This is a genomic window from Terrabacter sp. AAH1, assembly GCF_054456855.1.
In genome coordinates, this window is the sequence record NZ_JBTJJV010000010.1 from 55,154 (window position 1) to 110,796 (window position 55,643).

The 55,643-nt window shown below is 72.5% G+C and carries 56 protein-coding genes and 1 tRNA gene (2 of these 57 running past the window's edge); 20 read left to right on the plus strand and 37 right to left on the minus strand.

Features of this window, described 5'->3' with window-relative positions; translation table 11 throughout:
• Nucleotides 1-145, plus strand: partial view of a class I SAM-dependent methyltransferase gene (locus tag ACXR8F_RS15295; protein WP_458801727.1) — the end only. The gene continues 566 nt to the left of window position 1, outside the view; the window shows 145 of its 711 coding nt (coding positions 567-711); the start codon falls outside the window, past its left edge; it ends in the stop codon at nt 143-145.
• A 217-nt stretch (nt 146-362) separates the two neighbouring features.
• Nucleotides 363-1,478, plus strand: coding sequence for a flavin-containing monooxygenase (locus ACXR8F_RS15300; protein WP_458801729.1), 1,116 nt, complete (start codon nt 363-365; stop codon nt 1,476-1,478).
• Nucleotides 1,479-1,489: 11 nt separating this feature from the next.
• Here the strand turns inward: ACXR8F_RS15300 and ACXR8F_RS15305 are convergent, their stop codons facing one another.
• The 6 genes from ACXR8F_RS15305 to ACXR8F_RS15330 form a co-directional block, all read right to left on the minus strand.
• Complete coding sequence (locus tag ACXR8F_RS15305) at nt 1,490-3,118, minus strand: LuxR C-terminal-related transcriptional regulator (RefSeq protein WP_458801731.1); 1,629 nt, start codon at nt 3,116-3,118, stop codon at nt 1,490-1,492.
• 113 nt (nt 3,119-3,231) lie between these two features.
• Nucleotides 3,232-4,116: a carboxylating nicotinate-nucleotide diphosphorylase gene (gene nadC, locus ACXR8F_RS15310; RefSeq protein ID WP_458801733.1), complete on the minus strand. Its 885-nt coding sequence runs from the start codon at nt 4,114-4,116 to the stop codon at nt 3,232-3,234.
• A complete protein-coding gene (locus ACXR8F_RS15315; protein ID WP_458801735.1) occupies nt 4,113-5,891 on the minus strand; it encodes an L-aspartate oxidase in 1,779 nt (592 codons plus the stop codon). Before ACXR8F_RS15315 ends, nadC begins: the two co-directional genes overlap by 4 nt.
• An 11-nt stretch (nt 5,892-5,902) precedes the next feature.
• On the minus strand, nt 5,903-6,337 hold the full coding sequence (panD, locus tag ACXR8F_RS15320; RefSeq protein ID WP_045187163.1) for an aspartate 1-decarboxylase: 435 nt from the start codon (nt 6,335-6,337) through the stop codon (nt 5,903-5,905).
• Nucleotides 6,338-6,385: 48 nt separating this feature from the next.
• Nucleotides 6,386-7,306 carry a pantoate--beta-alanine ligase gene (gene panC / locus ACXR8F_RS15325; protein ID WP_458801737.1) on the minus strand — a complete coding sequence of 307 codons (921 nt, stop codon included), beginning with the start codon at nt 7,304-7,306 and terminating at the stop codon, nt 6,386-6,388.
• On the minus strand, nt 7,303-8,211 hold the full coding sequence (locus tag ACXR8F_RS15330) for a Rossmann-like and DUF2520 domain-containing protein (RefSeq protein ID WP_458801739.1): 909 nt from the start codon (nt 8,209-8,211) through the stop codon (nt 7,303-7,305). Before ACXR8F_RS15330 ends, panC begins: the two co-directional genes overlap by 4 nt.
• Nucleotides 8,212-8,234: 23 nt before the next feature.
• Here ACXR8F_RS15330 and ACXR8F_RS15335 point away from each other — a divergent pair, with 23 nt between their 5' ends.
• Entirely contained in the window at nt 8,235-9,287 is a 1,053-nt protein-coding gene (locus ACXR8F_RS15335; protein WP_458801741.1) for an SAM-dependent methyltransferase, read from the plus strand.
• A 4-nt stretch (nt 9,288-9,291) separates the two neighbouring features.
• Nucleotides 9,292-9,834: a copper resistance CopC family protein gene (locus ACXR8F_RS15340; RefSeq protein WP_045187171.1), complete on the plus strand. Its 543-nt coding sequence runs from the start codon at nt 9,292-9,294 to the stop codon at nt 9,832-9,834.
• 45 nt (nt 9,835-9,879) lie between these two features.
• Here ACXR8F_RS15340 and ACXR8F_RS15345 read toward each other — a convergent pair whose 3' ends face one another.
• Nucleotides 9,880-10,275 carry a VOC family protein gene (locus tag ACXR8F_RS15345; protein WP_458801743.1) on the minus strand — a complete coding sequence of 132 codons (396 nt, stop codon included), beginning with the start codon at nt 10,273-10,275 and terminating at the stop codon, nt 9,880-9,882.
• Nucleotides 10,276-10,488: 213 nt separating this feature from the next.
• Here ACXR8F_RS15345 and ACXR8F_RS15350 point away from each other — a divergent pair, with 213 nt between their 5' ends.
• Nucleotides 10,489-11,592, plus strand: a complete 1,104-nt coding sequence (locus ACXR8F_RS15350; RefSeq protein ID WP_458801862.1) for an NADH-quinone oxidoreductase subunit D — start codon at nt 10,489-10,491, stop codon at nt 11,590-11,592.
• An 8-nt stretch (nt 11,593-11,600) separates the two neighbouring features.
• A complete protein-coding gene (locus tag ACXR8F_RS15355) occupies nt 11,601-11,852 on the plus strand; it encodes a hypothetical protein (protein WP_458801745.1) in 252 nt (83 codons plus the stop codon).
• 9 nt (nt 11,853-11,861) lie between these two features.
• Here ACXR8F_RS15355 and ACXR8F_RS15360 read toward each other — a convergent pair whose 3' ends face one another.
• From ACXR8F_RS15360 to ACXR8F_RS15410, 11 genes are all read right to left on the minus strand, one after another.
• On the minus strand, nt 11,862-12,899 hold the full coding sequence (locus ACXR8F_RS15360) for a hypothetical protein (RefSeq protein ID WP_458801747.1): 1,038 nt from the start codon (nt 12,897-12,899) through the stop codon (nt 11,862-11,864).
• A 37-nt stretch (nt 12,900-12,936) separates the two neighbouring features.
• On the minus strand, nt 12,937-13,398 hold the full coding sequence (locus tag ACXR8F_RS15365; protein WP_458801749.1) for a DUF3180 domain-containing protein: 462 nt from the start codon (nt 13,396-13,398) through the stop codon (nt 12,937-12,939).
• A 14-nt stretch (nt 13,399-13,412) separates the two neighbouring features.
• Nucleotides 13,413-14,300: a 2-amino-4-hydroxy-6-hydroxymethyldihydropteridine diphosphokinase gene (gene folK / locus ACXR8F_RS15370; protein WP_458801751.1), complete on the minus strand. Its 888-nt coding sequence runs from the start codon at nt 14,298-14,300 to the stop codon at nt 13,413-13,415.
• A complete protein-coding gene (gene folP / locus ACXR8F_RS15375; protein ID WP_458801864.1) occupies nt 14,300-15,133 on the minus strand; it encodes a dihydropteroate synthase in 834 nt (277 codons plus the stop codon). Before folP ends, folK begins: the two co-directional genes overlap by 1 nt.
• A gap of 53 nt (nt 15,134-15,186) precedes the next feature.
• Entirely contained in the window at nt 15,187-15,759 is a 573-nt protein-coding gene (gene folE / locus ACXR8F_RS15380; protein ID WP_045187185.1) for a GTP cyclohydrolase I FolE, read from the minus strand.
• 2 nt (nt 15,760-15,761) lie between these two features.
• The gene (gene ftsH, locus ACXR8F_RS15385) at nt 15,762-17,870 is read right to left on the minus strand and encodes an ATP-dependent zinc metalloprotease FtsH (protein ID WP_045187188.1); all 2,109 of its coding nucleotides are present in this window, start codon (nt 17,868-17,870) and stop codon (nt 15,762-15,764) included.
• A gap of 261 nt (nt 17,871-18,131) precedes the next feature.
• Nucleotides 18,132-18,965, minus strand: a complete 834-nt coding sequence (locus ACXR8F_RS15390) for a DUF1028 domain-containing protein (RefSeq protein ID WP_458801754.1) — start codon at nt 18,963-18,965, stop codon at nt 18,132-18,134.
• Entirely contained in the window at nt 18,962-19,513 is a 552-nt protein-coding gene (gene hpt, locus ACXR8F_RS15395) for a hypoxanthine phosphoribosyltransferase (RefSeq protein WP_045187192.1), read from the minus strand. The genes ACXR8F_RS15390 and hpt overlap by 4 nt, the downstream gene beginning before the upstream one ends.
• 136 nt (nt 19,514-19,649) lie before the next feature.
• Nucleotides 19,650-20,648: a tRNA lysidine(34) synthetase TilS gene (gene tilS, locus ACXR8F_RS15400; RefSeq protein ID WP_458801756.1), complete on the minus strand. Its 999-nt coding sequence runs from the start codon at nt 20,646-20,648 to the stop codon at nt 19,650-19,652.
• Between the two features lie 22 nt (nt 20,649-20,670).
• Nucleotides 20,671-21,768, minus strand: coding sequence for a zinc-dependent metalloprotease (locus tag ACXR8F_RS15405; RefSeq protein WP_458801758.1), 1,098 nt, complete (start codon nt 21,766-21,768; stop codon nt 20,671-20,673).
• Between the two features lie 121 nt (nt 21,769-21,889).
• Nucleotides 21,890-23,479: a D-alanyl-D-alanine carboxypeptidase/D-alanyl-D-alanine-endopeptidase gene (locus ACXR8F_RS15410; RefSeq protein ID WP_458801759.1), complete on the minus strand. Its 1,590-nt coding sequence runs from the start codon at nt 23,477-23,479 to the stop codon at nt 21,890-21,892.
• A gap of 142 nt (nt 23,480-23,621) precedes the next feature.
• Between ACXR8F_RS15410 and ACXR8F_RS15415 the strand changes: the two genes are divergently transcribed.
• On the plus strand, nt 23,622-24,140 hold the full coding sequence (locus tag ACXR8F_RS15415; protein ID WP_458801760.1) for an inorganic diphosphatase: 519 nt from the start codon (nt 23,622-23,624) through the stop codon (nt 24,138-24,140).
• Between the two features lie 43 nt (nt 24,141-24,183).
• On the opposite strand, the gene ACXR8F_RS15420 is transcribed toward ACXR8F_RS15415, so the two are convergent.
• Both ACXR8F_RS15420 and ACXR8F_RS15425 read right to left on the minus strand, forming a co-directional pair.
• On the minus strand, nt 24,184-24,411 hold the full coding sequence (locus tag ACXR8F_RS15420) for a hypothetical protein (protein ID WP_458801762.1): 228 nt from the start codon (nt 24,409-24,411) through the stop codon (nt 24,184-24,186).
• 443 nt (nt 24,412-24,854) lie between these two features.
• Nucleotides 24,855-25,814: a LysR family transcriptional regulator gene (locus ACXR8F_RS15425; RefSeq protein ID WP_458801763.1), complete on the minus strand. Its 960-nt coding sequence runs from the start codon at nt 25,812-25,814 to the stop codon at nt 24,855-24,857.
• Between the two features lie 71 nt (nt 25,815-25,885).
• Here ACXR8F_RS15425 and ACXR8F_RS15430 point away from each other — a divergent pair, with 71 nt between their 5' ends.
• Nucleotides 25,886-26,575 (plus strand): LysE family translocator, encoded by a 690-nt coding sequence (locus ACXR8F_RS15430; RefSeq protein ID WP_458801764.1) that lies wholly within the window; start codon nt 25,886-25,888, stop codon nt 26,573-26,575.
• A 48-nt stretch (nt 26,576-26,623) separates the two neighbouring features.
• Here the strand turns inward: ACXR8F_RS15430 and ACXR8F_RS15435 are convergent, their stop codons facing one another.
• Complete coding sequence (locus ACXR8F_RS15435; RefSeq protein WP_458801765.1) at nt 26,624-28,093, minus strand: MFS transporter; 1,470 nt, start codon at nt 28,091-28,093, stop codon at nt 26,624-26,626.
• 8 nt (nt 28,094-28,101) lie between these two features.
• On the minus strand, nt 28,102-28,356 hold the full coding sequence (locus ACXR8F_RS15440) for a hypothetical protein (protein WP_458801767.1): 255 nt from the start codon (nt 28,354-28,356) through the stop codon (nt 28,102-28,104).
• Nucleotides 28,357-28,587: 231 nt separating this feature from the next.
• Between ACXR8F_RS15440 and ACXR8F_RS15445 the strand changes: the two genes are divergently transcribed.
• The 4 genes from ACXR8F_RS15445 to ACXR8F_RS15460 are packed head-to-tail and all read left to right on the plus strand — an operon-like array spanning nt 28,588 to nt 31,822.
• Nucleotides 28,588-29,136: a TetR/AcrR family transcriptional regulator gene (locus ACXR8F_RS15445; RefSeq protein WP_045187223.1), complete on the plus strand. Its 549-nt coding sequence runs from the start codon at nt 28,588-28,590 to the stop codon at nt 29,134-29,136.
• Nucleotides 29,137-29,153: 17 nt separating this feature from the next.
• On the plus strand, nt 29,154-30,089 hold the full coding sequence (locus ACXR8F_RS15450; RefSeq protein WP_458801769.1) for an LLM class F420-dependent oxidoreductase: 936 nt from the start codon (nt 29,154-29,156) through the stop codon (nt 30,087-30,089).
• A 49-nt stretch (nt 30,090-30,138) separates the two neighbouring features.
• On the plus strand, nt 30,139-30,600 hold the full coding sequence (locus ACXR8F_RS15455; RefSeq protein ID WP_045187228.1) for a MarR family winged helix-turn-helix transcriptional regulator: 462 nt from the start codon (nt 30,139-30,141) through the stop codon (nt 30,598-30,600).
• A 7-nt stretch (nt 30,601-30,607) separates the two neighbouring features.
• Nucleotides 30,608-31,822: an MFS transporter gene (locus ACXR8F_RS15460; RefSeq protein WP_458801771.1), complete on the plus strand. Its 1,215-nt coding sequence runs from the start codon at nt 30,608-30,610 to the stop codon at nt 31,820-31,822.
• A gap of 87 nt (nt 31,823-31,909) precedes the next feature.
• On the opposite strand, the gene ACXR8F_RS15465 is transcribed toward ACXR8F_RS15460, so the two are convergent.
• The 4 genes from ACXR8F_RS15465 to ACXR8F_RS15480 all read right to left on the minus strand — a co-directional run bounded on the left by ACXR8F_RS15465 (nt 31,910) and on the right by ACXR8F_RS15480 (nt 35,703).
• Nucleotides 31,910-32,281 carry a hypothetical protein gene (locus ACXR8F_RS15465; protein ID WP_458801773.1) on the minus strand — a complete coding sequence of 124 codons (372 nt, stop codon included), beginning with the start codon at nt 32,279-32,281 and terminating at the stop codon, nt 31,910-31,912.
• 64 nt (nt 32,282-32,345) lie between these two features.
• A complete protein-coding gene (locus tag ACXR8F_RS15470) occupies nt 32,346-33,677 on the minus strand; it encodes an MFS transporter (RefSeq protein WP_458801775.1) in 1,332 nt (443 codons plus the stop codon).
• A 25-nt stretch (nt 33,678-33,702) separates the two neighbouring features.
• Nucleotides 33,703-35,142 carry a malic enzyme-like NAD(P)-binding protein gene (locus ACXR8F_RS15475; protein ID WP_458801777.1) on the minus strand — a complete coding sequence of 480 codons (1,440 nt, stop codon included), beginning with the start codon at nt 35,140-35,142 and terminating at the stop codon, nt 33,703-33,705.
• A 75-nt stretch (nt 35,143-35,217) separates the two neighbouring features.
• The gene (locus tag ACXR8F_RS15480; RefSeq protein WP_458801779.1) at nt 35,218-35,703 is read right to left on the minus strand and encodes a hypothetical protein; all 486 of its coding nucleotides are present in this window, start codon (nt 35,701-35,703) and stop codon (nt 35,218-35,220) included.
• Nucleotides 35,704-35,857: 154 nt separating this feature from the next.
• Between ACXR8F_RS15480 and ACXR8F_RS15485 the strand changes: the two genes are divergently transcribed.
• Together ACXR8F_RS15485 and ACXR8F_RS15490 are read left to right on the plus strand one after the other, a co-directional pair.
• Nucleotides 35,858-38,305, plus strand: a complete 2,448-nt coding sequence (locus ACXR8F_RS15485) for an HAD-IC family P-type ATPase (RefSeq protein WP_458801781.1) — start codon at nt 35,858-35,860, stop codon at nt 38,303-38,305.
• A 185-nt stretch (nt 38,306-38,490) separates the two neighbouring features.
• Nucleotides 38,491-39,729, plus strand: a complete 1,239-nt coding sequence (locus tag ACXR8F_RS15490) for an MFS transporter (protein ID WP_045187238.1) — start codon at nt 38,491-38,493, stop codon at nt 39,727-39,729.
• Nucleotides 39,730-39,792: 63 nt separating this feature from the next.
• Here the strand turns inward: ACXR8F_RS15490 and ACXR8F_RS15495 are convergent, their stop codons facing one another.
• Complete coding sequence (locus tag ACXR8F_RS15495) at nt 39,793-40,269, minus strand: GNAT family N-acetyltransferase (RefSeq protein WP_458801783.1); 477 nt, start codon at nt 40,267-40,269, stop codon at nt 39,793-39,795.
• Nucleotides 40,266-41,399, minus strand: a complete 1,134-nt coding sequence (locus ACXR8F_RS15500; RefSeq protein WP_458801785.1) for a hypothetical protein — start codon at nt 41,397-41,399, stop codon at nt 40,266-40,268. The genes ACXR8F_RS15495 and ACXR8F_RS15500 overlap by 4 nt, the downstream gene beginning before the upstream one ends.
• A 377-nt stretch (nt 41,400-41,776) precedes the next feature.
• On the opposite strand from ACXR8F_RS15500, the gene ACXR8F_RS15505 reads away from it, so the two are divergent.
• A complete protein-coding gene (locus ACXR8F_RS15505; protein WP_458801787.1) occupies nt 41,777-42,325 on the plus strand; it encodes a hypothetical protein in 549 nt (182 codons plus the stop codon).
• A 61-nt stretch (nt 42,326-42,386) separates the two neighbouring features.
• Here the strand turns inward: ACXR8F_RS15505 and ACXR8F_RS15510 are convergent, their stop codons facing one another.
• Genes ACXR8F_RS15510 through ACXR8F_RS15520 form a run of 3 tightly spaced genes read right to left on the minus strand, consistent with a single transcriptional unit; the run spans nt 42,387 to nt 44,023 of the window.
• Nucleotides 42,387-42,689 (minus strand): DUF6510 family protein, encoded by a 303-nt coding sequence (locus ACXR8F_RS15510; RefSeq protein ID WP_045187245.1) that lies wholly within the window; start codon nt 42,687-42,689, stop codon nt 42,387-42,389.
• 1 nt (nt 42,690) lies between these two features.
• Nucleotides 42,691-43,416, minus strand: a complete 726-nt coding sequence (locus ACXR8F_RS15515; RefSeq protein WP_458801789.1) for a ferredoxin reductase — start codon at nt 43,414-43,416, stop codon at nt 42,691-42,693.
• A gap of 10 nt (nt 43,417-43,426) precedes the next feature.
• On the minus strand, nt 43,427-44,023 hold the full coding sequence (locus ACXR8F_RS15520) for a molybdopterin-dependent oxidoreductase (RefSeq protein ID WP_458801791.1): 597 nt from the start codon (nt 44,021-44,023) through the stop codon (nt 43,427-43,429).
• A 223-nt stretch (nt 44,024-44,246) separates the two neighbouring features.
• Between ACXR8F_RS15520 and ACXR8F_RS15525 the strand changes: the two genes are divergently transcribed.
• Together ACXR8F_RS15525 and ACXR8F_RS15530 are read left to right on the plus strand one after the other, a co-directional pair.
• Nucleotides 44,247-44,780: a TetR/AcrR family transcriptional regulator gene (locus tag ACXR8F_RS15525; RefSeq protein WP_458801793.1), complete on the plus strand. Its 534-nt coding sequence runs from the start codon at nt 44,247-44,249 to the stop codon at nt 44,778-44,780.
• A 200-nt stretch (nt 44,781-44,980) separates the two neighbouring features.
• On the plus strand, nt 44,981-45,454 hold the full coding sequence (locus tag ACXR8F_RS15530) for a carboxymuconolactone decarboxylase family protein (RefSeq protein ID WP_458801795.1): 474 nt from the start codon (nt 44,981-44,983) through the stop codon (nt 45,452-45,454).
• 40 nt (nt 45,455-45,494) lie between these two features.
• On the opposite strand, the gene ACXR8F_RS15535 is transcribed toward ACXR8F_RS15530, so the two are convergent.
• On the minus strand, nt 45,495-46,064 hold the full coding sequence (locus ACXR8F_RS15535; RefSeq protein ID WP_458801796.1) for a TetR/AcrR family transcriptional regulator: 570 nt from the start codon (nt 46,062-46,064) through the stop codon (nt 45,495-45,497).
• 108 nt (nt 46,065-46,172) lie between these two features.
• Between ACXR8F_RS15535 and ACXR8F_RS15540 the strand changes: the two genes are divergently transcribed.
• A complete protein-coding gene (locus ACXR8F_RS15540) occupies nt 46,173-47,390 on the plus strand; it encodes an MFS transporter (protein ID WP_458801798.1) in 1,218 nt (405 codons plus the stop codon).
• A 220-nt stretch (nt 47,391-47,610) separates the two neighbouring features.
• Nucleotides 47,611-48,396 (plus strand): VOC family protein, encoded by a 786-nt coding sequence (locus ACXR8F_RS15545; protein WP_458801799.1) that lies wholly within the window; start codon nt 47,611-47,613, stop codon nt 48,394-48,396.
• 181 nt (nt 48,397-48,577) lie between these two features.
• Here the strand turns inward: ACXR8F_RS15545 and ACXR8F_RS15550 are convergent.
• Nucleotides 48,578-48,654: transfer RNA gene (locus ACXR8F_RS15550), tRNA-Thr, on the minus strand.
• Nucleotides 48,655-48,867: 213 nt separating this feature from the next.
• Between ACXR8F_RS15550 and ACXR8F_RS15555 the strand changes: the two genes are divergently transcribed.
• The gene (locus ACXR8F_RS15555; protein ID WP_045193147.1) at nt 48,868-49,794 is read left to right on the plus strand and encodes an NADP-dependent oxidoreductase; all 927 of its coding nucleotides are present in this window, start codon (nt 48,868-48,870) and stop codon (nt 49,792-49,794) included.
• Nucleotides 49,795-49,857: 63 nt separating this feature from the next.
• Here the strand turns inward: ACXR8F_RS15555 and ACXR8F_RS15560 are convergent, their stop codons facing one another.
• The 4 genes from ACXR8F_RS15560 to ACXR8F_RS15575 form a co-directional block, all read right to left on the minus strand.
• Entirely contained in the window at nt 49,858-51,588 is a 1,731-nt protein-coding gene (locus ACXR8F_RS15560) for an alpha/beta hydrolase (protein ID WP_458801801.1), read from the minus strand.
• Nucleotides 51,519-53,321, minus strand: coding sequence for an alpha/beta hydrolase (locus ACXR8F_RS15565; RefSeq protein ID WP_458801803.1), 1,803 nt, complete (start codon nt 53,319-53,321; stop codon nt 51,519-51,521). The genes ACXR8F_RS15560 and ACXR8F_RS15565 overlap by 70 nt, the downstream gene beginning before the upstream one ends.
• A 23-nt stretch (nt 53,322-53,344) precedes the next feature.
• Entirely contained in the window at nt 53,345-54,901 is a 1,557-nt protein-coding gene (locus ACXR8F_RS15570; protein WP_458801805.1) for an alpha/beta hydrolase, read from the minus strand.
• Between the two features lie 112 nt (nt 54,902-55,013).
• Nucleotides 55,014-55,643, minus strand: partial view of a DNA polymerase III subunit delta' gene (locus ACXR8F_RS15575; protein ID WP_045193151.1) — the 3' portion only. The gene runs 531 nt beyond the window's last position; 630 of the gene's 1,161 nt are visible here — the last part of the coding sequence; its start codon lies beyond the right edge, outside the window — the gene reads right to left on this strand; its stop codon occupies nt 55,014-55,016.

Here is a 55,643-nt window from a genome sequence, read left to right on the forward strand (position 1 = left end):
CCGGTGGGACTTCGACTCGCGCAAGGACTTCGAGGCCGTCGTCGGCATCGAGTTCGCGCCCGAGCACGCCGACCTGATCCTCGCCGAGCACCCCGACGCGACGGGCGTCGACTACGCCGTCAACCTCTGGCACCGCCGGTTCTGACCGTCGAAAGGCCGAGTCCGCGGCCCCCCACCGGTCGAGTGGCCACTCTTTGCCGCCCCGTCGCAGTCGAGAGGCCACCTGCGGCCGCCGCGCCCGCGTGGTCATTTCGACCCATCGACCACTGCGCGCAGATGGTCATCCCGGCCGACGCGGCGCACCGGCCCGCCTTCCTACCGTGGCTCCACGACCACAGGTCCGGACACCACGGAGGGACATCATGGAGACCATCGACACCGTCATCATCGGCGCCGGGCAGGCGGGGCTGGCGACGGCTCACGAGCTCGTCACCCACGGGCACGAGTGCGTCGTGCTCGAGCGCAACACGGCCGTCGGCGACGGCTGGCGACAGCAGTACGACTCGCTGCGCCTCTACACCTCGGCCAGGCACGACTCGCTGCCCGGCCTGGCCTTCCCCGGCGACCCGAAGGCCTTCCCCGGCAAGGACGACATCGCCACCTACCTCCAGTCGTATGCCGCCCACTTCCGTCTTCCCGTGCGGCTCGGCGTACGCGTCGAGCGCCTGACGAGGGCGCCGGGCGGCGACGGGTTCGCCGTGACCACCGACCACGGCGCCATCCAGTGTCGCAACGTCGTCGTCGCCACCGGCACCTTCGGCCGCACACCGGTCGTGCCCGCGTTCGGCGCCGACCTCGACCCGTCGATCCTCCAGCTGCACTCGAGCGAGTACCGCCGGCCGAGCCAGCTGCGAGACGGCCGCGTCCTCGTCGTCGGCGCCTCGCACTCCGGGTGCGACATCGCGTACGAGCTGGCCCAGGACCGGCCGACCGTCCTGGCCGGGCGCGACTGCGGCCAGATCCCCGTGCGATGGGAGTCGCCCGCCATCCACGCCGTCTTCCCCTTCCTGCTCTTCGCCTGGCGGCACGTGCTCACCCGCCGCACGCCGATGGGCCGCAGGGCGATGAACGAGATCCGCCACCACGGCGGCCCGATGCTCCGCGTCAAGCGCGACGACCTCGCGGCTCGGGGCGTGGACAGGCACCTCGGGCGGGTCGTCGGCGTCACCGGCGGGCTGCCGACGCTCGACGACGGCACCGTCGTCGACGCGGCCAACGTCATCTGGGCGACCGGCTTCGCGCCCCGGTTCGACTGGATCGACCTGCCCGTCGTCGGTGACGACGGGTGGCCGCGCGAGTACCGCGGGGTGGCGCGCGACGTCGAGGGCCTCTTCTTCTGCGGCCTCGCCTTCCAGTACGCGTTCGCCTCGATGGTGCTGCCCGGTGTGGGTCGCGATGCCGCCTACGTCGCGAGCCAGATCATGAAGCGCGCCGGCACGACGGCGCCGGCGGCACCCCACGCCGCCGTGCGGACCTGAGCCGGCATCCGTCAGAGAAGGTCGTTCTCGAAGGCGAAAGCGGCTGCAGCAGTGCGGCTCCCGACTCCGAGCTTGGCGAAGATGTTGCTGAGGTGCCGGGCCACTGTGCGGTCGCTCAGCACGAGGTCGGCCGCGATCTGCGCGTTGCTCCGGCCGGCAGCCACCAGTCGGAGGACCTCGATCTCGCGCTCGCTCAGTCCTGCCGGCCGGTGCGCCGGCCCGAGCTCGCGACCCACCGCGTCGACGTCCGGCTTGGCCCCGAGCGTCTGGAACGTCTGGCGGGCCGCGGCGAGCGAGAGCCGTCCGGTCTCGGTGTCGCCGAGGGCGACGAGGGCTCGCCCGGTCGCGGCCTGGGCCGACGCGGCCTCGTAGGGCATGTCGAGGCGCACCCACGCCTGGTGCGCCCGGCGCAGGTAGGGCAACGCGCCCGCCGGGTCACCACCCGACAGCTCGACGAGACCACCGGCATACGCAGCCCTCGCAGCAAGGATGTCTGAGCCGAACGACCTTGCGTACGCGTCCAGCTCGGAGGCGCACGCGCGTGCCGTCTCCGTGTCGCCGGTCGCGAGCAGCACCGCGATCACACCGGGCAGGATGCGAGCGCGGGCCACGTCGGTGCGCGTCTCCGCCAGGAGCCGACGGACGGCGCCGGCAGCGGCCGCCGCTGAGCCACGGGCGAGCCACAGCAGGGCCGACCCGGGCTGGGGATCATGCCCCTGCTCGGCACTCGTCGCATACGCCTCCTCGGCGCGCACCCAGTCCCCTCGCAGACGGTGCAGGTCGCCGAGCTCGGTGGCGGCCATCCCGATGGCGGGGAAGGCGCCGGCACGGCGGTAGCGGTCGATGGCCGACGCGAGCTCCTCGACCGCTTCGTCCCACGCCCCGCGTGCCACCATGACCTGGCCGCGGTGCAGGGCGCACTGTCCGGTGAAGGTGACGAGGCCGGGATGCCGCGCGCACCAGCGCTCCAGCACGTGCGTCCACTCCTCGACGCGGCGCAGGTCCGAGACCTCCTGACAACCCTCGATGGCGGTGCAGTAGACGTTGCCGAGCAGGATCGGCTCGAGGGTCTGGCCGGCCGTCTCGAGCATCGACTCGTCGAGGAGCGAGAGTCCGTCGGCGATCCGTCCGCCGTAGATCGCCATCCGGCCCTGGGCGCAGAGGCCCGCCGCGACGAGACCCTGGTCGCCGTGCCGGCGTGCCGCGTCAGTCGCCTGCTCGGCGCACTCGAGGGCGGCCGCGAAGTCACCCCGGCCGAGGTGCACGAACATCCGCGAGAAGCTCAGGTAGCCGGCCTCGAGGCTGCCGTCTGGCAGGTCCGCCACGATGCGCTCACCGCGAGCGAGCCAGCCGGAGGCGGTTGCATGGTCGCTCGTGAGGCGCGGCACCATCGACAGGTGGAAGGCGCAGCGAGCCGCCCGTTCGGGCTCGTTGGCCGCGACCCGCTTGTCGAAGGCGCGACGGTAGCGGTCGAGGGCTTCGTCCGGACGGCCGAGCAGCTGGGCCGCCTCCCCCGCCGACTCGAGATCGGCTGCTGTCAGCCCCTCGGGTTCGAGCGCCGACCAGCGCTCGAGAGCCGCAGCCCACTCCCCGCGCTCGAACTCGGATCTCGCGCGGACCAGCTCGTCGACGACGCCCACGACACCCTCCTTCGTCGCAGGGTACGCCTGCGACGAGGCCAGGCCACGGGTCGAGGAGGCCGCGCGTGGCCTCTCGACGGCGCAGGGACCGCCAACTTCGGCCTCTCGACGGGTCAGTCGGTGAGGTCGAGGGCGATGTCGACGATGGGTGAGCTGTGCGTCAAGCCACCGACGGACACGAAGTCGACGCCGGTGCCGGCGTACTCCCTCACGACCTCGAGCGTGAGGCCGCCCGTCGCCTCGATCTCGACCGGCTCACCCGCCGCCCGCAGCAGCCGCACCGTCTCGCCGAGCACGTCGACCGACATGTTGTCGCACATGATGAAGCGCGCGCCGGCGTCGTAGGCCTCCCGCGCCTCGGCGGGCGTCGTGACCTCGACCTGCACGTCCACGTCCGGGAAGCGCTCGCGCACCAGGGCGTACGCCGCGGCGACGGAGCCCGCGGCCAGCTTGTGGTTGTCCTTGATCATGGCGACGTCGAAGAGCCCCATGCGCTTGTTGGTGCCGCCGCCACAGCGGACGGCGTACTTCTCCAGCCAGCGCATGCCGGGCGTCGTCTTGCGGGTGTCGAGGACCATGGTCGACGTGCCCTCGAGCGCGTCGGCCCACCGGCGTGTGTGGGTCGCGACGCCCGAGAGCCGGCTGAGGATGTTGAGGATGGTGCGCTCGGCCACCAGGACGACCTGGGTGGGGCCGGTGAGGCGCGCGATGACGTCACCGCGCTCGAGCCGCGCACCGTCGTCGTTGACCACCTCGACCGAGGGCACCTCTCCCCCGACCTTCTCGGCGACGGCGGCGAGCACGAGCCCGATCACCGGCACCCCAGCCACGACGCCGGGCGCGCGCGCCACGATCTCGGCCGTGCGCACCTGGTCGGCGGGGATCGTCGCGAGGGTCGTCACGTCGAGACCGTCGGGACCGAGGTCCTCGCGCAGGGCGACGGTGACGAGCTCGCGAGCCCAGTCGAGCGGGAAGCCACTCAGGCCGTCGGCGGTCACCGGCGTCCCTCCATCCGTGAGTCGTCCTGTGCCACAGCGGTTTCTGCGGCAGCCGTGTTGTCGAGGTCCAGGCCGTCGAGGTTGGACTGCGGCACCGGCACCACCCGCGCCTCGACCGTTCCCGAGGCCGCGCGGCGCAGGTGCACGTGGTGCAGGAAGTGCTCGTCGTCGCGGGCCGGGAAGTCCTCGCGCACGTGACCGCCGCGGGTCTCCTCACGCAGCGCGGCGGCATACGTGAGCGCCCGGCCGAGGTGCAGCAGGTTGGTGGTCTCCCAGCTCTTGGGGCCACCCTGCTTCTCGGCGTCGTCGGTGACGGCACGGGCGGCGAGCTCGGCGAGCATCGCCTGCGTGCTGGCCAGCGACGACGCGGAGCGCACCGTGCCCGACCCGGCGGTCATGGCGCGCTGGACGTCGATGCGGCGCTTGCCGCGGATCAGCTCGGGTTCACCGGCAGGCTCGACGGGCGTGGTCTCGGGCAGCTCGCCGGCGCCGAGCCGGGCCGTGAGGTCGTCGGCGATGCGACGGGCGAAGACGAGGCCCTCGAGGAGCGAGTTGGAGGCGAGGCGGTTGGCGCCGTGGACGCCGGTGCACGACGTCTCGCCGCACGCGTACAGGCCCTCGATGGAGGTGCGGCCGCGCAGGTCGGTGCGCACGCCGCCGGACGCGTAGTGCTGGGCGGGCGCGACGGGGAGCAGCTGGGTGGCCGGGTCGAAGCCGAGCTCGCGGCAGCGCTGCACGATCGACGGGAAGCGCTGCTCGAGGAACTCGGCGCCGAGGTGGCGGCAGTCGAGGTAGACGTGGTCGGTGCCCGTCTCGCGCATGCGGGCGATGATCGCCCTGGCCACGACGTCGCGCGGGGCGAGGTCGGCGAGCGGGTGCTGCCCCTGCATGAACCGCTCCCCCGCCTCGTCGACGAGGAAGGCGCCCTCGCCGCGGACGGCCTCGGAGATGAGCGGCTGCTGGCCGCGCGAGCCCTCGCCGAGCCAGAGCACCGTCGGGTGGAACTGGACGAACTCGAGGTCGGCGAGCACGGCGCCGGCGCGCAGGGCCGCGGCCATGCCGTCGCCGGTCGCGACGGACGGGTTCGTGGTCGAGGCGTAGATCTGCCCGAGGCCACCGGTCGCGAGCACGACGGCCCGCGCGTGGGCCGCGCCGACACCGTCGACCTGGCCCTCTCCGATGACGTGCAGCGTGACGCCGCAGACGCGCTCCTCGGCATCGGTGAGCAGGTCGACGACGAGGGCGTGCTCGATGACCTCGATACCGGGGTCGTCACGCACGCGGTCGAGCGCGGCGATGAGGGCCCGGCTGATCTCGCGGCCCGTCGCGTCGCCGCCCGCGTGCAGGATGCGGTCGCGGTGGTGGCCGCCCTCGCGGGTCAGCGAGAGCCCGCCGCTGTCGCCGCGGTCGAAGTCGGCGCCGAGGGCGATGAGGTCCCACACGGCGTCGGTGCCCTCGGTGACGAGGGCCTCGACGGCCTCGACGTCACAGAGCCCGACGCCGGCGACGAGGGTGTCGTGCACGTGCTCCGCAGCGCTGTCCTCGGGTGACATGACGGCCGCGATGCCGCCCTGCGCCCACGCGGTCGAACCCTCGTCGAGCACCGTCTTCGTGACGAGCAGCACGCGGTCGACACGGCGCCGCAGGCGCAGCGCCGTGGTGAGGCCGGCGATGCCGGAGCCGACCACGATGACGTCGGCGGTGGTCGTCCAGCCGGGCGCGGGCGCACGCAGCCGCCGCGACACGGTCACGTCGGGGAGCCCGCTCTGCGGCATACGGTGGCCTCTCAGTCCTGGTAGTCGTGGTGGCGCTCGGTGACGGCGGACGTCAGGAGGCCGAAGCCGTCGGGGACGTCCCCCGCATCGTGCCCCACCTCGACGACGCGGTTGTGGTCGTCGACGAAAACGACCTGCGGCTCGAAGGTACGCGCCTCGGCGTCGTCCATGGCGGCGTACGCGATGATGATGACGGTGTCACCGGGCGAGATGAGCCGCGCCGCAGCGCCATTGATGCAGACGATGCCCGAGCCTCGCTCGCCCTCGATGGCGTACGTCGTGAGCCGGTTGCCGTTGTCGACGTCGACGACGTCGACCTGCTGACCCGGCCACAGGTCGGCCGCGTCGAGCAGGTCGCGGTCGATGGTGAGCGACCCGACGTAGTGCAGGTCGGCCTGGGTCACCTTGGCTCGGTGGATCTTGGAGTGGAGCATGAAGCGCTGCACGGTCTGGGACTTCCTTGGAGGGTGAAAGACGTTGCGGGTGTGAAGAACTCAGGTCTGCGTGAAGGTCTCGAGCGCCCCACCGTCGGGGCCGACGAGCACGGGCAGGTTGTCGATGAGGCGGGTCGTGCCGACGCGGCCCGCCACGGCGAGGAGCGCCTCGCCCCGGTACCACTCGGGCACGTCCTCGAGGGTCTCGGGGTGCACGAGCACGAGGTAGTCGATGAGGGCGAGCGGCTCGCGCACCAGCACCGCCCGGGCCGCCCGGCGCACGGCAGACGGCCCCTCGGCCGCGGCCGCGGCACCCGCCCGCAGGGCCGCCGACAGGCACAGCGCCGTCTCGCGGTCGGACTGCGTGAGGTAGGTGTTGCGGCTCGACATCGCCAGGCCGTCGGGCTCACGGACCGTCGGCACCGACACGACCTGCACCGGGAAGTCGAGGTCGCGGCACATGCGCCGGATGAGGAGCAGCTGCTGGGCGTCCTTCTGCCCGAAGTAGGCCGCGTTGCACCGCGTGAGGTGCATGAGCTTGCCGACCACGGTGAGCATCCCGTCGAAGTGGCCCGGCCGGGCCTGGCCCTCGAGCACGTCGCCGAGCGGGCCGGCCGAGACGCGCACGCCGGGGTCGCCGTCGGGGTAGATGACGTCGGGCGTCGGGGCGAAGACGAGGTCGACACCCGCGGCGGTGCAGATCTCGAGGTCGGCGTCGAAGGTGCGCGGGTAGCGCGAGAGGTCCTCCTTGGGCCCGAACTGGAGCGGGTTGAGGAAGATCGTCACGACGACGTGCGCGTGCTTCTCGCGGGCCGTGTGGATGAGCGTCGCGTGCCCCTCGTGGAGCGCCCCCATCGTCATGACGACGGCGACGTCGCCGTCGTCGAGCGCCGCGCGGGCCTCGCGCAGCTCGTCGCGGGTCCGGGCCACCACGGGTGTCGAGAGTGCGATGGGTGCGGTGGGTGCCGCAGGTCGTGTCACGGTTGCTCCTCCTCGTGCGCCAGCAGCTCGAGCAGCGGGCCGGCGGCGGACGCACGGAGGCGCCCGCTGAGCAGGGCCCGCTGTGCCGTCGCCCGGGCCAGCGCGAGGTAGGTCGGGTGGATGTCCGGTGCGACCTTGCGCAGCATCGCGACGTGCCCGGCAACGGTACCGGCATCACCGCGCGCCACCGGACCGGTGAGGGCTGCGTCACCCCGCTGCAGGGTGTTGGCGAGCGCCGCCGTGAGGAGCGGCTCGAGCAGGCGGGCCGGGTCCTCGATGCCGGTCTCGCCGAGCAGCTGCATCGCCTGGGCCACGAGGGTGACGAGGTGGTTGGCGCCGTGGGCGAGGGCGGCGTGGTAGGTGACGCGGTCGTCCTCGGCGATCCACACGGGCTCGCCGCCCATCTCGATCACGAGCGCCTCGCCGACCGGCCGCGCGAGGTCGACGGTGGTGACGCCGAAGCAGCAGCCGCCGAGCCGCTCGAGGTCCAGGGCCGTGCCGGTGAACGTCATGGCCGGGTGGAGGGCGAGCGGGATGATGTCGCTCGGTGCGGCCGCCTCGAAGACGGAGATGCCGTGTGCGCCGGACGTGTGCATGACGAGCTGGCCGGGGGTGAAGGTGCCTGTCGAGCTGAGTCCGGCGACGAGCGGCTCGAGGGCGTCGTCGGGCACCGCGAGCACGACGAGGTGTGCGCCCGACACGACCTCGGGGATGGGCTTCACCGGCACGCCCGGCAACAGGGTGGCGGCCCGCTCGAGACTGGCCTCGCTGACTGCCGAGACGCCCGTGACGACGTGGCCGGCCCGCACGAGCGCCGCGCCGAGCACGGCGCCGACGCGCCCTGCCCCGACGATGCCGACGTCGAAGCGCGCGGGGCGGTCGTGCGGGGTGCTCACCCACGGCACGCTATCGCCTACAGTCCGGAGGCGTGGATCCCGTTCCGTGGCACGACGCGTGGCACGACGCCCTGTATGCCGCCGGGCGCGGTTTCTACGTCGCGCGCGGTGGGCCGGCGGCGCACTTCACGACGGCAGCGCACGGACCGACCGGGCGCGTGCTGGCCGAGGCTCTCCTGCGCCTCTGGCAGGCGCGCCACGGCGACCCGCTGCCGTCGGTCGTCGTCGACGTCGGCGCCGGCCGGGGCGAGCTGGCGACGCACCTCGTCGCCGCCTTCGCCGAGGCCGCCCAGCCGGCGGGGTATGCCGTCGCGCCGAGTCGCGACGAACCACCTCGACGCGCGGGAGTGGAGGGCGACGGCGTGCGCGTCGTCGCCGTCGACGTCGTGGACCGCCCGGACGGCCTCGACCCCCGCGTCGAGTGGCTGAGGTCCCCCGGAGGCGCCGACCTGCCTGCCGAGCTCGACGGGCTGGACGATGCGCTCGTCGTCGCCCACGAGTGGCTCGACGTCGTGCCGTGCACCGTGGCCGAGGTGGACGCGAGCGGCGTGCTGCGCGAGGTCCTCGTCCACCCCACGACCGGCGACGAGTCACCCGGCGGCCCGCTGACCGACGCCGACGCGCGGTGGGCCCGGGACCACTGGCCCGACGCCGCACCGGGCGACCGGGTCGAGGTGGGACGGTCCCGCGACCGGGCGTGGGCCGACCTCGTCGCCCGGGTCACCTCGGGCACGCTCGTGGCCGTGGACTACGGCTACACCGCGACCGAGCGGCCGCACGAGGGGACGCTGACGGCATACGCGAGGGGCGGGCTGACCCACCCCGTGCCCGACGGCTCGTGCGACCTCACGGCCCACGTCGCGATGGACACGCTCGACGCCGACGAGCTGCACCGGCAGCGCGACCTGCTGCGGTCACTGGGCCTCACCGGCGCCCGGCCCGACCACGCCCTCGCCGGCACCGACCCGCTCGGCTACCTGCGCGCCCTGGAGCGCGCAGGCGCCGAGGCCGAGCTCGCCCGGCGCGGTGGGTTCGGGGACTTCTGGTGGGCGCTCAAGCGCGTGAACGGGCCCGACGTACCCTGACCGCATGCGTCGTCTCGCCTCCGCGCTGCTCGCCCTCGGACTCCTCGTCGCGGTGCCCACCACCGCCCTGGCGCACGACGTGCTCGAGCGGACGAACCCCGCCGACGGCACGACGGTCTCGACGATGCCCGCCTCGGTGGTGCTCACGTTCTCCGAGGACCCCCTCGCGATCGGCGCCCAGGTGGTCGTCACCGGACCCTCCGGCGCGGTCTCGTCGGGCGCCCCGGCGGTCAGCGGGCGGGACGTCACACAGGCCGTCGCGCCCGACGCACCCGGCGGCGACTACACGGTGACCTACCGCGTCACCTCGGGGGACGGGCACCCGGTGAGCGGCACGTTCTCGTTCCACGCGACGGTCGGGCTCGACGGGTCCACGGCGACCGCCCCCGCCACCGTGCACGTGCGCCCGGTCGACACCGACGAGCAGGCGGCCGCCCGCGGCTCGCTGCTCGTGCCGATCCTGCTCACGGTCGTGTCGACGGTCCTGCTGCTCGGGCTCGCCGGCTACCTCGTGCTCCGCAGCCGCGAAGCGGACCGCCGCCCCTGACCGGCCTGACCCCGCTCGAGCCGGCTCGAGCCCGCTCGAGCCGGCTCAGCGAACCTCCGGCAGCGGCTGGTCGAGGAACCAGCGGTGCCCGAACGGGTCGTGGAAGACGGCGAGCCGGCCGATGGGCGGGTTGTCCTCCGGGCCACGATCGACCGTCGCACCACCCGCGCGGACCGCTGCGCAGACGGCGTCGACGTCGGCGACCGTGAGGTGCAGCGACACCGCGTTGCCGCGCGCCGGGTCGGGGGCCGCCACGCCCGCCGACTCGAACTCGTCGGACATCATCCACCGCGCCCCGTCGACCTCGAGCTCGCAGTGGCCGATGTGCCCGTCCTCCATGACGATCGGCTCGAACACCACCTCGGCGCCGAGGTGCTCGCGGTACCACTCGATCGCGGCGCGCGAGTCCGCGACGCAGATGTACGGGGTCAGCTCGCTCATGTCGTCTCCTCGAAGCGGGTGCGGTCGCCGCACCGACGCTACGCCGGGTGACGTGCGGAACGGGGCTCACGGCATACTCGGGCGCATGAGCCACGTAGGGTCGACTCCGTGAGCGAGACGACGACGCCGGCGACCCCGACGACGCCGACGGCGTCCTCGCGCGAGCGTGCCCTGACGGTCGGTGTCGGCGCGGGCGGGCTCGCGACCGCCGACATGGTGCTCAACATCGGCCCGCAGCACCCGGCCACGCACGGCGTGCTGCGCCTGCGCATCGTCGTCGACGGCGAGCGCATCGTCAGCGCCGAGCCGGTCATCGGCTACATGCACCGCGGCGCCGAGAAGCTCTTCGAGGTGCGCGACTACCGCCAGATCATCGTGCTCGCCAACCGGCACGATTGGCTCAGCGCCTTCAGCAACGAGCTCGGCGTCGTGCTCGGCGTCGAGCAGATGCTCGGCATGGAGGTGCCCGAGCGAGCCGTCTGGGCGCGCACCGCGCTCGCCGAGCTCAACCGCGTGCTCAACCACCTGATGTTCCTCGGCAGCTACCCGCTCGAGCTCGGCGCGATCACGCCGGTCTTCCACGCGTTCCGCGAGCGCGAGGAGCTCCAGGCCGTGATGGAGGAGGTCTCGGGCGGCCGCATGCACTACATGTTCAACCGCGTCGGCGGCCTGAAGGAAGACCTGCCGGCCGGCTGGATGGGCCGGGTCGACAAGGCGATCGCCAACGTGCGCAAGCGGCTTCCCTCGCTCGAGCGCCTCATCGTCGGCAACGAGATCCTCGAGGCTCGCACCCGCGGCGTCGGGGTGCTCCCGCTCGAGACCGTCCGGGCGTACGGCGTCTCGGGCCCGATCGCGCGGGCGAGCGGCCTCGACGTCGACCTGCGCCGCGACGCGCCCTACCTCGCCTACGGCGAGCTCTTCGGCGACAAGGGTCCGGGGCGCGTCGTCACCCGCTCCGCCGGTGACTGCCTCGCGCGCCTCGAGGTGCTGCTCGAGCAGGTGCACGTCTCGCTCGACCTCGCGCAGGCCTGCCTCGACCGGCTCGTCCAGCTGCCGCAGGGACCGATCAACGTCAAGCTGCCCAAGGTGCTCAAGGTCCCCGAGGGCCAGATCTACTGCGCCACCGAGAACCCCCTCGGCTTCAACGGCTACTACCTCGTCTCGCGCGGCGAGAAGACGCCGTGGCGGCTCAAGCTGCGCTCCGCGTCGTTCAACAACGTCAGCGTGCTCTCGGAGATGCTGCCCGGTCAGCTCATCGCCGACATGGTCGCGATCCTCGGCTCGATGTTCTTCGTCGTCGGCGACGTCGACAAGTGAGGGGCGTCGTGCCGGACCCCTCCCCCTCGCGTATGCCGTCGCGCCGGGTCACCCGCGCGACCGTCCTACGTGCCGCAGCCGTCACGGTCATCACCGCCTCCGTCACGCTCGCCGCGGCCTGCTCGGACGAGGACACCGTGGACACGGTGCCGCCGCCCTGGCCGACCCGCACGACGACGCCCGACGGCCCGCCCCAGCCGCCCACCTCGACCACCGAGCCCGTGCCCTCGTCGACGGCCATCGTCACCGGCACCACCTGAGGGGCGTCGTCAGAAGGCGGGCACGCCGGCCACCCGGGGCCGACCGGACACGACGTCGATGACGGGCCGTGAGCCCAACGGCTTCGCCAGCTGCACGCGGGCCGGGAGCGACGCGTAGTCGGCCGTGCACGCGGTGCCCTTGGGCAGCGGGGGTGTGGTGCCGCCGACGACCACCATGTCGTCCAGCTCGACGACGTGCGCGACGAGGCCCTCGTCGCAGCCGCCCCCGGCGATGCCGACCTCGATCGTCGCGCCGTCGACGCGCCTCAGCGAGTCCATGCCCCGCACCCCGTCCGGCGGGCTCGGCAGGCCCGGCAGCGGGTCCTGCGGCTGCGGGCGGGTGAACACCCCGTCCGCGACCGCGATGACCGAGATGGTGTGCGGGAGGCCCTGGATGGTCAACCGCCAGACGGGGACCGTCGCGTCGCCCTGGGTGGTGCGCACCTTCGCCTCGGCGAGCACCGCCCTGGACACGACGAGCCGGCACGCGGCGGCCGGGACGCCGTCACAGGGCTTCGGGCCGGCGACCGCGCCGTCGAGGGCGCGGTCGAGGGCAGGGCGCACGGCGACGAGGTCGACGGGGCGGCTGCCGCCGTCAGGGAGCCGCACGGTCCCGCTGCCCGCCGCAGCCCGGTCGACGCCGGGAGCGAACGTGACGTGGCCGTACATCCAGGCGATCTTCTGCTCGCTCGTCTCGAAGCCCTCGTCCAGGGCCCAGCTCGAGAGGAGCAAGGGTCCGGTCGGGGGCACGGGCAGCCCGGCGCGACGCACCGCCACGGCGACCACCCTCGCGCGGTCGGCGAACTCCGCCGACGGGGGGCGGACCGGCACGAACGCCGTGCCCGGGGGCGCCGGGGCCGTGCCCAGGCCGTCCCGCACCGGGACGCTCGTCACGGCGTCTGAGCCACCCGAGCCGCCAGAGCCGCCCGGGCCACCCGGCGCCACTGCGGACCCACAGCCGGCGAGCAGGCCCGCGCCGAGCGCCAGCGTGACGGCCCACCGACGGGTGCGCCCGGTCGTCCCTGCACGTGCCCCCAGAGGTCCCATGTCATGGATGACACCAGACGGAGGCGGTTCGTTGCGCTCAGGCGCGGTCGAGGTCGTCGTCCTCGTCGTCGCGTGGTCGCAGCCGGCACCAGGCCTGCACGAGCATCCCCGCGGCGGCCAGCAGCACCGCGACGGCGGCGTGCACCAGGAACGGCCAGATGCGGCCACGCTGGGACTCGACGTCGGCGTCGGGCAGCAGCACGAGCACGTTGGCGAGGTACCAGCCGACCAGCACCGAGCCGGTGAGCGCCCCGGCCTGGCCGAGCACGAGCGTGCGGGCGGCCCTGAGCGGCGTGATCGCGGGGTTCGGCGCGCCGTCACGCACCTTGCGCACCTGCCACCCGGCGACCAGCAGGCCGCCGCCGAGGAAGAGCATGGCAACCGCCCCGACCCAGCCCGGCTCGGGCACGGAGCTGCCGCCGGACGACATCAGCCGCAGCACGAGCCAGACGAGCACCGTCATGGCGACGGCTGCGAGCACGAGGGTCGTGGCGCGCACGCCGGAGTGTGGTCTCACTGCTGCTCCCAGTGGGGACCGGGGCGCACACCCGATCGGTCGAGGTCGGCCAGGAGGTCCGCCACCCGACGTATGCCGTCCGCGCCGGGTGCGATGCGCAGCGTGGCCCTCGGGTCGGCGTCGTTCCACGGCACGAGCACGAAGCCGCGCTCGTGGGCACGAGGGTGCGGAAGGGTGAGCTCTGGGTCGTCGTCGACGACCTCGCGGTGACCGCCGGGCTGGCCGTACTGGACCAGGTCGAGGTCGAGGGTCCTTGCACCCCAACGGGTCTCGCGGGTGCGGCCGTGGTCGGCCTCGATGCGGTGCAGCTCGGCCAGCAGGTCGTGCGGGTGCAGCAGCGAGCGTGCCACGACGACCGCGTTGAGGTACTCCGGCTGCTCGGGGCCGCCGACCGGGTCGGTCGCGACGATGTCGGAGACGGCCGTCACGGTGAGGCCCGGCAGCGCGGTGAGCGAGGCGACGGCATCGACGAGGGTCTGGCCGCGGTCGCCGAGGTTGGTGCCGAGCGCGATGACGACGTGGGCCGCGTTGGTGCGTTCGATGCGCACCTGGACGTCGGTGAAGGGCTGCCCCACGGGCGCCTCGGGCTTGTGCACGACGACCTCGACCCGGTCGACGAGGTCATGGCGCAGCACGTCGTCGGCGATGACCTCGGCTAGCCGTTCGATGAGGTCGAAGGAGGGCCCGGTGATGCGGGCCACCACGTCGGCGGCGACCTCGGCGTAGTTGACGGTGGCGGCGAGGGCGTCGGTGCGCCCGGCCGGCTCGAGGTCGATGACCATCGTCACGTCGACGACGAACGTCTGGCCGTCGCGCTTCTCGACGTCGAGCACGCCGTGGTGGCCGCGGGCGGAGACGCCCTGCAGCACGATGCGGTCGACCATCAGTCGGTGTCCTCCAGGTGGTCCGGCAGGTCGGCCGGGGCGTGGTCGAGGGCGGCCTGCACGACCGAGAGGGCACGCACGGTCGAGGCGACGTCGTGCACGCGTACGCACCACAGACCCGCCATCGCCGCCATCACCGAGGTGGCCGTCGTCTCGACGTCGCGCTCGGCAGCCGGGCGGGGAGCCTCGTCGGCGCCGCGTCCGAGGCGTCCGAGGAACGTCTTGCGCGACGCGCCGAGCAGGACGGGGTGACCCAGGTCGTGGAGCGCCGGCAGTGCCGCCATGAGGGCCCAGTTGTGGTCGGCGTTCTTGGCGAAGCCGAGCCCCGGGTCGAGCACGAGGTTGTGCGCCTCGATGCCTCCACGCAGCAGGGCGTCTCGCCGCTCGGCGAGCTCGCGGCACACGTCGTCGACGACGTCGTCGTAGTGGGCCCGCGACTGCATGCTCGTGCTGTGGCCCCGCCAGTGCATCGCGATGAAGGGCAGCCGGTCGGCGGCCACCCAGGGCACCATCTCGGGGTCGGCCAGCCCACCGGAGACGTCGTTGACGATCGTGGCACCGGCATCGACGGCCGCGCGTGCCACCGCGGCGCGCATCGTGTCGACCGAGATGACAGCGCCCTCGGCGGCGAGAGCGGTGACGACGGGCACGACGCGGCGCAGCTCCTCCTCGACGGAGGGGCGCTCGGCACCCGGTCGCGTGGACTCCCCTCCGACGTCGACGATGTCGGCGCCCGCAGCCAGCACCTCGCGGCCGTGCGCGACGGCGGCGTCCTGCTCGAACCACTCCCCGCCGTCGGAGAACGAGTCGGGGGTGACGTTGACGACCCCCATGACCAGGGTGCGTTCGCGCTCGCCGAGGAGCGCTGCGCTGACCTCGGCTGCGTTCACTTGTTGCCCTCGAGCATGAGTGCCATGGCCTCCGCTCGAGTGGCCCCGTCGCGCAGCTGGCCGCGCACCGCCGAGGTGATCGTGCTCGCTCCCGGCTTGCGGATGCCGCGCATCGACATGCAGAGATGCTCGGCCTGGATGACGACGATGACGCCGCGCACCGACAGGTGCTCGACGAGCGCGTCGGCGATCTGCGAGGTCAGCCGCTCCTGCACCTGCGGGCGGCGGGCGAACACCTCGACGAGCCGGGCGAGCTTCGACAGGCCCGTGACCCGGCCGTCCTTGTCGGGGATGTAGCCGACGTGGGCGACGCCGTGGAAGGGCACCAGGTGGTGCTCGCACGTGCTGTAGAGCTCGATGTCGCGCACGATGACGAGCTCTTCGTGGTCGATCGAGAAGGTCGTGCTGAGGACGTCCTGGGCCGTCATCTCGAGGCCGGCGAAGATCTCGGAATAGGACCGCGCGACACGAGCAGGCGTGTCGCGCAGTCCCTCACGGTCGGGATCCTCGCCGATGGCGAGCAGCAGCTCGCGAACCGCGGCCTCGGCCCGCGCGTGGTCGATGGCCACGCTCAGCCCTTCTCGCCCGGGTTCACCGGCTGGTCGTCGGGCACCTCGATGACCTGCTCCGGCGGGTGCTCCTCGGCCAGCGGGTGCGCACCGACCGAGGCGGCCTCGTCGATCTGCTCCTCGATGACCTTGTCGGCCGGGACCGGCGGGGGCAGGTGGCCGTTCTGGCCGCCGGCACCGTTCTGGCTCGCCGCGATCTCGGCCGGCGTGAGCACCGGCGGGCGGTCGCTCAGCTGGCGCGTCTGCGACGACAGCCAGGTCGGGCGGGGCGGCTGCTTCACGACCGGCTTGAAGAGCTCGGCGAGCTCGTGGACGTTGAGCGTCTCCTTCTCGAGCAGCTCGAGGACGAGGTGGTCGAGCAGGTCGCGGTTGGCGTTGAGGGCGGCGTACGCCTCGTCGTGGGCCGCGTCGATGAGGGCGCGGACCTCTTCGTCGACGATGCGCGCGACCTCCTCGGAGTAGTCACGCTGGTGGCCCATGTCGCGACCGAGGAAGACCTCGCCCGTGCTCTGGCCCAGCTTGATCGCGCCCACCCGCTCGGACATGCCGAACTCGGTGACCATCTTGCGCGCCATCCCGGTGGCCTTCTCGATGTCGTTGCTGGCACCGGTGGTCGGCTCGTGGAAGACGATCTCCTCGGCGACGCGGCCACCGAGGGCGTACGCGAGCTGGTCGAGGATCTCGTTGCGCGTCGTGGAGTACTTGTCGTCGATCGGCATGACCATCGTGTAGCCGAGGGCCCGGCCGCGCGGCAGGATCGTCACCTTCGTCACCGGGTCGGTGTGGTTGAGCGCCGCGGCGACGAGCGCGTGACCACCCTCGTGGTACGCGGTGATCTTGCGCTCCTTGGCCGACATGATGCGGGTGCGCTTCTGCGGTCCGGCGATGACGCGGTCGATCGCCTCGTCGAGGGCGACGTTGTCGATGACCTTCTTGTCGCTGCGGGCCGTCAGCAGGGCGGCCTCGTTGAGCACGTTCGCGAGGTCGGCACCGGTGAAGCCGGGCGTGCGGCGGGCGACAGCCAGCAGGTCGACATCGGCCGTGACGGGCTTGCCCTGGGCATGCACCTCGAGGATGCGGTGGCGGCCGATCATGTCGGGCGCGTCGACGGCGATCTGGCGGTCGAAGCGGCCGGGACGCAGCAGCGCCGGGTCGAGGATGTCGGGGCGGTTGGTCGCCGCGATGAGGATGACGTTCGTCTTGACGTCGAAGCCGTCCATCTCGACGAGCAGCTGGTTGAGGGTCTGCTCGCGCTCGTCGTGACCGCCGCCCATGCCGGCGCCGCGGTGGCGGCCGACGGCGTCGATCTCGTCGACGAAGACGATGGCCGGCGCGTTGGCCTTGGCCTGCTCGAAGAGGTCGCGCACGCGGCTCGCGCCGACACCGACGAACATCTCGACGAAGTCGGAGCCCGAGATCGAGTAGAACGGCACGCCGGCCTCACCTGCGACGGCGCGGGCCAGCAGCGTCTTGCCGGTGCCCGGCTGGCCGTAGAGCAGCACGCCCTTGGGGATCTTGGCGCCGACGGCGAGGAACTTCGCCGGCTCCTGGAGGAACTCCTTGATCTCCTGCAGCTCCTCGATGGCCTCGTCGCAGCCGGCGACGTCGGCGAAGGTGACCTTGGGGGTGTCCTTGGTCGCGAGCTTGGCCCGCGACTTGCCGAACTGCATGACCCGGTTGCCACCGCCCTGCATCTGGCCCATGAGGAACCAGAAGAGGCCGAGGATGATGATGATCGGCAGGATCGAGAAGAGCAGCGAGCCGAACCAGCTCGGCTCGTCGATCTGGTCGTCGACGCCCTTCGTCGGCGGCTTGGCGTTGAGCGCGTCGACGACGTCCTTGCCGCGGGCCTCGACGTAGAAGGCGTAGACCGACTTCGCGTCCTTCACCGTGCCGTCGGGCGAGGTGTAGGGCGTCTTGAGGGTCAGCTCCATGCGCTCGTTGTTGAGCAGCTTGGCCGACTCGACGTTGCCGTCGGTGATCTGCTTCATGGCAGCCGACGTGTCGATCCGGGGCGGCCCGGACTCGGAGAACATCATGCCGAAGACGAGCGCGCTGATGAGGACCAGGATCCACAGCAGTGGGGTGCGCAGAATGCGTTTGGCGTCCATGTACGTGCGGGGCTGGGGCGCCCCGGTCCTCCTGCTCGTCCGGTGAGTCTTTCCACCGGGCTCAACGTCCGGCGGACTACCAGTGTTCCGCATCGCGGGGTGGCACGGCCAACCCGGCCACCCCTTCTCCTACCCGTCCGCGGGGAGCACGCACCGTGCACGCCGCGGCCACCCAACCTCGAGTGCTCACTTCCCGACGCGGCAAGTCAGTCGAGTGCCCAGTTTCCGACGCGGGTGCGCGTCGGGAAGTGAGCACTCGACTCAGGTCGTGGCGGCGCGCAGCGCCTCGAGCACGCGTCGGTCGATGCCGTCGGGACTGAGCCGGGCCTCGTAGTTCGCGTTGCCCGCCCAGTCGGCGAGGGCGCTCCCGACGCCGTCGGCCCCGGACGCCACGAACCCGGCACGGGCCAGCCGCTCGCGTACCTCGTCGGCGAGCTCGCCGACGAGTGGCTGGACGTCCTCCGGCTTGCCGAAGTACATCTCCCAGTCCGCGTGCAGGCGCGCCAGCTCGGTCACGGGGTCGGCGTGGTCGTCGACGCGGAGGTCGGCGAGCACCCCGCACGCGTCGTAGCCCGAACCCGGCTCGACGGCATACAGGGCCGCGCTCTGGCGTCCCCGCGAGTCGCCGCCCGCGGCGTCACCGGCGGCGAGGGCCGCCAGCAGGCGCCGGGCGAACGGCTTGCCGGCGCTCTCGTGCCAGGCCCGCTCCATCTCCTCGACGACGTCGGGACCGGTCAGGATGTTGCCCTGGATGGCGTATGCCGTGTCGCCCTCGTCGCGTGCGACGCCGCCCGCCCAGGGGTTGCACTCCGATCCGGTGTGGGTGGCCGCCGAACCCGTGCCGACCACCCCGAGCTGACGCGTCTCGCGCCCGTCGTCGAGGGCGGTCGCGGCGGCGAGCGCCTCGTCGGCGGCCTCACCCGTGGCGAGGCGGCCGAGCAGCTCGTCGAGGTAGGCCACGCGCGCGTACGACTGCGTGGCGACGGCGCCGACGCCGCTGCGCGCGGCGGGGACCACCGCGCCGACCGCGAGGAACTTCGAGGCGACCGCGACTCCGTAGGCCTCGCCCTGGCGGGCGACGATCGAGAAGGTCATTCGTAGACGTGGGGTGCGAGGGTGCCGACGCAGCGCAGGTTGCGGTACTTCTCCGCGTAGTCGAGGCCGTAGCCGACGACGAACTCGTTGGGGATGTCGAAGCCGACGTACTTGACCGGGATGTCGACCTTGACGACGTCGGGCTTGCGCAGCAGCGTGCAGATCTCGACCGAGGCCGGGCTGCGCGACTCGAGGTTGGACTTGATCCACGAGAGCGTCAGGCCGGAGTCGATGATGTCCTCGACGATGAGCACGTGGCGGCCGCTGATGTCGGTGTCGAGGTCCTTGAGGATGCGCACGACGCCCGAGGACTTCGTGCCGGAGCCGTAGGACGAGACCGCCATCCAGTCCATCGGGGCGGTGCCGGGCAGGGCGCGCATGAGGTCGGCCATGACGACGACCGCGCCCTTGAGGACGCCCACGAGCAGGAACTCCTTGCCCTCGTAGTCCTTCCAGATGTCGGCGGCGAGCTCGGAGAGGCGGGTCTGGATCTGCTCCTCGGTGAGCAGGACCTTGGCCAGGTCATCTCCCATGTGCTCGTGGTCCACGAAGGCTCCTCTGTGCGGGTGGTGCGGGGTAGTTCCGGGCGGGTCCATTCAACCGCACCGGCTCGGCGGGGCGGGAACGCCGTGGAGGGTTGACGTCGCCCTGGCGGCGACAAGCCTCCACGGGGCCGTGTGGCGGTCAGGCGATGGCCGACTCGCGGAGGGGGCTGAAGACGATGGCCCCCGCCGTGCGTGACACCGCGATGCCGCCGGGCACGTGGAGCGGCCCCTGCCCGTGCCACGACGTCAGGAGCGCGTCGAGGGACTCGACGTGGGCGGCGTTGACGTCGGCGAGCGGGGCGCCCGCCTCGGCCGCGAGCAGCCGCCACACGCGGGTGCGGATCGCCCGTGGCAGCCCCGACAGGGCATCGAGGTCGACGCCGTTGCCGCCGGGCCCGGTGGGCAGCTCGGCCCTGGCCTTGATGGCGAGGCTCTCGAGGTAGTCGGCGTCCTCGCGCAGCAGGTCGGCGCTGCGGGCGAGAGCGGCCCCGAAACCGGGTCCGAGGTCGGACTCGAGCGTCGCGAGCAGGCGCCGGGCCCGCACCCGCCGGAAGGAGTCGTCACTGTTGTGGGGGTCGGTCCACGGCTCGATGCCGTAGGCCGCGCAGGCGGCGAGCGTCGTCGCGCGCGGCAGGGCGAGGAGGGGGCGCACGAAACGGTCGCGGCGCACCGGCATACCGCTGAGGGACCGGGCCCCGGAGCCGCGTGACAGACCCAGCAGCACCTGCTCGGCCTGGTCGTCGCGGGTGTGGCCGATGAGCACCATGGACGCGCCGGCGCGGTCGGCTACGCCCTCGATGGCGACGTAGCGTGCCGAGCGTGCGTCGGCCTCGAGGCCGGCGCCCGTCGTGTGCAGGTCGGCGCGCACCACCTCGACGGGGTCGAGGCCGAGCTCGCGGCACAGGTCCGCAGCGTCTGCGGCGACCTGGTCGGAGCCCTCCTGCAGGCCGTGGTCGACGACGACCGCGCCACCGCGCACGCCGGCACGCGGCGCCTCGAAGGCGAGGGCGGCCGCGAGCGCTACGGAGTCGGGGCCACCCGAGCAGGCGACGAGGACGACGCCTCCCTCGGGAACGTCGGAGAGGTGCTCGCGCACGGCGAGACGGGTGGCGGCGACGGCGGGGTCGGGACCGGGCATGTCGTGCGGGCTCCTCACCGGCTCAGCCGTGGACCCGACGCACCCAGGCGTCCGGCTCGAGGATCTCGGAGGCCCGCGGGAGCGTGTCGGGCGAGCTCCACACCGCGTTGAACCCGTCACGGCCCACCTGGTCGGTGACGGCCCGCACGAACACGGCGCCGTCTCGGTACTGCCGCATCTTCGCCTCGAGGCCGAGCAGCTTGCGCAGCAGCCGGTCGACGCCGACCGAGCTGTTGCGGCGCTCGTCGAACTTGCGGCGGATCTCCTGGACGCTCGGGATGACGCGGGGCCCGACGGCGTCCATGACGACGTCGGCGTGGCCCTCGAGCAGCGACATGACGGCGGTCAGGTCGGCGATCTTCGCCTTCTGCTCGGGAGTCGCGAAGAGCTGCCCGAGCCCCTCGCCCGAGCTGAGCACCTCGGGGAGGTTCTTCGTCAGCTGCTCGAAGCGCTTGCTGAGGTCGTCGGGCGTCGGCGCCATGTCGACCGCCAGGGCCTGGGTGCTGGCGACCATGTGCTCGCGCAGCCACGGCACAGCGGTGAACTGCACGCGGTGGGTCTCCTCGTGCATCGCGACCCAGCGCCGGAAGTCGGTCGGGTCGACCGCCAGCTTGCGCTCGGTGGCGACGATGTTGGGCGCGACGAGCAGCAGCCGCGGAGTGCCACCCGGGGCGAGGTCGTACTGCCCCAGCACCTTGCTGGAGAGGAAGGCGAGCAGCCCACCCATCTCGGCGCCGGTGACCTTGCCACCGATTGCCGCAGCGGCAGCGCTCGTCTGGCCCTTCTTCGAGGCGTTGAGCTTGTCGACGACCGGCTCGAGCAGGGCTCGGAAGGAGTCGACGTTGGCGCTGATCCAGCCCACCCGGTCGACGACGAGCGGCGCAGGAGCATCGTCGGGCGCGGTCATCGCGCTCGTCTCGGCGACGGGGGCGACCGCCGACGCGGCGGCCTCGCGCAGATCGGCGACGATGGCTGCGGCCTCGTCGCCGGAGACCTGCGGGCCGGGGTTGACGATGGCGCGGCCGGTCTTCTTCGCGAACTCGTAGTCGACGTAGGCGGCCGGCGCACCTCCCGACGGGTCGGGACGGCCGGCGTCCACTGGGAGGGTCGTGTCGGTCATGCCAGCCCTTTCGTGCCGGGACGTTGTCGTCTTTCGCGCGTGGTGTCTGGAGGGGCGGACGGCTGCGGGCACGAGCCCGCCCATCGTGGTGGTCGCACTCCCCGAGCTGCCCGTGGGCCTGTCAGCGACACCCGCACGAGGCGACTGTCGCTACCAGTCGGTCCAACGCCGCCCGGGCGTCGTTGGTTCCCGCTCCGGCGACCATACCCACGAAGACCAACAGCCGACCGTCGTCGTCGACGACGCTTCCGGCCAGGGCGTTCGCGCCGGTGAGGGTGCCGGTCTTGGCGCGGGCGCGGCCGGCTGCGGCGTGGTCGGAGCCGGTGAGCCGCTCGGCGAGCGTGCCGGTGAGCCCGGCGATGGGGAGGCCGTCGAGGGCGCGCCTCAGCACCGGGTGGGTGCCGTCGTAGCCGAGCACGAGCACGTCGGCGAGCAGGTCGGCCCGCACCCGGTTCTCGCGGGAGAGCCCGCTCGCGTCGAGGAGGCGTACGCCGTCGGTGGCGAGCCCCAGCGCCGCGACCTGGGTGACCACCCAGGCGCCCACTGCGGCGAAGTCGGTGCGGGCGCCCGAGCGGTAGGCCGCCTGGCGGGCGAGGATCTCGGTGAGGGCGTTGTCGCTGTCGGTGAGGGCGAGCGCGAGCTGGTCGCGAACCGGCGCCGACTCGACGCTGCCGAGCACCGAGCCGGGGCCGCTGGCCGGGGCGCTGCCGGTGCCGGCGGCAGAGGCGGTGGTCGTGTCCGTGGCGCCGTCCGTGGGCGTCGCGTCGGGCGGGGTCGTGGGACTGCCGGTGGTGGCACTCGAGTCTGTCGGCGTGGGCATGGGCGAGCCCGGTGTGCCCGGGGCGTTGCCGCGCGGCGCGACCGTGACGTCGACACCGAGCGCCTCGAGCTGCTGCGCGAACCGGCTGCGCACGGCCGCCACGGGGTCGGCCGGGCCGGGCTTGCCGCCGGTGGCCCGCTGGCTCGACAGGCCGAGCATGGCGACGGCGCCGGTGATGCCGGAGCTGCGGAAGGTCGGGCTCCAGGTGGGGGCGGTGGTGGGGCCGTCGGCATACGTCTCGTCGACGTAGAGCGTCACCGCCGTCGTGCCGCTCTTCGCCAGGGCCGCGGCGACCTGCTCGGCGAGGTCGCGCAGGCCTGCGTGGCCGGCAACCGCGTCGGCGTCGCCCTTGCCGGGTGCGAGCAGGGAGTCGCCTCCCGCCACGAGGACGATCTGGTCGGGGCGGTCCCCCTCGCGCACGACCGTGCGCAGCGTCTCGCCGGGGGTGAACGCCCGGCCGATGGCCGCGGCGGAGAGCAGCTTCGTCGTCGACGCGGGGATGCGCAGCTGGTCGCCGCCCCGGTCGAGGAGGACGGCACCGGTCTGCCCGTCACGGACGACGACGGCGGAGTCGCGCAGTGCCGACAGCGCGAGCACCGGCGCCAGCGCCTGCTCCACCCCGGCCCGGGTCGGCGCGGCCGGATCGCCGACCAGTGACGGCAACGGGGCGTCCACCGACGTCGGCAGAGAGGGTTGCGGCACGAGCGGCAGGGTGCGCTTGGCGACGTACTCGGTCGGCGGGGGTGGCGGCAGTGGGCGCAGCGTGAGCAGGCCCGGGGCCGCGTCGGCGACGTCGAGGACGGCATACCCGAGCAGGATGGCGACGACCGACCAGGCGGTGGCGACGGCATACGTGAAGCGGGGGGCACGCCGCAGCGTCGTTCGCGCCACGCTGCTCACCCCCGTCCGCCGTCCGTCGCGTTTCGCGCGAGGACCGCCCTTGCTGCCACACTGTCGCGGACGATTCTGTCAGCCGCCGCCGGGTGCCTCGGCACCCGAGCCGCCTACCGAAGACCGTGAAGAAGGGGAAGACGTGGAGTTCGACGTCACCATCGAGATCCCGCGCGGACAGCGCAACAAGTACGAGATCGACCACGAGACCGGGCGTGTCCGCCTCGACCGTTACCTCTTCACCCCGATGGCCTACCCCGCCGACTACGGCTACATCGAGGACTCCCTCGGCGAGGACGGCGACCCGCTGGACGCCCTCGTGCTGCTGCCCGAGCCGCTCTTCCCCGGCGTTGTCGTCGAGGCCCGCCCGATCGGCGTCTTCCACATGACCGACGAGGCCGGCGGCGACGACAAGGTGCTCTGCGTGCCGGTCGACCCGCGCACCGCCGACGTCCAGGACATCTCCGACGTCAGCAAGTTCACGCTCGACGAGATCCAGCACTTCTTCGAGCGCTACAAGGACCTCGAGCCCGGCAAGCACGTCGAGGCGTCCGACTGGGGCAACCGCGAGGCCGCCGAGAAGATCATCACCGAGGCGCTCGACCGCGCCAAGGAGCAGGGCGTCTCGACCGCCCGCTGGGCGATGCCGCAGGGCCACTGAGCGTCACTGAGCCCGTCCACTTCCGAGCCGGCCCTCCGTCACCTCACCCGAGGAGGCGGAGGGTCAGCCATGTCGCGGCCATGAACACGGCGAACGTCGCGACGCCGAGGCCGGCGAGGGCGCGCGGCGTCCAACCCCTTGCGGTGTCGGTGTCCGTGCTGGCCTCCCCCGCCTCCATCCGCTCCCGTATGCCGTCGAGCCGGGCCACGAGGTCGAGCGCGGTGCGTGGGCGGCGGGCCGGGTCGTGCGCGAGCGCCTCGCGCAGCAGCACGTCGAGGTCGCGGGGTGCGCCGATCTCGTGGGCGACCGGCGCCGGCGCTACGCAAGGTCTTCAGCGGAGTCGCGAACGCTGAGGGGAACGGGACAGGAAACCAGTACGTGATGCAGTTCCGCACCGAGACGGATGCGCGGCGAATGGTCGACCGTGTCACTGACTGGCGCTGGTCGTGTCCGTCTTCGAAGGATCCCGCCCACCCGGCCACGTCGGTGCTGAGCGAGGTGCACCAGGTCCGCCTCGACGGGCAGTCCGAGGGCCAGTGGTGGACCATGCGCATATCCACCGACGGCTACACACACCGAGCTGGTGGTCGTGGTGCGTGTCGGCGCTCGGGTTTCAGTCGTGGATGTCTTCCTGCCGTCAGGCAAGACGGTCCCGAGCGCAGCCGCACTGGTGCGTCGCTCGGCGGCCCGACTGGTCTGACGGCCCTCGATCGATCAGGACTGGGCGGCGACGACCTCCCACAGGGGAGCGCCGGCCCAGCGGTCGGTGAGCTCGCCGCAGACCTGGCCGACGAGGTCGACGAACTCGACGACGAGCGGGGTGAGCCGCGTGTCGCGCGCGTGGACGGCCCAGAGCTCGCGGTGCAGGCGCGGACGCTCGAGCTCACGATGAGTGGTGCCGGGCATGGTGCGCGCCGCCATCTGCGAGATGACGGCGACCCCGAGCCCGGTGGCGACGAGGGCCTGCGCCACGTCGTAGGACTCCGTCTCGAACTGGATGCTCGGCTCGACACCGGCCGACGCCGCCGCGGTGTCGAACTGGTCGCGTGCGGCCTGTCCGGCGAGGATCACGATCCACCGGTCGCCGCGCAGCTGGCTCATCCGGACCCGTCGGCCCGCCGCCGTGGCAGCGAGCCGGTGGTCGCTCGGCAGGCACAGCACGAGGGGGTCGCGGAAGAGGCGCGTCGCCGTCAGCCAGGCCGGCAGCGTCGGCTCCTCGCCGTAGGAGCCGATCACGGCGACGTCGAGCTCCCCCGCAGCGACGCGCTCGAGCAGGTCGGGGCTCGTGCCCTCGACGATCGAGAGGTCGCCCTCCGGGTGCCGGTGTCGCAGGGCCGTGACCGCCTCGGGCAGGACCCGGAGCGCCGCAGACATGAAGGTCCCGATGCGCAGCCGTCGGGAGGTCCGGGTCAGGGCGCCCGACATCTGCGACTCGGCGAGCTCGCACACGGCGTCGATCTCGCGACCGTGCGCCGCCAGCGCCTCCCCGGCGTCCGTGAGGCGGGCTCCACGAGAGCCTCGGACGACGAGCGGAACGCCCCACTGGCGTTCGGCCCGAGCCACCTGACCGGTGACGGCCGCAGGGGTGACACCGAGCTCGGCGGCCGCCCCGGCGAGGGAGCCGTGGGCGCCGACGAGGGCGAGCATGCGCAGCTGTTCCGGCTCGATTCGCATTAACTGATCTTAATGCTCTGACTCAACGATGTGACTTCACTGACATCCCTGTGGAGCGAAGACTCGACGGCGTGACCATCGCAGCCGCGCTCCTCGCCTTCCTGCCCGTCGCCGTGTCGCTCGTCCTCGTGCCCGGTGTCAACAACCTCGTCGTCCTGCGCGAGACGGTGGCGCACGGGCGACAGGGCGGGTATGCCGCGATCGCCGGCACGAGCATCGGCATCCTCGCCTGGTCGGCGGCGGTGGCCGTGGGGCTCGGTAGCCTGGCGACTCAGCACCCGCAGGCCTTCGTGTGGTTCCAGGTCACCGGCGCGTCCCTGCTGATCGCGAACGGCCTGTGGTCGGGGCTGCGGGTGCTCCGACGCCCCGAACCGGCACGCAACGAACAATCGAGAGAACACTCCGTCCCGTTCCGGCCGACCGATCGTTCCGATGGCAGGGGACGGAGCGTTCTCTCGATTGAAGGGCGGGCCAGCTTCCGGTCGGCGGCGGTCACCTCGCTCGCCAACCCGCGCTGCCCGGTGACGGCGGCCTCGGTGCTGCCGCAGTTCGTCGCGCCCGGGTCGGCCGCCGCGATGACGACGCTCGCTCTCGGCGCGCTGTGGACCCTCGTCGCCGGCTTGTGGAACGTGGTCGGCGTCCAGCTCGCCCACCGCGGCCGCGGGCTGCTCTCACGACCGAGCGCGAAGCGCGCCATCGAGGGCGTCAGCTCCATGGCCCTCGTCACGGTCGGCATCTCCGTCGCCACGGCCGCCACCTGACGCAGACCCTGCGCGCGAACGCAGCGTTCGGCGTGTCTGGCCGCGGGGTCAGCCGGCTTCGGCACTTTCGGCAGCTGCGGCGACCGCGACCGGCTCACGGCGCGGCCGGAGCACGACCGCCGCCACGAGCAGGGCCACGAGCGTGAAGCTCGCCGAGGTGTAGAACGCCGGCTCGACGCCCGGGACGAACTGGCCCGGGACCGACTGCGAGGCATACACGCTCACGATCGCCGCCAGTCCCACCGCTCCCCCGAGCTGCTGCGCCGTCTGGAGCAGACCCGAAACGGTGCCGGCCTGGGACCGCTCGACGCCGCCGAGCACGACGACGGTGACCGGCATGAAGACCAGGGCGGCCGAGACGCCGTTCAGCACCAGCGCACCCAGGAGGTGGGCGGCATACGTGCTCGTGGTGGAGATCGAGCTGAGCCACACGAAGCTCGCCGTGAGACCCAGGGTGCCCGTGAGCAGCATCGGCCGGGGGCCGACCTTGGCGACGAGGCGGGCGCTGACCCGCGAGGTCGCGAAGATCGCGAGGCTGAGCGGCAGGAACGCGGCACCGGTCGCGACCGGGCTGAAGCCGAGCACGAGCTGGAGGTACTGCGTCACGAGGAAGAACGTCGAGAACTGCGCGCCGACGACGAGCGCCATGAGCACGAGGGCTCCCCCGCGCGTGCGGTTGCGCACCAGCGACAGCGGCAGCAGCGGCGCCGCGACGCGGTTCTCGGTGCGGACGAAGAGTCCGAGCAGGGCGACTCCGACCACGAACGAGGCGAGCGTCAGGGGCGCCGTCCATCCACGGTCGGCGGCGCTGATGAAGCCGTGCACGACCGCGACGGAGCCGAGGGTGGCCGTGACCGCGCCGACGACGTCGAAACGACCGCGGATGCGGGGCGTCTCGGTGACGAAGCGTCGGGCGAGCAGGAGGACTGCAGCGCCGATCGGCACGTTGACGAAGAGCGTCCAGTGCCAGCTGACGAAGTCGGTGAGGACACCGCCGAGGAGCAGGCCGATGGACGCGCCCGCGGACGAGACGGCCGTGAACAGGGCGAGGCCCCTGTTGCGGGCCGCCTCGTTCGGGGCGCTGGTCGTCACGAGGGCGAGCACGCCGGGGGCTGCCAGTGCCGCACCGACGCCCTGCAGGGTGCGCGCGGCGATGAGCCAGGTGGGAGACGTCGCGAGGCCGCCGAGGAGGCTCGCGACGGTGAAGATGCCGAGGCCGAGCTCGAAGGTGCGTAGCCGCCCGAGCACGTCACCGAGACGACCGCCGAGGAGCAGTAGTCCGCCGAAGGCGAGGGTGTACGCGTTGAGCACCCACGACAGGCCGGCGGGCAAGAAGCCGAGGTCGGTCTGGATGTGTGGCAGCGCGACGTTCACGACGGTGGCGTCGAGCACGAGCATGAGCTGAGCGACGAGCACGATGCCGACGCCGACCGCGGCCCGGCGGGTCTCGCGGGGGCTCGACCGCCGTGTCGATGACTGGGCGGCGCCGGTCGGCGCCTGGGAAGTGCTGGTGGACATCGGGAACCTCAGGATTCCGGGGTGTTGGGCTGGAGCTGGGCCTGGATCTGGGTGTGGACCTGGTGCCGCGGCTTCTCCTGGTCGACGCCCTCGGGCGCCATCGGGGTGAAGGCGGTGGCACGGGTGCGGGGAGCGCCCGACGGGCGGGAGGCGGTGCCGGTCCCGCCGGGGGTGCGGCTGACGAGCGGTGCGCGGTAGGTGGTCGCCAGGTGCGACATGTGCACGCGCAGGGCCTGTCGGGTGGGGCGGATGGTGGTTGTCATGGGTGCTCGACTCCTCTTTGACGACGGTCGGCGCTACGATTAGCGGAGAACCACTCCGGTTCTGCCTGACCCACAATACGGAGACAGTCTCCGTTTTAGCAAGGGAGTTTTCTCGTGACGCCTGCCGCCACCGGCAAGGCGACGCTGGAATCGTCGCCGAGTTCCGTTGCCACAGAAGCGAATTCGCTGGCAATAGACTCCACCGAAGCTCCCCAGAAATCTGCCCGGCCGATGCGCGCCGACGCCCGCCGCAACTACGACAAGATCCTCGCGACAGCCCGGATCGTCTTCACCGAACGCGGCACGGACGCCTCCCTCGACGAGATCGCCAAGCGCGCCGGCGTGGGCCCGGGCACCCTCTACCGCCACTTCCCCACCCGCGAGGCCCTGGTCGACGCGCTGATGCAGGACTGGACCGACCGGGTCGCGTCCGACGCCGAGGCAGCCATCGCCTCCGGCGCCCCCGCCCCCGCGATGCTGCTCGACTGGTTCGAGCACTTCATCGACCACATCACCCTGCACCGGGGTGCCGCGACGAAGATCTGCGCGGCCATGGACGACCCGGCGTCGCCGATGTACCGCAAGTGCCGCGTCATGGGCGAGGCCAACCGTCGCGTCATCGAGCACCTCGACGAGCGCGGCGAGCTGCGCCCCGGGGTCGACGCGGCCAACGTCATGCGCCTCGTGAGCGGCGTCGCGAGCGTGGCCGACACGAGCCGGGCCGAGATCGAGGTCCGCCCGATGCTCGAGGTCGTCGTCGACGGGATTGTCCGCGCCTGACTCGTGGTTGCAGGGGCATGACCCTCGACCTCCGCATCTTCACCGAGCCCCAGCAGGGCGCCACCTACGACGACCTGCTCGCCGTCGCGCGAGCCGCCGAGGACCTCGGCTTCGGCGGCTTCTTCCGCTCCGACCACTTCCTCCACATGGGCGGCGACGGCGGCCCCGGCCCCACCGATGCGTGGACGACTCTCGCCGGCCTCGCGCGTGACACCTCGACGATCCGTCTGGGCACGCTCGTCACCTCCGCCACCTTCCGCCTGCCCGGGCCGCTCGCCGTGCAGGTCGCCGGCGTCGACCAGATGAGCGGCGGACGCGTCGAGCTGGGACTCGGCGCCGGCTGGTTCGAGGCCGAGCACACGGCATACGGGATCCCCTTCCCGCCGCTCGGCGAGCGGTTCGACCGTCTCGAGGAGCAGCTCGCAGTCATCACCGGCCTCTGGGCCACCGAGCCCGGCGCCACGTTCAGCCACGACGGGCCCCACTACCCGGTCAGCAACTCGCCGGCCCTCGCGAAGCCGAGCCAGACGGGCGGCGTGCCGATCATCATCGGCGGTGGCGGGGCACGCCGCACCCCCGCTCTCGCCATCAGGTATGCCGCCGAGTTCAACGCGCCCTTCAAGTCCGCCTCCGAGGCCGGCCTCCTCTTCGAGCGGGTGCGCGACGCCGCTCGCGACGCGGGTCGCGACCCGTCGTCGCTGACCTACTCGGCCGCGCAGGTCGTGTGTCTCGGCAAGGACGACGCGACCCTGCGACGCCGCGCGGACGCGATCGGGCGCGACCTCGACGAGCTGCGCGAGAACGGCCTGACCGGCTCGCCCGACGAGGTCGTCGACCGGCTGGGGACGTTCGCCGAGGCCGGGGCCGAGCGCGTCTACCTCCAGGTGCTCGACCTGTCGGACCTCGACCACCTCGCCGACATCGCCGACGGTGTCCTGCGCCAGCTCGCCTGAGCGCCTCTGCGACTTGATATCCATAGGTTCTCTATGTAAATTGTGAGAGGTGACCGCGCCGACGACCCTGGGCAACGACCTGCTGCGCTCGGCCGCGCGACTCTCGCGCTGGGCGAGCCGGCACGCGTCGTTCGACGTGCCGTTCGCGCAGGCCCGCCTGCTCGCCCTCCTCGACGAGCTCGGGCCCTCGCGCGTCAGCACCCTCGCGGCCGCCGACCACAGCAGCCAGCCGACGACGACCACCCAGCTGAACCGCCTCGAGGCGGCCGGCTGGGTGCACCGTGCGCCCGACCCCGACGACGCCCGGGCCACGCTCGTCAGCCTCAGCGAGGAGGGCCACGCCGCGCTCGACAGCGTGCGCCTCGCCCGGCTGGCCGTCCTGTCCCCCGCCCTCGACCAGCTCGACGGCCCGGCGCTCGCCCGCGTCCAGGTCGCCATCGACGTCATGAACGAGCTGCTCGCCAAGGCGGCGGACACCACCGACCCGCACCCCACCCGAAAGGACGGATGACCACCCCATGTGGCGTCAACCCAAGACCGTCTGGTCGATCGCCTTCGCCTGCGTGATCTCCTTCATGGGCATCGGCCTCGTCGACCCCATCCTCAAGCCGATCGCCGACGAGCTCGGCGCCGGCCCCTCGCAGGTGAGCCTGCTCTTCACGAGCTACCTCGCCGTCATGGGCGTGGCGATGCTCGGCACCGGCTGGGTCAGCAGCCGCGTCGGCGCCAAGCGCACCCTGCTGCTCGGCCTCGCCCTCATCATCGTCGGCTCGGCCCTCGCCGGCAGCCAGGACACCGTCGGCGGCATCGTCGCCTTCCGCGCCCTCTGGGGCCTCGGCAACGCCCTCTTCATCGCCACCGCGCTCGCGACGATCGTCAACGCGGCGTCCGGCTCGGTGAAGCAGGCGATCATCCTCTACGAGGCCGCCCTCGGCGTCGGCATCGCGACCGGCCCGCTCCTCGGCGGCTGGCTCGGCGGCATCTCGTGGCGCTGGCCGTTCTACGGCGTCGCCGTCCTCATGGCCGTCGCCTTCATCGCCACCGTGACCACCCTTCCGGCCACCCCGGCCGCCGCCCGCCCGACCTCGATCGCGGCGCCCCTGAAGGCCCTCGGGCACCGGGGACTGCTCACCGTCGGCCTCACCGCGCTGCTCTACAACTTCGGGTTCTTCACGCTGCTCGCGTTCACGCCGTTCCCCCTCGCGATGGGCGCCCACGAGATCGGCTTCATCTTCTTCGGCTGGGGCCTGCTGCTCGCCATCACCTCGGTCTTCGTCGCGCCGATGGTGCAGCGCCGGTTCGGCACGATGGCCGGCATCGTCGGAGCCCTGCTCGGCTTCGCCGTCATCCTCGCCGTGATGGCCGTCGCGACGGACAACAAGACGGTGCTCGTCGTCGGCGTCGTCCTCGCCGGCGCCTTCCTGGGCGTGAACAACACCCTCATCACCGAGACCGTCATGAAGGTCGCCCCCGTCGAGCGCGGCGTCGCGTCGGCGGCCTACAGCTTCGTCCGCTTCAGCGGTGGCGCGGTCGCCCCGTGGCTGGCCGGCAACCTCGGCGAGAAGTCGATCCACCTGCCGTTCTGGGTCGGTTCGGTCGCGGTCGTGCTCGCGGTCGTCGTGCTGTCGACGGCACGCCGCGTCATCGGCGCCCTCGACGAGGCACCCGGTCACGGGGCCGAGCCGGTCACCTCGCGCACGGAGGCCGAGGCCCTCACCGTCGGCGACGCCTGACCGCCCCTGAGTCCCTCAGCCCCCGCGAGCGCAACACACCGAACAGGTCGCAACCCACCGGGATCGGATCCCGGTGGGTTGCGGCTTTCACGGTGTGTTGCGCAGGAGGTCGGCCAGGCCGGTTGCGCCGCGTCGCCGGCGTCCGCCGCGGATGTCATAGGACTCGACGAGCAGCTCGGCGAGCTCACGCAGGTCGAGTCGGTCCAGCCGCGCCCACATCGTGACGCGGAAGCGGAAGGTGTCGATCCGCACGAACGTGTCACGTCGACCAGCGAGCGCCAGCGACGTGTCCATCTCGCCGGTCCACACCTGGACGAGCTCGCGTCCCTCGTCGTCCCACCGCAGGCGGGCGAACGTATGCCGTCCGGCGTGCCAGGCGGGCGACCCCTCGTGCGCGACTCCGAGCTCCGCTCCGGGCAGCCGACGGGCCAGATCGTCCACGTCGGCCCACGTCGCCATCTCGCCTCCTCCCGAGCAGGCTAGACCCCACGGGCCGGCCACTCGACGGTTCGGGGCGGGGGTGTCAGTGGAACGTGACGGAGCGGCCGGCCTGCATGGCGGCGTACGCCTCGGGGTCGGCCTCGAGGGCGGCCCGGCGCGCCTTGTGCCGGTAGCGCAGGACCTGCACGATGCCAAGGGCCCACACCGGGTACTGCACCGTCATGGCGACCCGGAAGGCGTCGACGTCCCACGTCGACGGACCACCCGGGGCGACGTGGTCGAGCACCACACCGACGAGCGCGACGGCGGTGAGCGTCGCGACGAAGCCGCCGGTGTTGACGATGCCCGAGGCGCTGCCGATGCGGGTCGGCGGGTTGAAGGTGCGGGCCACGTCGAAGCCGATCATCGAGCCGGGACCGCCGACGGCGATGAGCACGACGAGGGCGACGAGCAGCCACAGCGGTGCCCGTCCGGGCCAGAGCAGCACGACGGTCCAGGCGACGATGGCCGCCGATGCGATCCAGAGCACGAGGGTGCTGCGCGAGAACGGGTAGCGCATCGTCAACGTGCCGATGACCGGGCTGGAGACGACCGTCGTGACGACCATGACCATGAGCAGGATGCTCGCCGTCGCGGGTGAGAGACCTTGGCCGGCGACGAGGAACGGGAAGCCCCAGAGCATCGTGAACATGTTGGCCGCGAACTGTGACGTGAAGTGCGACCACAGCCCGAGGCGCGTGCCCGGCACGAGCCAGGCAGCCCGCAACGTGCGGGCGACGGCTCGCAGGCGCAGCTCGTCACGGTGACGGTCGGCGTACGGGCTGTCCTTGACCAGCACCACGAGCGCGATGCCGGTGACGACACCGAAGGAGGCGGCGACGGCATACGACGGCGTCCACCCGAACCGGTCGAGCGCGGCGGCGAGGGGGCCCGCCGACGCGAAGGCGCCGATCTGACCGAGCACGCCCGTCAGCTGGGTGACCATCGGGGTGCGCCGCGGGGAGAACCACAGCGCGACGAGGCGCAGCACCGAGATGAAGACCATCGCGTCGCCGATGCCGAGCAGCACTCGGCACACGAGCGCTGCGCCGAACGAGTGGACGAACGCGAAGCCGAGCTGGGCGACCGTGAGCAGGGTCAGGCCGATGCCGAGCAGCTTCTTCGAGCCGTAGCGGTCGAGCAGCGCACCGACGGGCAGCTGCATCGCCGCGTAGACGAAGACCTGCACGATCGTGAACGTCGACAGCTGCGAGCTGCTGATGCCGAAGCGCTCCGCGGCGTCGAGACCGGCGACACCGAGCGACGTGCGGTGGAAGACGGCGAGCACGTAGACGGCGATCGCCGCTGCCCAGACTGCCCAGGCGCGGCGACCGTCGAGGGGGAAGAGCTGTCCGGGGTGGGTGGTGCTCGTCATCCGGTCTTTCGTCCTCAGCTGCCGCTCAGTTGGCCCCGGTCATCGGGATGCTCTTGGCGGGCGCCTTGGGCACGCAGTCGACGATCGCCTTGGCGACCGTCTTGCTCATGTCGGGCTGGAAGACGCTCGGGATGATGTAGTTCGGGTTGAGCTGCTCGTCGGTGACGACCGACGCGATGGCGTCGGCGGCCTTGATGAGCATCTCGGTCGTGACGTCGGTGGCGCGGGCGTCGAGCAGGCCGCGGAAGACGCCCGGGAACGCGAGCACGTTGTTGATCTGGTTCGGGTAGTCGCTGCGCCCGGACGCCACGACCGTCGCGCGCTGCGTCGCCTCGTGGATGTCGACCTCGGGGTCGGGGTTGGCGAGGGCGAAGACGATGCGCTTGTCGGCCATCTCGTCGATCCACTCGGGGTCGAGGATGCGCGGGGCGCTGACACCGATGAAGACGTCGGCGCCCTGGAGGCCGTCGCGCAGAGTGCCGGTGAGGCCGCGCGGGTTGGTCTTCTCGGCGAGCTCGCGCCACGCCGGGGTCAGCGACTCGTCGCCCTTGTTGAGCAGGCCGGGGCGGTCGCTCACCGTGACGTCGGTGGCGCCCGCGGCGAGGAGCAGCTGGACGATGGCCGAGCCCGCGGCCCCACCGCCGGAGACGATGATGCGGGCGTCGGGGAGCTTCTTGTCGGTGATGCGCAGCGCGTTCTTGAGGGCGGCGAGCACGACGATGGCGGTGCCGTGCTGGTCGTCGTGGAAGACCGGGATCGAGAGCCGCTCGCGCAGCTTCGCCTCGATCTCGAAGCAGCGCGGCGCGGCGATGTCCTCGAGGTTGATGCCGCCGAAGCCCGGCGCGATGAGCTCGACGGTGCGCACGATCTCGTCGACGTCGGTCGTGTCGATGCAGATCGGCCACGCGTCGATGTCGGCGAACCGCTTGAAGAGCGCGGCCTTGCCCTCCATGACGGGCAGCGCCGCCATCGGGCCGATGTCGCCGAGACCCAGGACCGCGGTGCCGTCGGTGACGACGGCGACCGAGTTGCCCTTGATCGTCAGCTTCGGCACGTCCTCGGGGTGCTCGGCGAGGGCCTGGCTCACGCGGCCGACGCCGGGCGTGTAGGCCATCGCGAGGTCCTGGCGGTTGCGCAGGTTGACCTTGGACTCGACGGAGATCTTGCCGCCGAGGTGGAGCAGGAAGACGCGGTCGGAGACCTTGTGCACACGCACGCCCTCGAGCGTCTCGACGGCGTCGACGATCTCGGTCGAGTGCTCGGCGTTGCTCGCGGAGCAGGTGAGGTCGATGACGAGCCGGTCGGGGTGCGAGTCGACGATGTCGAGCGCCGTCGTGATGCCACCGCTCTCGGCGACCTTGACCGCGAGCGTGCCGATGACGGCCGGGTCGGTGCCGGTGTGGATTCGCATCGTGATCGAGTAGGAGGCGGTGGTGGCGCGGGCACGTTGGATCGACTCAGTCACGGAGCAATCGTCCCACGATCCGAGAAACGCCCCGGACCCCGTCCGTAGACCGATCAGTAACAAGCGGGCGCCGGCTCAGGCAGGCGTGTCCGCTTCGTCCCGGGCGTCCACGACGGGGTCACCGACGCCGAGGAGGCGCCGGACGCCGGCCCGGGCGACGAGCAGCGCGAGGATCAGCAGGGTCACCGACACGAAGCCGCCCAGCTCGACGCGGTCGCCGAGGACCAGGTCCTCCACCTCGAGGACGAGGAACTTGCTGCCGACGAGGACCAGCCAGAGCAGGAGCCCGGACCCGAGCCTGCCGGTCGGTGTCGTCGCCGCGCTGAACCGGCGCCGGGCGCCGCCCTTGACCACCACGACGAGCTCGAGCACGAGCTTGAGCAGCACTGCCGTCAGCAACGAGACGGTGAACGACTCCGTCATGACGGAGGGGACGTGCTCTGCGGCCAGCCCCAGCACGACGACGTAGACGAAGACGTCGACGACGTCCGCGGGCGCCACCCACGCCACCCGTCGGGCGCGTTCGCCCACCTCGCCACTTCGCGGTGTCGACCCCACCATGCAGCCAACGTATGCCGCGGGCGACCTGCCCGAAGCCGTATGCCGGGTCGTCGCCTCTCGGGGGTGCCGTCCTCTCCCGGCAGCGCCGTCGCCTCTCGGGGCGCGCACCGCGCATTCCGGGGCGGCCCGCGCGACGGCATACGACAATGGGCGCGTGACCACCGCCGAGGACACCTCCCTGACACGGGCGTCCGGTCTGACCTCCACGGAGGTCGACGAGCGCGTCGCGCGGGGGGCCGTGAACCGGCTCTCGGAGCGCACGTCACGGTCGGTCGGCGAGATCGTGCGCGCCAACGTGCTGACCCGCTTCAACGCCATCCTCGGTGCGCTCTTCGTCCTCGTCATGGTGACGGGGTCGTGGGCCGACGGGCTCTTCGGGCTCGTGCTCGTCGTCAACTCCGCGATCGGCATCACCCAGGAGTACCTCGCCAAGCGCAAGCTGGACCGCCTCGCGCTGCTCAACGCCCCGACGACCCGGGTCGTGCGCGACGGGGAGGTGCGCGTGGTGGCCACGACGGACGTCGTGCAGGACGACCTCATCGAGCTGCGCACGGGTGACGAGGTGCCCGCCGACGGCCGCCTCCTCGTCAGCGCGGGGCTCGAGCTCAACGAGGCGAACCTCACCGGCGAGTCCGACCCGGTGCCCCACGACGAGGGCGACGAGATCATGTCGGGCACTAGCGTCGTCGCCGGCTCGGGGCGCTACCACGCGCGGCACGTCGGTGCCGACGCGTACGTCAACCGGATCGCCGCCGACGCGCGCCGCTTCACGCGCACCCGCTCGGAGATCCAGGAGTCGATCAACACGTTGCTGCGCTACATCACCTGGGTGATCGCGGGCGCGCTGCCGATCGCGATCTGGTCGCAGTGGCGCACCGTCGGCGACCACGGGTGGCAGCAGGTCGTCATCCGCTCCGCCGCCGGGGTCGTCGGCCTCGTGCCGGAGGGGCTGGTGCTGCTCACCTCGGTCGCCTTCCTGCTCTCGGCGGTGCAGCTGACCCGCCGCAACGTCCTCGTGCAGCAGCTGCCCGCCGTCGAGGGGCTCGCCCGCGTCGACGTCGTGTGCCTCGACAAGACCGGCACGCTGACCGCCGGCGAGATCGCCTTCGACGACGCCGAACCGCTCGCCGGGCAGGACGTCGATGAGATCCGTTGTGCCCTGGGCGCGCTCGCCGACGACCCTAACGCCAACGGCACCCTGACAGCCGTCGCGGCAGTCCTCGCCTCGCCAGGCTGGGAGCGCACCCGCACCATCCCCTTCAACTCCGCACGCAAGTGGAGCGCCGCCTGCTTCACGGCCCACGCGACCTGGGTGCTCGGCGCGCCGGAGGTGCTGCTCGCCGCAGACCCGCAGCCGAGCCCGCCGGAGGTCATCGAGGCGATCCGCGCGCGCGTCGCCGAGCTCGCCGCGTCGGGGCGTCGCGTCGTGCTGCTCGCCCGCAGCGACGTCGACCTCACCGAGCCCACCCTGCCCCCCGACCTGACGCCTGCGGCGCTCGTCACGCTGACCGAGCAGGTGCGCCCCGACGCCCGCGACACCCTCGCCTACTTCGCCGAGCAGGACGTCGCGATCAAGGTCATCTCCGGCGACAACCCCGTCACGGTCGCTGCCGTCGCCCGCGAGGTCGGCCTCGACGTCGGGGAGCCCGTCGACGCGCGGACCCTCCCCGACGACCCCGCCGTGCTCCGCGAGGTGCTCGCGCGCACGACCGTCTTCGGCCGCGTCACCCCGGAGCAGAAACGCGCCTTCGTGCACGCCCTGCAGGCCGACGGGCACGTCGTCGCGATGACGGGCGACGGCGTCAACGACGCGCTCGCCCTCAAGGACGCCGACATCGGGGTCGCCATGGGCAACGGCGCGCAGGCCACCAAAGCCGTCGCCGAGCTCGTGCTGCTCGACGGGCGGTTCTCGCACCTGCCCGACGTGCTCGCCGAGGGCCGCCGCGTCATCGGCAACGTCGAGCGCGTCGCCAACCTCTTCGTGGCCAAGAACGCGATGAGCCTCGTGGCGATCCTCGCCGCCGCGCTGGCCACCTTGCCCTTCCCGTTCCTGCCGCGGCACCTGACGCTCGTGTCGGCCGTGACGATCGGCATCCCGGCCTTCTTCCTCGCCCTGGGACCGAACCGGCGCCGCTACCTGCCGGGCTTTCTCGCGCGCATCCTGCGGTTCGCCGTGCCGTCGGGCGCCGTCGCGGGCCTGGCGGTCATCGCCTCCTACCTGCTCGCCGGCAGCGGGTACGGCGTACCGCGGGAGCAGTTCGCGGCGCGGTGCGCCGTCGAGGAGGGCGGACGCACCGTCGCGGACGTCGCGTGCTGGCAGCCCGGCAGCGGGGCCACGATCACCCTGCTCGCCGTCTTCTTCTGGATCCTCGCGGTGCTCGCCCGCCCCTTCCTCGCGTGGAAGGCGGCGCTCGTCGCGGCGATGGTGGGGCTGGCGGTGCTCGCGTTCGTGGTGCCGCTCGCGGCGGGGTTCTTCAACCTCGACGCGCCGGCGGCGCTGCTGTGGCAGTCGCTGGCGATCGGGCTCGTCGGCGCCGCGCTCGTCGAGGCGGTCTACCGGCTCTCCCCGTCGGTGCGGCACGCCCACCACGTCCGCGACTGAGGTCCGACCCGACCGAGGGCCGACCCGACCGAGGGCCGACCCGCCTGAGGACCACCTCGACGGTGGCCGGGCCGGTCTGGTGGACGCCCTACAATGGGACCTGCACAGGGATCCGGCGTGACCTGATGGGCGGGTAGGCACGCACCCGCCGTCGCGCACCCCGCGACCAGTTCCGGAGCCGCCCCGTGTCACCCATCGACTCGTACCGCCACCTCTTCGGCCTCACCGGCCGCACGTACATCGTCGTCGCCTTCCTCGCCCGTATGCCGCTCGCGATGAGCCAGCTCGGCACCCTCCTTCTCGTGTCGGCCGCCACCGGCAGCTACGGCGCGGGGGGTTTCTGCGCCGGGGCGCTGGCGGTCGCCAACGCGGCCGGCGCGGCCTTCTGGGGCGCTCGGGCCGACCGGCTCGGCCAGCGTCGAGTCGTCGCCGTCCAGTCCCTCGCCGGGGCCGCCGGCCTCGTCGCCCTGCTGCTCGTCGTGAACGCCGGACTCCCTTGGGGAGCAGCGGCCGTCGCGAGCGCGGCCACCGGCCTCGTGCTGCCGCAGATCGGTCCGCTCGCGCGCGTGCGGTGGCGCCCGATCACCGCCCACACGGGGCCTCGCCAGCACCGGCTCGTCGACGCCGCCTTCTCCTACGAGGGCGCAGCCGACGAGGCGTCGTTCGTGCTCGGGCCGGCGCTCGTCGGCCTCGGCGTCTCGGTCGCGAGCCCGACGGCAGCGCTCGCCCTCGCCGCCCTCGGCCTCGCCGTCTTCGGCACGTGGTTCGCCCTGCACGAGACCGCGACGGTCACGCACGCGGCGACCTCGGGAGACACGGTCGCCCCCGGTCGCCTGCTCACGCCGGCCCTCGTCGTGCTCTGCGTCGCCCAGGTGCTCGTCGGCAGCGTCTTCGGGTCGGTGCAGACCGGCACCTCGGTGCTCGCCACGGCCGCCGGCAGCGCCGGGGCGACCGGCTACTTCCATGCCCTGCTCGGTGTCGGGAGCGTGCTCGCCGGCCTCGCCGTGGCGGGCCTGCCGGCACGCTTCGGGCTCCCGAGCCGCCTGCGCTGGTTCGCCGTGGGCCTGCTCGTGCTGTCGGCGCCGCTGCTGCTCGTCGGCTCGCTGCCCGCGCTGGTGCCGGTGCTCCTCGTGCTCGGCCTCACGGTCGCGCCCTACATGATCACGACCTTCACGCTCGGCGAGCGCGTGACGCCGGCGTCGCGCACCGGGGCTGCCATGACGGCCCTCGCGGCAGCCACGGGGCTCGGCTACGCCATCGGGGCCGCCCTCGCCGGACGGCTCGCCGACTGGGGCGGGCACACCCCGGCGTATGCCGTCACGGTCGTCGCCGGCGCCGCCGCCGTCACGCTCTCGTGGACCTGCGGTCGCGTGCTCACGACGGCGACCGAGCAGCTGGTCGCTCCCGCAGCCCCCGCGGGCTGAGGCGAGGGCCGGCTCCAGCACACGTTCTCCACCCCGTCGGAGTTGTTGTCGAGGGGGCGCCGGTCAGCGGGGCAGGCGCAGGCGCATCGCGGGCCACGCCGTCCGCGTGAAGCCCAGATCCTCGTACAGTCCGGCGCCCTCGCCCGTCGCGAAGAGCTCGACGACGCCCGCGGACGTGTCGTCGCGCAGCCAGTCGAGCACGCCGACGACGCACTCACGAGCGAGTCCCCGACGGCGCGCCTCCGGCTGGGTCGCGACGTTGTTGACGAGCGCCGACACCCCGCTGGGGTTGGCCGGCGAGGGCGTCTCGAAGCGCAGCGTCCCCATGGCGGCGGCGACGACTCTGCCGTCGATGCCCTGCGCGACCACGGCGCACGCGTTCGGCCCGTCCAGCTCGCGCCGCAGCCACTCGGCCGCCGCATCGCGCCAGCCGTGGGCCTCGACGCCGGGCACACCCATCGCGGAGAACATCAGCGCCCGCAGCTCGACGACGGCCTCGACGTCGGCGGCGGTCGCTCTCCGCACCGTGAACTCGCTCACCGGAACCCTCCTCCCGTGAAGGCCGGCGCCAGCGGGACCGGCTCGGCGGCATACGTCCTCGTGACGGCGTCGGCGAGGGCACTCGCGACGTCGGCGAGCTCGGGGATCGCCCGCCCCGTCGAGGCGGTGCGCAGGAAGCGGAGGGTCCGGTCCGGCATACGCGGCATGGGCTTGACCGGGTTGGCCGGTGCGGGCTCACCGTCGACGAGCGGGCCGAGGCACCAGCTGCCGGCGAGCCACGCCCAGGCCTCGGTGGCCAGGTCGAGGTCGTGCTCGAAGTCCGGCCCGGCCACCTCGGGCCAGACCGTCACGACGGCCGTCCGCCACCGCGCCAACGCCGCGTCGGAGGCTGCCGCGTCGAGGGACCACGCGCACCAGCACGTCGGCCACGGCACGCGCAGGTACGCCGCGTCCCAGGCGATCGGTCGCCACAGCGCCCACTCGAAGTCGAGCAGCGCCAGCCCGGCATCGGTGAGGAGGTTGTTGTCGGGGCACATGTCGGCCGCCGAGAGGCTCGTGGCATCGACCCGGGAACGCGACGGCACCGACTCGAGCACGTCGAACGTGCCAGGGGTCACCTCGACGTCGAGGGCAGCGGCCAGCCGCTGCCACTCGGCGGCGGCCTCGGCCAGCTGCCCCGGCAGGTAGTCGAGCTCCAGCTGCTCCCCCGAGCGGGCCGCGACCCCCTCGACGAAGGCGTCTCGGACGCCGGGGCCGGCCACGTGGAGTGCCCCCACGGAGTCGCCCCAGCCACGCAGCCCGGCCGCGGCGCGACCTGCGTCGTCGGCGAGCAGGACCTCGGCCAGGTGGGCGCCGTCGCCGAGGTCGTCCATCACGACGAGCCGCGGGTCGCCGCACTCGGCGAGCAGCCGCGGCGTGCGGGCGCGGCCTGCCAACGCGGCCAGGGCCGACGCCTCACGAGCGTAGGTCTCGGCGGCCTCCTCACCGGTGTAGCGCTTGACCACGTACGCGTCGCCGACCTCCCCGGTGGCCCGCACCACGAGCGTGCGGCGGCTCCCGGGAAAGGGCGCCGCCGCGGCCGTCAGCGTCGTGCCGAGCAGGCGCGAGGCCACGTCGAGCGTCTCGGCGACGAGCGCTGCGCGATCGGCGTCGGTGCTGGCGGACGTCACCGGGTCACTGTGCCAGAACCCCGGACGGGGCTCTGCCAGACGGGGACCCCCGAGGTCGGCAGCCGCCCCACCCAGCGGCCGACCGGACGAGTGGTACGAACAGAAATATTGACGACAATTTCGCCGAAACTGCTTACACCGGGGCACAGATTGACTAACGTCTCTCTTGTAACACCCCCACGGCTGGCACGCACCCCCCCATCCGCACCAGCCTCGAAGGAGCCCACCTGCGCGCGCGGGTCGGGCTCCTTCGCCTTTCCCGGTCCGGAGCTCGCCGGCCGCTGCGCGGGGAAGCGTCCCGGCGGTAGGGCCCTTACGCGTACGCCTTCGTCCACAATGCAGGGGGGCCGCACGCGGGTGCGACCCACGGTCACGAGGTGGCCGTCACGACGGCGTCCACAGGGGAGATGGTCGGCATGCCGCAGCACGAGCGGTCGCACACACGCAGGGCACTGGCGGTGATCGGGTTCGGCGTGGCGTTGGTGGTGGCGATCCTGCTGTCGGGGGTGAACGCCCTGCAGCCCGGCGGCACCCGGCTCGCCGCAGCACCGACCGGCACCCCCGCCGCCTCGCGCACCGTGGCCGGCCCGGCCCGCCCCGCCACGATGCCGAGCGAGACCGACCTAACGCGCACGGGTGAGCCGAAGTACGGCGGTGCGGACGCCCAGCAGGAGGAGTTCTACGAGTGGGCCGCCCAGCACCAGGTCGGGTCGCTGAACCTGCCCGGGATGGACTCGGCCACCGGTCAGCTGGCCGAGGTGGCGAACGGCTACTGCGACCTTCTCTCCGACGAGCCCGGCGGCTCGGGCGCAGACGTCACCCGGATGATCCGCCTGCAGACCGGGGCGACGAAGTCCATGTCGCAGGAGCTGCTCGAGCGCTCCGTCGCCGCCTTCTGCCCGCAGAAGGCGCGCCACCTCGTCTAGCACGACAGACCCATCCGACCGCCGCACCCGACCGGCACGGCCGCCACGGCACCGACGGCGCTCAGCGGCTCAGTCGGAGCACCGAGCAGCCACGCAGATCGAGCAGGACGTCCTCGCGCACCTCGGCGACACGCAGCACGACGTCCCCGCACCCCCGACAGCGCGCGACCGACCCCATCGCCGAGGCGTAGACGACGAGCTCGCCGACGGCCTGTCGACGCCCGCAGCCTGCGCACGCGACGACGGCGACCGTGACGTCGATCCCCAACGCCCCACCCAACGCTCCCGCGAGGACGTTGCCGTCGAGCGGTCGGTCGTGCACGGCATACGTCGGGTGCTCCTGCTCGGTGTGTGGGCCAGTCATCTCATCCTCCACTCGGTCCGAACCGCTCGGTCCGCACCAGCCGCGTCGGCACACCGACCTCGACGAGGGTGTCGGCGACGGCGTCGACGAAACCCGTTGGGCCGCAGACGAACACGTCAGTGTCCGTCCCCAGCCGATCGACCCAGCCGACCAGCTCGTCGCGCGACAGCCGGCCCGTCGGTCGCCCGTCACCCGCCGGGGCCCGTCGGGTGTGGACGAGCTCGACCGCCAGCCCTTGGTCGTGGGCGCTGCGGCGGGCGAGCTCGTCCGCGTAGATGACGTCCTCGGGCGTGCGGACCGAGTAGGCGAGGACCATCGGCGCGGTGCTGCCCGCCTCGTGCCGGGCACGGACCATCGCCATCAGCGGCACGACCCCCGAGCCGCCCGCGAGGAGCAGGGTCGGGCGCGAGGACTGCGGGTGCCAGACGAACCACCCGCCGATCGGGCCGCGCAGCTCCACCGGGTCGCCGATGGCGAGCTCGCGCGCGAGGAACGGCGACACCTCACCGTCGGCGACGACCTGCACCGTGACCTCGACCTGGGCGCCGTGGTCGGGCGCCGCGATCGAGTAGGAGCGCTGCGTCGAGTAGCCGTCCTCCGCCGTCAGCCGCACGTCCACGTGCTGCCCCGGCAGGTGGCCCGGCCAGCCCGGCACCCCGAGCACGAGGGTCACCGCGTCGGCCGTCTCGTCCTTGCGCGACACGAGGTAGGCCGCCTGCCACGCCACCGGCGCCACGTCAGTCGCCCGCGTAGCGCTGCTCGCGCCAGGGGTCGCCGTACTCGTGGTAGCCGAGCTGTTCCCAGAAGCCGGGCTCGTCGTAGAGGAGCAGGTCGATCCGGGTGACCCACTTGGCCGACTTCCAGAGGTAGAGGTGCGGCACGAGCAGACGCGCGGGACCGCCGTGCCACGGCTCGAGCGCTTCGCCGTCGTACTCGTGGACGATCCACGCCTTGCCGTCGACCAGGTCCTCGAGGGGGAGGTTCGTGGTGTAGTCGCCGTAGGACGTGACGAGTGCGAAATCGGCTGCCGTCTCGACGTCCTGGAGGATCACGTCGAGCGAGACACCGCGCCACGACGTGCCGAGCTTGCTCCACTTCGTCACGCAGTGCAGGTCGACCGTCGGGGTCTCCTGCGGCAGGGCCTGGAGCTCGTCCCAGCTCCACGCATGCTCCTCGCCCGTCTCGGTGCGCACCGTGAGCGACCAGTCGGCCGCCTCGACGCGTGGCGTCGGCCCGGCCTGGAGCACCGGGAAGTCGTGGGTGAGGTACTGGCCAGGCGGTAGCTGCACGTCGTCCTGACGCCGCCCGCGAAAGCCCGGGGTCACGATGCCCATGCCCGATCATGGCACCGGTCCCCGCCGGACGTCGAAGGGTTCGCACCGAGCCCGCACGTCGGGGATGGATGCCGGGCGTCATGATGGGGTCGTGGTGACTCCACGTTCGCATGAGCCCAAGCCGACCGCCTCACGTCCCGGTGACGCCTCGCCCGGCCTGGCCCGAGTGTGGTCGGGGCAGGCGCCCCCGCGCGAGAGCGCACGTGAGACGCGGCTCAGGATCATGTCGGCGACAGTGCTCCTGTTTGAACGGATGGAGTACCACGACGTGACGATCGAGGCCGTCGCCCGAGCGTCCGGAGTCAGCAAGTCGACGATCTACCGCCACTGGTCTTCCCGGCAGAGGCTCGTGCTCGACGCCTTCGCGTACAAGACCGACACGATGACACGGATCGCGCCGACGGGTGACGCCGTCCGGGACCTCAGGACCTACCTGGGCAAGCTGGCGTTCTGCCTCGACTTCGGAGGAGCCGCGTCGACGGTCGCCGGGCTCATCGGCGAGGCGGTCGGCGACGAGGACTTCGCGGCCCTCTTCCGCGAGGGCCTCATCGGCCATCGCCGCCAGACCTTCGAAGGGATCCTTCGTGGCGGTCAGCAGCGTGGGCAGATCCGTCGTGATCTCGATGTCGAGACGACGATCGATGCCGTGTACGGAGCGCTGCACCATCGTCTGCTGGTGACCCGCAGGCCCATCGACGCGCTCTTCGTGGGGGCCCTCGTCGACCTTGTCGTCGGTGGGTTGACCACCGCGCCCTGACCCGTCCCCCGCGTGGGGCTCCGACGCGATCCGAGCGTTTCTGCCTGGTCCCCCGCGGCCCCGTCAAGGCAGCGGGACGAACGTTGCGTGCCTGTCCCGATCCGTCGACCCGGGCAGCGGCCCCGAGTCACTGTCGTGACACCCGGTGAACGACACCGGTGGAGGGCCGAAGGCCATCGTCAGGAAAGGGGACAGCCCAGATGTCCGCACCCACCAACGTCAGCACGCAGCACCCGCACCTCTATCGGTTGGCCATCGACATGGCCTCTCGGGCCGAGGCGGCCGGCTTGCGGGCAGGCCTGGCCACGGGCCTGCTCGAACTGCTCAAGATCCGCGTGTCGCAGCTCAACGGCTGCGCGTTCTGTCTGCGTCAGCACACCCGTGACGCCCTGGCCGCGGGCGAGTCGACCGACCGGCTCGCGGTCCTTCCCGCGTGGCGTGAGACGGCGTACTTCACGGACGCCGAGCGTGCGGCGCTGACGCTGGCCGAGCGCGTCACCGACATCGGCTCGGACGCCTCGCACCACATCTCCGAGGACACGGTCAGCCCCCTGACCGACGAGCAGGTGTCGGCCGTGGCCTGGCTCGCGATCGCGCTGAACACCTTCAACCGCATCGCCATCACCAGCCACTACGAGGTCGCGCCGCCGGCGCTCCAGGCGGCTGCCGGCTGACTGGCCGTCCCGCCCGGCCATGTCCCACCGCGCGTGGCCCCTACGGACGCGCAGCGGTGAGGACCTGAGCCGCCAGGTCCCTGGCGACGTGCACGGCATCGGCCCGCCCGTCCAGCTGGGAGGTCGACACGGCGCCGTCGTAGAGCACCTGAAGACGCACCGCGACACTCTCCGGATCCACCACCTCCGCCTCCTCGGCGAGCCGACGGAACTCCCCGCCCAGCCATGCCCGGAACTCATGCAGCGCTTGGGCCTCGACGCCGTCGGGCGAGGCCTCGGCGTTCGCGTTGGCGAACGGGCAGCCGTTGTACGTCGGCGAGGCGGCCGCTTCTGCGAGGGCGTCGAACATGGCCAGGATCTTCTCGGCCGGATCCGACACACCCTCCTGGTGTGCCGCGATCCGCTCACGGCGCTGCGTCGCACGACCTTCGAGGTACGCGCCGACGAGCTCCTCCTTGCCGCTGAAGTTGTAGAAGAGCGACCCCTTCGCGACTCCCGCTTCCTCGAGCAGTCGGTCGATGCCGACCGTGTGGACACCTTCCGCGTAGAAGAGCCGGTCCGCTGCCGTCAGGAGACGCTCGCGGGCACTCACTCGAGTTGCTGTCGCCATGGCCTGCAGTCTATCAGACAGATCTGTCTAATCAGGGGTTGACATCATTGAACCGATCTGTCTAACTGAATTCATGATGATTAGACAGATCGGTTCAAGGAGTCGCTGATGTACGCCCCAGTCCGTCCCACCCTCGCCTTCGCCGGCACCGCCGGCATCTTCAGCACCTTCTTCCTCGCTGCCGGGGCGCCGACCCCGTTGCTCGGGCTCCGCCAGCAGCAGTGGGGGTTCTCCCCCGGCCTGCTGACCATCGCGTTCTCGGTCTACGCGCTGGCCCTGCTCGTGGCCCTGCTGGTCGGGGGCTCCCTGTCAGACCATCTCGGCCGCCGACCCGTCCTGCTGGCGGCCCTCGCCGTCGAGACGGTCTCGATGGTCGGGTTCCTGACAGCCCCCTCGATCAGCTGGCTCATCGCGGCACGCGTCCTGCAGGGACTGGCCACGGGACTGGGCACGAGCGCTTTCAGCGCCGCCATCACGGAGCACGCGCCCGCCCATCTGAAGAAGCTCGCCAGCGGCCTGTCCGCCGCCTCGGTCGCCGGCGGCCTGGGCCTCGGCGCCCTGCTCACCGGGGCCGCGATCCAGCTGACGGACGCCGCCAACACCATCGTGTTCACCACCCTGGCGGGGCTCATGGTGGCGGCCGTCGCGTTCGTGCTCGCCACCCCCGAAACCGGAGTCCGCCGGCCCGGCGCCCGACGCTCACTGAGCCCGACGGTCGCGGTGCCCGTCAGCGCCCGCGGCGAGTTCCTGGCCAGCATCCCCGTGCACATCGCCGGATGGATGTTCCCCGCCTTCTTCCTCGGCCTCTCACCGGCGATCCTGCGCCTGCACTTCGGCCTGCACGGCGGCCTCGTCACCGGCTTCACCGCCTTCGTCGGCCCCTTCTCCGCCGCACTGGCCGGCTTCGTCTTCGCCCGGCACGACCCACGACGAGGCACCCTCGCCGGTCTGGCCCTGGTCCTGCTCGGCATGCTCGTCGTCCTCACCGGGGTCACCGCCACCCTGCTGCCTCTCGTATGGGTCGGTGCGCTGCTGGGCGGGGCCGGCTTCGGCGGCACCTTCGGCGGACAAGTACGCCTGATCGCCCCACACGCCGGCGCCCACCAGCGCGCCAGCCTCTTCTCGGCCGTCTACACCGTCGCCTACCTGGCCTTCGGCGTCCCGGTCGTCATCGCCGGCCAGCTCACACCCCGATGGGGCCTGCTGCCGACCTTCGACATCTACGCCGCCGTCGTCATCACCCTCGCGCTGGTCGGCCTTGCCGTCCAGGGCGCCCGGGCCGTGCGTCAGCGTCGGGAGAGCGAGGCGGTGCCTGCCACATCCTGACTCAGTCCAAACGCCCATCCCTGACCTCAAACAGCGAAACGGGCATCCGCACCAGCCCGCGGGCAGCCACGGTCCCGCCTCGCCACCTCGCATCGAACTCAACGCGTCGCCTCATCGCGTCGCCTCATCGCGTCGCCTCATCGCGTCGCCTCATCGCGTTGTCTCCCCGAGGCACACACCCTCGGATCCACCACCAACCATCACCACCAGGAGAATCACCATGACTGCACTTCCCGACACCCACAGCCGCACCGCGCCCGCGGAACCGGCCACCGTCGCGCTTCGCCTCGAGGCCGTCGTCATCCCCGTCGCCGACTACGACCGCGCCAGGGCCTTCTACACCGGTCTGGGCTGGCGGGTCGACGCGGACGTCGACGACCAGGCCGGCTACCGCCTCATGCAGCTGACCCCGCCCGGATCCGATGCCTCCGTCCTCTTCGGCACCCGCGTCACCGCCGCCCCAGCCGGCTCACTCGACGGCCTGCTGCTCGTCGTCGACGACATCGAGCAGGCCCGCGCCGCCCTGGTCGCGCGCGGCGTCGACGTCAGCGAGCCCTTCCACGACGTCAACGGCGGCCTCGGCGGGGGTTTCCACCCCGGCGAAGAAGGGCGCGCCCCCGGCCCGGACCCAGAGCGCCGCTCCTACGCCACCTACGCGTCCTTCGAGGACCCGGACGGCAACCGCTGGGTGCTCCAAGAGCTGACGACACGACTGCCCGGGCGACTGTGGGAGGCGACCGCACAGCCCGAGCCCGCCCACGACGCCGAGCAGTCGAGCGCCTCGCCCGTCAGGTCTGACCCGGACCCCGGCCGCCTGCCCGAACTGCTCCGCGAGACGGCACAGCACCACGACGCGTTCGAGAAGGCCGCGCCCGAGCACCACTGGTGGCACTGGTACGCGCCGTACCTGCTCGCCCGCCAGGGAGGCGCGAGCGTCGCCGAGGCGCAGCGCCACGCCGACGCCCACATGGCCACACGGCACGGAGTCAGCGCAGCCCGTGGCTGAGCGGTCCGCCGGAGCCAGAGAGCACCGGTGAGCACGTGACCTCGGGCCGTGGGCCAGCACTGCAACCCCCTGGAGGCCGGCGCCCATCGGGCAGGCTCACTCGAGGCCTGCGTCCGAAGAGGAGCGCGGCAACGGGTGCCTGAACAGCACAAACGCCCCCGGCAGAAGCCGGGGGCGTTGCTGGAGCCGCTTATCGGAATCGAACCGATGACCTATTCATTACGAGTGAATCGCTCTGGCCGACTGAGCTAAAGCGGCAGGTTGCGACGGCCCACACGGGGTGGTCCGGCACGGTGATCGAGTATACGCATCGGCCCCGCCCAGAGAGAAATCGGCCGCCGCCCGAAGGGCTGCCCGTGCACCGACCATGCGTCGGGCGCGGTGACCGCCCTCACGCGCGCGCCCGGGAATGACACGCCGGGCCGCTCGCCTTCCCTCCACGTGAGCGAAACGAAGACCAATGACACCACGATGCGCGCCATGACCTACGCCGAGTACGGGACCCCGGACGTCCTGAGCCTGACGGAGCAGCCGCGACCCAAGGTCGGGCCGGGCGAGGTCCTCGTGCGGGTGCGGTCGGCCTCGGTCAACCCCGTCGACTGGAAGCTGATGTCGGGCGGCCTCGACGCCGTCATGGACGTGCGCTTCCCGGTCGTTCCGGGCTGGGACGTCGCGGGGGTGGTCGAGGCCGTCGGCTTCGACACCCCGGAGTTCGCTCCCGGTGACGAGGTCATCGCCTATGCCCGCAAGGACTACGTGCACGGCGGGACCTTCGCCGAGTACGTCACCGTCCCAGCCCGGTCCCTGGCCCCCAAGCCGCGCAGCCTCTCGTGGGACGAGGCCGCGGGCCTGCCGCTCGCCGGGCTCACCGCTTGGCGGGTGCTCAAGCGCCTCGGCGTCGGCGAGGGCGACACGGTGCTCGTGCACGGCGCGGCCGGCGGCGTCGGCTCGCTCGGCGTGCAGCTGGCCCGCTCGCTCGGCGCCCGGGTCATCGGAACGGCCTCCGAGCGCAACCACGAGCGCCTGCGTGATCTCGGTGCCGAACCGGTCACCTACGGTGACGGCCTCGCCGGCCGGGTGCGTGCCCTGGCGCCCGGGGGCGTCGACGCCGTGGCCGACTTCGTGGGCGGCGTGCTCGACGCGACGCTCGCCGTCCTTGCCCCCGGTGGGCGCCACGCCTCGATCGCCGACGGCTCCGTCGCCGAGAACGGCGGCTCGTACATCTGGGTGCGCCCCGACGGGGTCGAGCTGGGCGAGCTGGCCGACCTCGCCGATGCCGGCGTCATCCGTGTCCCGGTCGCGCGCACCTTCCCTCTCGAGGAGCTCGCCGACGCGTTCCGGTTCAGCGCCGAGGGCCACGCCGCCGGCAAGGTCGTCGTGCGCGTCTCCCAGGACTGAGGCCCATCACGCCTCGAGTGCCCACCTCTCCTCGCGAGAAGGGGGGCACTCGTTGGACAGCGGTCAGGACTCGCAGACGAAGTCGTTCTCGGGCGCCAGCTGCCGCGTCAGGTAGGCGTCGACGATGCCGTCCGCGCAGTCGTTGCCCCGGCCGTACGCGCCGTGCCCCTCGGCCTCGACCGTGACGAAGCGGGAGCGCACGATCTCGCCGGCCAGGGCCTCGGTGTCCTCGATCGGCGTGGTGCGGTCGCCGTCGTTGCCGATGACCAGGACCGGGGTCGACACGTCCGCGCCGACGAGCAACGTCTGGCGCACGGCGCCGGTCCAGCCGCTGCACGGGTCGGGCCGCGCCGGCTGAACGCGGGCCCACAGGGGATGGTTGTCCAGGACGTCCTTGCTCGGGACGACGGAGTCCCACGGCGACCTCGGCCAGTCGGCGCACATCACGAGCAGGTGGGTGCGACCGAAGTTCGCCTGCGGGTAGGAGCCGTCCTCGTCGCGCTCGACCGTCCCCATCGCGAACGAGGCCAGCGCCTCTCCGTCGTCCTCGTTGATCGCGAGGTCCAGGGCATCGACGAGGTCGGGCCACGACTCCCGGTCGCGCAGGCCCTCGTCGATGGCCATGCTCGCCCAGCCCTCGGTGAGCGCCGGCAGGCTGTCGATGCCGGTGGCGACCGGCCTGCGGTCCAGCCGGTCGAGGAAGCCGACGAGCGCCGCGACGACCGCCTTCGTGTCCGCGCCCAGCGGGCAGTCCGCGCCGTCCCCGCACTCGCCGGCGAAGTCGTCGACGACGTCGTCGAAGTCGTAGGCCGCGCCGCGCGCGGCGGCATCGACGTCCTCCCTGCTCGGCGTTTCCTCGGCGAGGGCGTCGGGCACCACTGCGGAGTCGAGGACCATGAGTCCGACCCGGGAGGTGAAGAAGTCCGCGTAGAGCGCGCCGATCATCGTGCCGTAGCTGACGCCGTAGTAGTTGAGCCGCTCGTCACCGACGGCCGAGCGCAGCACGTCGAGGTCGCGCGCAACGGACTCGGTGCCCATGTGGGCCGTGAGCGCTCCCCCGCGCGCGAGGCAACGGCGGACGCGCTCGACGGGCGCTCGGCGAGCAGCCTCCCGCTCGGCGGCGGTGTCAGGAGTCGGGTCGGCCCCGTACATGGCGTCGAGGTCCGCGTCGCTCATGCAGTCGACGGGGTCGGACTCGCCCATGCCGCGGGGGTCGAACCCGATGACGTCGTAGCGCTCGCGCACGGCGTCACCGAAGACGTACGCCGCGTCGTTCACGAACTCGATCCCGGACCCTCCCGGCCCGCCCGGGTTGATGAAGAGCGAGCCGATCCGCTGCGCGGGGAGCGATGCCTCGAGGCGCCGCACGGCGATCCTCGTCGTCGCTCCGCGCGGCTTGGCGTAGTCGACGGGCACCGTGACGGTGCCGCAGTCGTAGAGGTCGTCGTCCTCGCACTCCTGCCAGGCGACCGGCTTGCCGTAGAAGGCCGCGAGCTCGGCCGGGTCGGGTTCGACCGGTCCGGTGAAGGTGATCGGCGTCCTCTCCGGCTCCTCGTCGCCGTTCTCGCCGTCCGAGCGGTCTGAGCCACCGGAGCCGCCGGACGCCTCGCGTGTCGTCGTCGGTGTCACCGACGCGTCACCGGCCGGGCCCGTGACGGGCGCAGCAGCGAGCAGCAGGAGGCCCGCGAGGATCGCGAGCGAGACGAAGGGCGCGAGCAGCTGGCTCAGCAGGTCGTGCCGTCGGACGGCGCCGTTCCCCTGAGCAGGTACCCGTCCACGGCGGAGTCCACGCACGAGTTGCCAGCGTAGTAGGTGCCGTGTCCGTCATGGTCGGAAGTGAGAAGAACGCCCGATGCGAGGTCCTTCGCGAGCTGCTTCGTGCCGCCGATGGGGGTGGCCGGGTCGCGCTCGTTGCCGATGACGAGGATCGGGGCCGCCCCCGCGGCCAGGGTGGTCCCCTTCGGGGCGCGGCCCGCGGTCGGCCAGGTGCGGCAGTTGTCGTAGAGCTCGCCCGTCATCCGCGCCCAGAGCGGGTGGTCCTTCTTGGCCTTCGCCTGGTCGGCCGCCAGCGACGGGTCGGACGACATGCGGGGCCAGTCGGCGCAGCGCACCGGGATCATCGCCTGCAGGTAGGTGGTCGGCGCGTAGGCACCGGAGGCGCTGCGTTCGACGACCGACATGCCCTTGGCGAGAAGGATGTCGCCCTTGCCGGTGAGGGCCTGGGCCAGCCCACGGTTGAGCGTCGGCCACGAGGTGTCGGAGTAGAGGCACATGAAGATCGAGAAGCCGACCCAGCCCTCGCCGATGGTCGTGAGGCCCGGCTTGCTCGTCTTCAGGCCGTTCTTCTCGACGCTGTCGAGCAGGTCGACGATCTTCTGACGGGCGCTGCCCTTGTCGCTGCCCAGGGCGCAGTCGGAGCGGGCGACGCACCAGTCGATGAAGGCGTCGATCGAGGACTCGAAGCCCTGGATGTCGTAGGTCATCTCCTGCTGCTCGGTCTGGTTCGGCGACATCGCCGAGTCGAGCACCATGCGCCCGACCTTCTTCGGGAACGCGTCGGCGTACATCGCGCCGAGGAAGGTGCCGTAGGAGCCGCCGAAGAAGTTGAGGCGCTCGTCACCGAGCAGCACGCGCATGACGTCCATGTCGCGGGCCACCTCGGCGGTGCTCATGTGCAGCGCCCGCTGCCCACCGCGGGCGGCGCAGCGCTTGGTGATGGCATCGACGTCGCCGAGCAGCTTGGCGCGCTCGGCCGCCGAGTCGGGCGTCGGGTCGTCGCTGAAGAGCAGGTCCATGTCGGAGTCACCGAGGCAGCGCACCGGGCTCGACGCGCCGATGCCACGCGGGTCGAAACCGACGATGTCGTAGGCCGCCCGCACCTCGGGCGAGAACACGAACGACGCGTACTGGGCGTACTCCACCCCCGAGCCCCCAGGGCCGCCGGGATTGATCACGAGCGAGCCGATGCGCTTCGCGGGGTCGGTCGCGGGGGCCTTGCGCAGGGCCAGGGTGAAGCGCCCACCCGTGGGGTCTGCGTAGTCGACCGGGACCTGCATCGTGCCGCACTCGTGCTTGGCGTTGTCGGGGCACGGAGACCACGAGACCTGCTGCGTGTAGAAGCCACGCAGGGCCGCCGGGAAGTCGCCGGTGGCGGGGGCGCTGCTCCGGCTCGCGCTCGGGGTGGGCGTCGGCACGACCTGCGTCGGCGACGGCACCGGCGGCTCTTTCTGGGCCACCACCGGCGGGCTGCTGATGCGCCAGACGGCGAGCACCACGACCGCGACGACCGCGACGATGGCGACGGCGGCGAGGACGGTCCGCAGCGGCGACCGCACCGGCGAGCCTGCGGGCGAGGCGGCGTACGGGACGCCGTGGCCCGCGGCTGACCCCGACCCACCCGATGCACCCGATGCACCCAGGGCACCCGATGCACCCGGCGCACCCGAGCCCGACGAGTAGCTCGGCGGAAGGGCGGCATACCCCGTCGGGGCGTCCGGGAGGTCGTCGGGACGCGGGTCGTCACTCATCATCGGTCACCAGGATCCGCCGCTCAGCATCGGAGTCCGTCCTTGTGCACGCGCCCCTGGACGTAGTAGGCGTCGATGGCGCTGTCGACGCACGTGTTGCTCCGACCATAAGCCGTGTGCCCGTCACCGTCGAAGGACACGAGCACGGCGTTCTCGAGCTGGTCGCGCAGCTGCGCGGACCACTCGTAGATCGTGGCGGGGTCGCGGGTCGTGCCGACGACGACGATGGGATCGCTGCCCGCTGCCTTGATCTTGTGCGGCCCGACGGCGGCCTTGGCCGGCCAGAAGCCGCACGGCAGCGAGCCCCACGCGAGGGTGGAGCCCCACGTCGGAGCCTTCACCGAGAAGTCCTTCGCGTACGTCTCGTAGGTGGACAGGTCCGAGCTGTCGGGGCGGTCGAGGCAGTTGACGGCGAAGATCGACTCCATGATGTTGCCGTCGTAGCCGCCGCCCGGACGGCGGTCGGCGTAGGCGTCGGCCAGCTGCATGAGGCTCTGCCCACTGCCGGCCTTGGCCTGCTTGAGGGCTTCGGTCAGGATGCCCCACGAGCCCTGGTCGTAGAGGGCGATCGCGACGCCGACGCGCGCCCAGCCCTCGGTGAGCTCGGGCGCGCTCGGGTCGCCGGTGGGCAGCGGCTGCCGGTCGACCTGTCGGAAGAGGGCTTCGAGGCCTTGGCGGGCGGCCTCGGGGGTGTCGCCGAGCGGGCAGCCGGACTCGCTGGTGCAGTCCTGGAGGTAGGCCTGGGTCGCGATCTCGAAGCCCCGGGCCTGCCCCTCGCTCAGCTGCGCGCTCGTGAGGTCGGGCGGCACGACGCCGTCGAGGACGACGCGCCCGACACGCTGCGGGAAGAGGTCGGCGTACGTCGAGCCGAGGAAGGTGCCGTAGGACTTGCCGAGGTAGTTCAGCTGCGGGTCGCCGACGGCCGCCCGGAGGATGTCCATGTCACGAGCGGCGTCCGCGGTCGACAGGTGCTTGACCAGCTCGGGGTTGTCGGCCTCGCACCCGTCGGCCATCGCCTTCGCCTGTGAGCGCAGCGCCTGCTCCTCGGCCGCGTCGTCGGGCGTCGGGTCCGTGGCCAGGAAGCGGTCGAGGGCCTTGTCGTCGAGGCAGTCGATCGGGCTCGACCGCGCGACGCCACGGGGGTCGAAGCCGATGAGGTCGTAGTAGCGCCGCACCTGGGTGCCCCCGATGGTGCTCGCGCCGGCGCGGACGTAGTCGATGCCCGACGCCCCGGGACCGCCCGGGTTGACGAGCAGCGAACCGAGCCGCTTCGCCTGGTCGCGGGCCTTGACCCGCACGACCTTGATGGTGAGGTCCTTCGCCGGGTCGGGGGCGGCGTGGTCGAGGGGCACGCGCAGGTCGGCGCACTCGAGGCCGCCGCAGGCCTGCCAGTCGAGGCGCTGGGAGTAGTAGGAGGCGAGGGCGGGACTGGGCGCCGCCGTGGCCGCCGGGAGGCCGGTCCTGGACGTCGCCGCCACCGGCGGCTCGTCGGTCGCGCACGCCCCCGCAGCCAGCACCAGCGCCGCGACCGCCGCCACGGCGGACAGGGCACGGGAGCTGGCGGCAGGGCGTGTCGTCATGCCCGAAACCGTAACGTGTCGGGCCCTGTCGGGCCGCATCCGAGGAGCCGTCCCATCGCTTGCCCCGAGGACGCTGATGGCGTATGCCGTGGGGCGGCTCGGGCGGCGCCCCTCAGACCCCGAGGTCGCGTGGGACGCGCAGCTGCAGGGCCATCGCCTCGAGCGCGAGCAGGGGCGGGACGTTGGCGTTGATGCGGTCGCGGGCCTCGTTGATGGCGTCCATCGCGGCGAGCAGCTGCTCCGGGCCGAAGACGCCGGCCAGGGCGCGCACCTTGTCGATGGCGTCAGGGTTGACGAGGTCGACATCGGAGTGCAGCCGCAGCACGAGCGCGTCGCGGTAGACGGACGTGAGGTCGACGAGGGCACGGTCGACGACGTCGCGACCGTAGCGGGTGGCCCGCATCTTCTGCTCGCGCTCGAGGGCGGCCAGCTGCGAGCGGATGTGGGGCGGCTGGGTGCGGGCGGTGGGGTCGGCGCCGAGGGTCTCCATCAGCCGGGTGCGCTCGGCGGCGTCGCGCTCGGCGCCGGAGGCTGACGACTCCTCGTCGGCGATCTGCGCCAGGTCGGCAGCCGCGCCGATGGCGTCGCCGACCCCCTGGATCTTCGTCGCCATGGCGATGACGTCGCGCCGCCGGATGCGGGCCTGCTCGTCGCGGGCGAGGCGGCGGGCCAGCCCGACGTGGCACTGCGCGGCGCGGGCGGCATACAGGGCCATCGCGGGGTCGATGCCGTCGCGCCGCTG

Coding starts and splice junctions, on each gene's coding strand:
- ACXR8F_RS15300 (WP_458801729.1), top strand. CDS start 363: ATGGAGACCATCGACACCGTCATCATCGGCGCCGGGCAGGCGGGGCTG.
- ACXR8F_RS15315 (WP_458801735.1), bottom strand. CDS start 5,891: ATGCCGCAGAGCGGGCTCCCCGACGTGACCGTGTCGCGGCGGCTGCGT.
- ACXR8F_RS15340 (WP_045187171.1), top strand. CDS start 9,292: ATGCGTCGTCTCGCCTCCGCGCTGCTCGCCCTCGGACTCCTCGTCGCG.
- ACXR8F_RS15345 (WP_458801743.1), bottom strand. CDS start 10,275: ATGAGCGAGCTGACCCCGTACATCTGCGTCGCGGACTCGCGCGCCGCG.
- ACXR8F_RS15350 (WP_458801862.1), top strand. CDS start 10,489: ATGGTGCTCAACATCGGCCCGCAGCACCCGGCCACGCACGGCGTGCTG.
- ACXR8F_RS15360 (WP_458801747.1), bottom strand. CDS start 12,899: ATGGGACCTCTGGGGGCACGTGCAGGGACGACCGGGCGCACCCGTCGG.
- folK (WP_458801751.1), bottom strand. CDS start 14,300: ATGGTCGACCGCATCGTGCTGCAGGGCGTCTCCGCCCGCGGCCACCAC.
- folP (WP_458801864.1), bottom strand. CDS start 15,133: ATGGGGGTCGTCAACGTCACCCCCGACTCGTTCTCCGACGGCGGGGAG.
- ftsH (WP_045187188.1), bottom strand. CDS start 17,870: ATGGACGCCAAACGCATTCTGCGCACCCCACTGCTGTGGATCCTGGTC.
- ACXR8F_RS15390 (WP_458801754.1), bottom strand. CDS start 18,965: ATGACCTTCTCGATCGTCGCCCGCCAGGGCGAGGCCTACGGAGTCGCG.
- tilS (WP_458801756.1), bottom strand. CDS start 20,648: ATGCCCGGTCCCGACCCCGCCGTCGCCGCCACCCGTCTCGCCGTGCGC.
- ACXR8F_RS15405 (WP_458801758.1), bottom strand. CDS start 21,768: ATGACCGACACGACCCTCCCAGTGGACGCCGGCCGTCCCGACCCGTCG.
- ACXR8F_RS15425 (WP_458801763.1), bottom strand. CDS start 25,814: ATGCGAATCGAGCCGGAACAGCTGCGCATGCTCGCCCTCGTCGGCGCC.
- ACXR8F_RS15435 (WP_458801765.1), bottom strand. CDS start 28,093: ATGTCCACCAGCACTTCCCAGGCGCCGACCGGCGCCGCCCAGTCATCG.
- ACXR8F_RS15440 (WP_458801767.1), bottom strand. CDS start 28,356: ATGACAACCACCATCCGCCCCACCCGACAGGCCCTGCGCGTGCACATG.
- ACXR8F_RS15445 (WP_045187223.1), top strand. CDS start 28,588: ATGCGCGCCGACGCCCGCCGCAACTACGACAAGATCCTCGCGACAGCC.
- ACXR8F_RS15450 (WP_458801769.1), top strand. CDS start 29,154: ATGACCCTCGACCTCCGCATCTTCACCGAGCCCCAGCAGGGCGCCACC.
- ACXR8F_RS15460 (WP_458801771.1), top strand. CDS start 30,608: ATGTGGCGTCAACCCAAGACCGTCTGGTCGATCGCCTTCGCCTGCGTG.
- ACXR8F_RS15465 (WP_458801773.1), bottom strand. CDS start 32,281: ATGGCGACGTGGGCCGACGTGGACGATCTGGCCCGTCGGCTGCCCGGA.
- ACXR8F_RS15470 (WP_458801775.1), bottom strand. CDS start 33,677: ATGACGAGCACCACCCACCCCGGACAGCTCTTCCCCCTCGACGGTCGC.
- ACXR8F_RS15480 (WP_458801779.1), bottom strand. CDS start 35,703: ATGGTGGGGTCGACACCGCGAAGTGGCGAGGTGGGCGAACGCGCCCGA.
- ACXR8F_RS15510 (WP_045187245.1), bottom strand. CDS start 42,689: ATGACTGGCCCACACACCGAGCAGGAGCACCCGACGTATGCCGTGCAC.
- ACXR8F_RS15520 (WP_458801791.1), bottom strand. CDS start 44,023: ATGGGCATCGTGACCCCGGGCTTTCGCGGGCGGCGTCAGGACGACGTG.
- ACXR8F_RS15525 (WP_458801793.1), top strand. CDS start 44,247: ATGTCGGCGACAGTGCTCCTGTTTGAACGGATGGAGTACCACGACGTG.
- ACXR8F_RS15530 (WP_458801795.1), top strand. CDS start 44,981: ATGTCCGCACCCACCAACGTCAGCACGCAGCACCCGCACCTCTATCGG.
- ACXR8F_RS15535 (WP_458801796.1), bottom strand. CDS start 46,064: ATGGCGACAGCAACTCGAGTGAGTGCCCGCGAGCGTCTCCTGACGGCA.
- ACXR8F_RS15540 (WP_458801798.1), top strand. CDS start 46,173: ATGTACGCCCCAGTCCGTCCCACCCTCGCCTTCGCCGGCACCGCCGGC.
- ACXR8F_RS15545 (WP_458801799.1), top strand. CDS start 47,611: ATGACTGCACTTCCCGACACCCACAGCCGCACCGCGCCCGCGGAACCG.
- ACXR8F_RS15555 (WP_045193147.1), top strand. CDS start 48,868: ATGCGCGCCATGACCTACGCCGAGTACGGGACCCCGGACGTCCTGAGC.
- ACXR8F_RS15565 (WP_458801803.1), bottom strand. CDS start 53,321: ATGAGTGACGACCCGCGTCCCGACGACCTCCCGGACGCCCCGACGGGG.
- ACXR8F_RS15570 (WP_458801805.1), bottom strand. CDS start 54,901: ATGACGACACGCCCTGCCGCCAGCTCCCGTGCCCTGTCCGCCGTGGCG.